This window comes from Pelosinus sp. sgz500959 (assembly GCF_042610375.1).
GTDB lineage: Bacteria > Bacillota > Negativicutes > DSM-13327 > DSM-13327 > CTSoil-075.
The window spans coordinates 115343-173013 of the sequence record NZ_JBGJZL010000009.1 but is presented as its reverse complement, the minus strand read 5'-3'; the positions used below and the strand labels follow the sequence as shown (position 1 = coordinate 173013).

Genomic DNA, 57671 nt, shown 5'->3' with positions numbered 1-57671 from the left:
GGCGAGGAAATTTGCGGACCTATTGCTATCAAAAAATGGCTTGACATTGTCAATGAAAAATATAAAGTAACCTTAGAAGCCATTCAATTTGTTAGAAAGGATAATGAAATGGTCCTCACTGTCCAGGTTTCAGGTAATTTTGAGGGGAGTCCAATTCCTCTGGATTATCATTTAACAATCAGTGACGACAAAATTTCTACCTTGAGCATCCGACTGGCTGGTGAGTAATTTTCATAGGGAGGAAATCAAATATGCCGCAGCCTTTGAAGGATGTCTATAATGAAGAGTTTCTACGTCAATTTAGCGTAAAGGTACATGATGTATATGATGCTTTTGATATAGAACAATTCATTGCCAAGGTAATGGATCATACATGGAATGAACTTGCCTTAAAAGAACGAATGCGACGGATTACTGAAATACTTAGAGGGCATTTACCCAATCGATATGAGGATTCTATGGATATTTTATTCGCTATTGATGAGGAGTGTGTGGGATTTCCATATTTATTCTTTCCTGATTTTGTAGCGGTATATGGTCAGGCGGAGGAACACTGGGAACTTTCCATGAAAGCATTAGAACGCTTTACCATAAGGTCTTCCGCGGAATTTGCTGTAAGACCCTTTCTGCAACGTGATCCTGAGAAGATGATGTCTCAGATGGTACAATGGTCGAAGCATTCAAATGAACATGTCAGGCGACTTGCCAGCGAGGGATGCCGACCTCGGTTACCCTGGGGTGAGGCACTTTCAATGTTCAAAGAGGATCCCTCTCTCGTACTTGATGTACTGGAGATATTGAAGAATGATTCATCTCTTTATGTGCGAAAAAGCGTTGCGAATAACTTAAACGACATTTCGAAAGATCATCCGATGGTTGTACTTGAAATCGTTCGTCGCTGGAAAGGTGTGCATTTAAATACGGATTGGATCCTACGGCATGGCTGCCGAACATTGATCCGTAAGGCAGATCCAGTGGTGATGTCTTTGTTTGGTTATGCAGAAACAATCGGGGCAACCCCTTTAATCACCCATGCGTCGTTGGTAGTAGAGCCAACTGTGCTGAAGATCGGTGAAAGTTGTGAGCTGCGGTATGAAGTTTGTATGCGGGAAGGAGAATCAGCACGCATACGCACGGAATATGGAATTGATTTTGTGAAGGCCAGAGGGCAGACATCTCGCAAAATTTTTCTGCTATCGGATAAAACAGTATCCGGTGGTGTACAGCTTAGTGGAACACGGACCCATCGTTGGTCAAATCTGACGACCCGTCGACATTACCCAGGTCAACATCGAATTGTACTATTGGTTAACGGATGTGAAGTTGCTCATTCTGTACTGGAGCTAGTAACAAATAACAATGGGAGGTTACGAGAATGATTACAAATAATCTACTTCTCAAATTAAAGGAAAGAAATAGTGAAAATATTATAAAAACCAGAGACGTACTGCTGAGTATGCGGGGGAAAATTGAATGTCTTCGGGATTTAAAAGTAGAAGTTGATATACGTCATGGAGAGGCATCCTATGATATAATATTGATTACTCAATTTGATTCCATGGAAGATTTTGATGCTTATTTAATACATCCAGTACATACGGAAGTATCCAAATACATCATCAGTGTCTTAGAAACGGGCGCAGCAGTATGTTATGAATCTTAAGTTAGCGTGTGGGATCGTTTATTGCTGATATCAGTCGATTGCTTGTGATGGCTGTAGCAGACTATTTCTGGGAAATAAAAAGTATAGAAAAACCTTCTAATAGCGCGGTTTAACCGTTCTCATTGGAAGGTTTTTTTTAAGGTAAGGCATTAATAACTGATCAATTAGAAAGGAGAGTAGAGTAAAGAGTAGAATTAAATGGAAATAAAGTGATGGATTCCAAGGACATTATGGAATGATAGCGAATGTAAGGAGTTAAGAATTTTTTTACGTAAAATCAATAAAAACGATCATTCTTCTATAGTATTTTGCACTCTAAATATTGGGTATTATAAACAGGATATGAAAAAATTAATAAAGAAATAACAGCATGTAACGATTTCCTTTGTAATGCCTTAATATAAATAATTGAAAGAAAAGCGAGGAGGATATTCAAATGGATAAGATTAGGTTGGGGCGTACGAATTTAATGGTGAGTAAAAGTGGGTTTGGCGCATTGCCGATACAACGCATTTCCTTTGAAGAAACTAAAAGGATATTGAGAGCGGCTTATGATCATGGGATAAATTTTTTTGATACGGCCCGCATGTATACGGATAGTGAGGAAAAGCTAGGTTATGCTCTTGCCGATGTAAGAAGTCATATTATCATTGCGACGAAGAGCCAAGCCAAGGATAAGAAAACCCTATTTAGTCACCTAGAAACCAGCTTAAAAAATTTAAAAACGGACTATGTAGATCTTTTGCAATTACATAACCCTAAAGAAATACCAAATCCTGAAGATGCTGAAAGCCTTTATTCAGGTTTAGTAGAGGCAAAACAAAAAGGTATGATCCGTTTCATTGGATTTACAAATCATAATATAAAAACAGCGATGCAGGTCGCAGAGTCAGAGTTGTATGATACCATTCAATTTCCTTTAAACTCTCTTTCATCGGATGAAGATTTAAAACTGATTGATCTCTGCAAGAAAAAAGATATTGGCGTGATTGCCATGAAAGGGCTATCAGGTGGATTAATTACCAATGCTTCCACTACCTTTGCTTTTTTAAGACAATTCGATAATGTGGTACCGATCTGGGGAATTCAAAAAATGAGTGAACTAGAAGAGTTTATAGCGTTAGAAAAAAATCCACCTGTGTTAGATGAGGCCATGTGGAAACTGATTCATAAGGATCAGACCGAATTGGCGGGGAATTTTTGTCGTGGATGTGGATATTGCATGCCCTGTCCTGTCGGAATTGAAATACCGACTCAGGCACGAATATCACTGCTTTTGGCAAGAGCACCCTATCAACCATTCATGGAAGATAGCTTTAAGGGAAAGATGGATTTAATCAATCAATGTATAGAGTGTGGCCACTGTAAAAATCATTGTCCCTATGAGCTTGATACGCCAAACCTCTTAAAAAGAGAACTGAAGAAGTATTATGAATTCTACGAAGGTTATATGAAAAAATAAAAAATCTAATCATGCGGTTTTCGGACTGCATGATTAGACTTTTTTTATGCTGAATTTCATTGTGAGTAAAAAGTGAAAGAAATCAACGAGATTTTTCTTTTAATGTTAACTTATATAGACGTTTGGCAGCATACATCTCTGTATCAGCTTTGTTAATGAGATCGTTTACTGAAATAGGGTCTGTAGGATCATATTCAGCAAATCCATGGCTCACGCTGAGAGGATAGTTATGGTGTTGTTCGCTATTATAGAAATCAATGCAGTCTTCAATTTTTCTCCACAGTTCCATGGCTTGCCCTCGGTCACAACCTGGTAATATGAGTAAAAATTCATCACCACCAAATCTGCATACGGCATCAGACTTACGCAACTTTTTAAGAAGCAATTGACTGGTAGCTTGGATTAAGTTGTCGCCTGCTTGGTGTCCATAAGTATCATTCACTATCTTTAGGTGATTTACATCTGTAAAAATAACTGTGAGTTTACTATTGTTTTTACTTGAATGGTCGATTTCCTGTTGCAGGAAAGCTAGGCCCGTTCCGCGGTTTAATATCCCCGTTAGATAATCAGGCGTTTTTAAAATTTTTAGTTGATCTCTTGCTTTCTTACGTTGAGTGATTGAGACTGTACAAAGAATGACTAACAATCCTGCCAAGAAAAAAGTAGAATATCTTTCAAAAATTGAAAGGGGCTTGTTGATGATAATGCTGTCAGCAGGTAGAAGTGCTGGGTTAAGGTCATATTTAGCTAGATATTTGTAATCGAACATATATTTATTAGGGCTTTGTTTTACAACGGGTATATCTTGCGGTTTTTCTCCATTTAGTATACGTAAGAGCATCGATGCTGCGGTCTCACCTTGATAATAACCACTAGAGAGCATTCCGCCGACGATACCCCGTTCCATGTAAAAATCCCAAACTGAATAAATTGGTACAACCGCTGTCTCGGCAATAATACGAATGCTTTCCTCATAAGAAAAAATATTATTAGATTTATCTTTATTGAAACTTAATAATAAGATGATTGTATCATTTGATAGCTTAGCAACACGATCTTGTATTTCAGACATATTCATATCTTCATAAAAGATAAAATTGATGTAAGAAAAGTTTGGAATGACATCATTTAATAATTTTTTATTTGCTTCCCCTGTAAGACTTTTATCATTAATAATGACAATATTTTTGATGTTCGGTTGCAATTTCAGTGCAATTTCAATGGTTTTTTGTACGTCAACCAATTCTAGGACACCGGTAATCAATTTATTATCAGCAAGATCACTATCTTGAAAATAATTTACACCACAAAAGACAATGGGTATGTTGGGGAAAATCTCCCAACCGTACTTGAGTAAGAAGTTATAAGCATCATCATCAGAAATAATAATTCCATCGAAATGTTTATTTTGGAATTTATATTTATATATTTCATAAAGTTTTTGAATATATTCTGGCCCTGTATTTTGTTTAGTATCCATGAATTCATAAGATGCGTCGATATCCGTATTTGCATTGAGGATAGACTTGATACCGCTAATAAGGCTATCTGTCCAGGCCATACCGCTGTGGTATGAATTAAGTACTAGAATTTGTTTTTTCCCAGAATAAGTATCATTAATAATAATACTTTCTTGTGGCAGATCAGACGGTTTGATATTAAATCGTTTCATTTGACTACGATCGAACATATAATGGTTTGGACTATTTTTCACAATGGGGATATTCGAAGGCTTTTCTCCGTGTAATATTCGTTGGGCAAGATTAGCTGCTAGTTCTCCTTGGTAATAGCCACTTGTAAGCATTCCGCCGACAAGCCCAGAACCTAAAGAAAAATCCCATACACCATAGATAGGAACGGTACTGCTTGCTGAAATCTGAGAGATACTTTCTGAATAGGAAAATTTATTACCTGATCGATCTTGAAAAAAAATCAAAAATAGGACTAAACTGTCAGGAGGTAGATGAGCTACGTTTTCTTTGATTTCATTCATATCATACTCTTCTAAAGAGATGAAGTTAACTTGATCTTTAAATTGCGGAATTGTTTCTTGTAACGTTTTTTCAATGGATTTTCCAGTCATGGTATTGTCATTAATGACGTATACATTTTTAGTGGCAGGGTGTAATTTTAAAGCAATATCGAGAGTTGACTTGATATCTTGTCCTTCAACAACACCAGTAAAAAGTGTTTGCCCAGTGAGCATTGAGTCATCAAAATAATTGACCCCACAAAAAACGATAGGTGTATTAGGAAAGAGTTGGTCATGGTACTTTAATAAGAAAGCAAAAGCTGGATCATCAGAGGCGATGATCACGTCAAATCTTTTTTCTTGAAATTTATATTTATATGTCTTAGAGAGTTGGTCAATATAGTCATTATCAGAGATTCTGTGTGTATCCATATATTCAATCTGTAGGTCAATGTTTTGGGCATTTGGACCAAAGACAGAAGTGATTCCCTCGACGATATTATCACTCCATTTATAATCCTTGTGATAGGAATTGAGCACTAAAACAGATTTTTTTGTAATACCTTGCGCCGTGACTGGTAAGATGATACTAATCATTAGGAGTACGATTAGGAAAAGTAGAGAAATACATTTTTTTGTATTAATATATGTCACTATAATTACTAAATCTCCTTTAATATCGAATGAGTATTAATGATGTTTCTAATTTTTAAAATTCGACATATTGAAAAAATTTCCTGCATAGTTCCCATTAATAACTAAGTGCTTAGGGATGTGCATTAAATTCTCATTGAAGAAGTCTTTCTTCAATGAGAATTTTTCGTGTGAACAAATTAGTGAGTGGTACTAAAAACAGATAAAATGCATAGAAGATGAAACCTGAGTCGGCAGCTAGGGCTGCTGCAGGGACCGCTCCTGCAATATTCCACGGGATAAGGGCTGATATTAATATGACAGTGTTTTCTATGTCTAGGGCAAGCTGGTAGGTGGCAAGACCTTTTTTCTCATAGATCTTGTATTGAATTTGATGAGTAAGCATAATTGCAAGAGTCTGGTTGCAGCTAAAGGCGGCTGTGACGATACTTGCAAGTATTGTGGCGGGATACAAATTGATTTTGTCGCTGAGTCTTTCAAAAAAAACTTCAATTTCACTTAATAAACCAGTGCCTTCAAAAATGCCAGAATAAGCAGAAGAAATGAGTACAATCAGAGAAACTTTAAGCATAGAGTAGAGACCTCCACCTTGTATGATCTCTGCGAAAAAACTGACTTTATCCATTTTGTAGCCAGTGGTTATATAGTCGAGCATTTGAAAAAATGTAATGTGTTGAACAAAGAATCCAATCAATATACCAGATAAAATACTGATACCCATTGAGAGTTTTACATCAATCTTAAAAGCGGCAAGAAGGAGGATAATCACAGCAGGAAATAATACAATAGGATTGATCGTAAAGGCATTTAAGATTTCAGATCCGATTTCTTGATTATAAACGGCAAGAGGATTTAAGTATGATAAATAAATATAGCCTATGATAGAGAGTAAGAACGGGATGATCGTGGTTTTAAGCATGTTATTAATATTGATATAAAGTTTCGTATCTGTTAAGGCTGCGACGAGATTGGCACTGGAGGACATAGGGGAGCAACGGTCACCAAAATAGGCACCTGCAATGATTGCACCTGCTGTTACATTGATATCTACATTACCGCTTTTGGCCATAACCATAAGAACAACACCGATCGTTCCCACAGTGCCAAATGAAGTTCCAAGCAAGAAAGATACGATGCAGCATAACAAAAATGCAAACAGTATGAAATACTTTGCACTCATGAAGGCTGTTCCATAATAGACGATAAAGGCAATTGTGCCACAAGCTCTCCAAACCGCAGTAATTGCGCCGATCAGTACAAAAATTTTAATGACAATCAGGGCTTTTTGTGAGCCTTTTAGTATCATCTTACATAAACTACTTAGCCTATAACCTTTGCGTAAGGATACAAAAGTAAAGCCAATAAGTCCTAACAGAAGAGGGACGAGTATTGATACTTCGTTGTAAATGCTAATAAGCAGAGAAACAAAGAAAAGAATAAAGACTAGGATTGTTTCCAAAAAAACACCTCTTTCGTAGTTAATTCATCATTTTTTTGCGATACGCTCTATGATTATTATAACAGAAGCAAAGGGCATGTTTTTTTACGTAATCAAAAGAAAGTATAACACTTTCTCGATTAGAAGTAAGGGTAACTAAGACTTTGGTCTGGGCTGGGGACTGAAGTCAAGTTTTCTTTATAAGACCATAAAATGTAATATCTTTAATTTATAGTAAATTAGTAAGTCGAAAAAAATTAAGAAAATTAAAGGTAAATAATCATTATTCACGAATTTAATTAATGATTTAATAATTACAAATGATTAATTAAATGTACTAATGCTGTATTTTCTAGAATTGTATATATTGGGATAGAAGGGTGACGATATGCAATATACAGGAAGAATCGCTGCTTGTCTCATTGTTTTAACGGCTATTACAGTTATGAGACTATATGCCTATGTTTATGTGGGTTATCCACTGACTGCTCCACCGATCATTGGAGTTATTTTTTTATTTATCGCTTTTAAAGCTGGTGGCCAATATGATAAAGTTAAATTTTTTTCGGAAAAAGATAGTCTAACAGGTTGTTATAATCGAAGGTTTATTAACACTATTTTCCCGACTCTTTTGGCGAAGGTGAAGAAAAACAATGAGAAATTAAGTGTGGCTCTTTTAGATTGCGACAACTTTAAGACCATCAATGATGCACATGGACATGTAAAAGGAGATTTCGTATTACAAGAGCTTTCAACATTGCTGTTAACTCATATCAGGAAAAGTGATATGGTTGCTCGCTGGGGGGGCGATGAGTTTTTAATTATTGCGCCATATGCCGATGAAAATGATATTAAGGTAATTGTTCATCGCTTTGAAGAAAAATTAAAAGAACTATCTGGAAGTTTAAAAATGAGTATTACTGTTTCAAGTGGATTTGCGACCTATCCTCAGGACGCACAAAGAATCGATGAGTTAATAAACATCGCCGATCGTAATATGTATGTACTTAAAAAGAGGAAAACAGATCATTGCTTACGATAATTTTCATAACAGAAAGCAGTGCGAAGGACAACTTATTACTTAACAATTTCAATGTGATCAATAGCTAATTGTTATTGATATCCTTTTAAAAAATTGACTTAATATTTACAATATTCTCAATGATAGTCATTATCAATAAAAGTGTTGACAAAGTAATAATAATGGGATAACCTTATAAACAAGCTGATTAGAAAAACTAAAGGCTGTGAAGTAATATCTGCTTCACAGCCTTTCTGCTTAAATTTTTTATTGGTAAAAAATGTAAATTTTAACTATGTTTATTGACTAAAAAAATATTTGGCAAACTTACTGAAAAGTAGGGACGCAAAGCTATGGATCTAAGGACTATCAGTCTATGATTGCCAGGTTACCCTTGAAAGAGGTATTGAAACCTAGGCATCCGTCTAGGTTTTATTGTTTTTTAAAATAAGATTTAAAGTTGTGACGGAAAACTGGGAAGAGTGGACGAGGAACATAAAGAGATGTTATGGTATTAAGGAATGCCTAAAAATGTTATTTTTTTGTAAATAATTGTCGAATTATCTTCCCTGCAGAGCAACTTTGAAGTTATTATAAAAGTGTAGATCAATTATAAACAAATTAATGTTTATTCTTGAAAATAAAGGAGAAAAAATATGTCGATTAAAACAAAAACAATTACATTGTTATTAATCTCTCTTCTCGTAACAGGTCTTGTCGTCGGTGCATCAGGTATGTATGTTCTTTATGGAAAAACATTAGATGGTACACAAATAGATATGAATGGTCAAGCTCTTGAGCTTGCTGGTGAGGTGAGTGAATTATTTTCTTCATTTAATAGAAGTGGGAAATTTTATGCTGAAGACCCTGACTTAAAATCAGGGGATGCTTCTCGTATACAAGGGAAGATCGATACATATTTTGCTGCGACTTGGGGAGCTGATCATCTCGTTTTTATTAATTCAGCGGGAACTCGTATTGCGACCACTCCGTATGAAGTGAAAGCAATAGGAGCTAGTTTAGCCGATCGCAAATTCTTTAAAGATACAATGAATGATCAAAAATCACACATTAGTGATGTCTTGATTAACAGGGCGACAGGAGTCCCTTCCGTCGTTGTTACCCAACCTGTTAAGGGGGGCGATGGGAAAATGGTGGGAATGATTGCTCAGTCCGTCGACCTAGCAACACTTCAAAACTTTTTGGCCCAAATCAAAGTAGGGCAAACTGGAGTAATTGCCATTGTTGCTCGAGATGGATCACTATTAGCCCATACAAATAGTGACTTACTAAAAGAACAGAAAAAGATTCCTGAAAACACCTTACAGACTGTAATAAATGATCCAGGGCATCTTACTTCATACCAAGATTTAGCAGGGAGAGAGTCTTTGGTTCTCGCCGTGCCTGTTAAAAATACAGATTGGCTCGTTCTTGTTAGCTTACCAAAGAGTGAGATTAAAAGCGATTTTTATGCAAGTTTAATTTCAATGACGATTTCTCTTTTGATTACTCTTCTTATTGTTGGATTTGTGGCATGGATATTCCTGATGAGACTCTTACGTCCGATTGAAGAGATTTCTAAGGAAGTTGCGAAGATTGGTGATGGTGATCTGTCTGTGAGTATTAGCCATTCATCTAATGACGAAATCGGCATATTGGCGCGAGCTGTGTCTAGTGCTATAGAGAATTTTAGAAAAATGATTGTAAAAGTCCAAGAGGCTAGCGAAATGGTGTCGGCTTCTTCTGAAGAATTAACAGCAAATACAGAGCAATTGGCCCAGGCTGCAGATCAAGTGTCAACGGCAATTGCAGATGTAGCTAACGGCACTGGGAATCAAATGCAGGCTGTAGACACCACAATGAACATTGTTGAGCAAATGTCGGCAGGTCTTCAACAAATTGCAGCAAATACGGGTAGTGTTTCTGCTACAGCCGAAAAAACATCAAGTGCTGCTCTCGAAGGTGGCAAAGCCGTTCAAAAGGTTACTAGCCAGATGGCCAACATTGAAACGTCAGTGAATAATTCGGCGATGGTAGTGGCTAAACTTGGTGAACGCTCAAAGGAAATTGGGCAAATCGTTGATACCATTTCTGGCATAGCAGGTCAAACAAATTTATTAGCTTTAAACGCTGCCATTGAAGCAGCTCGCGCTGGAGAACAAGGGCGAGGTTTTGCTGTGGTTGCAGAAGAGGTTAGGAAACTTGCGGAACAGTCTAGCGGAGCGGCAAAAGAAATTGCAACATTGATCGGAGAGATTCAGGGCGATACTGATAAGGCTGTCATGGTTATGAATGAAGGAACAAATGAAGTGAAAAAGGGTACCGAAGTTGCTCATCTAGCTGGACAATCTTTTGTTGAGATTGCTTCTCTTGTTGAAAATGTATCTGATGAAATCCGTGGTATTTCAGCGGCAATTGAAGAGATGGCAGGTGGGAGTCAGCAAATTGTATCTTCTGTAAAAGATATTGCACAAATCAGTAAAGCAACGACTGGTCAAACACAAACGGTATCTGCAGCGACTGAAGAACAGTCTGCATCTATCCAAGAGATTGCTTCTTCCAGTACGGATCTATCCACTATGGCAGGAGATTTACAAGCAATCGTATCAAAGTTTCGAATTTAGAGCAATGTTAGTAAATTAAAGATAAGAATGGAGAGATGAGTGATGTCAAATATAGGCTTTCGTATTTTTCCAAATGTTGATAAACCAGCTAAAACTTTAATTGATGGTTTTAAGGGAATCCCCGTGGCGAATATCGCAGACAATATGAACCGTATGTCATGCATGAACTCTAAAATTCGTCCGGTTAATGATACGCCATTACTTGGTCCAGCATTTACCGTTAAGTCACGTCCAGGGGATAATCTTTTACTGAGTAAAGCTCTTGATCTTGCAGAACCTGGTGATATTATCGTAGTTGATGTCCAAGGCGATTTGACCAATGCCGTTATGGGCGAGTTAATGACCCTCTGGGCAAAGCAAAGAGGCATCGGCGGATTTATTATTGATGGTGCCATTCGTGACCTGGGAGCACTCAAAAAGATGGATATACCTATTTATGCAGTCGGTGTCACTCCGATGGGACCATATAAAGATGGACCTGGTGAAATTAATGTTCCCATCTCTTGCGGAGGTATCGTTGTACATCCAGGGGATATCCTAGTCGGTGATGAAGATGGTATTGTTGTGATAAAAGCTCAGGATGCAGAAGAATTATTGGAAAAATCCAAGGCTACTTCTCGCAAGGAAGACAAAATAAAAGAAGCGATAGCAAACAAGGCGTGGGACCGCACTTGGGTTGATCAATTTCTTGATAAGTTGAACGCTGAAGTTGTGAAGAACAGATAAATGTAGTAGGGATGTGATCGTATGAATTGGGATAATGCTCCGATTCTAGTTGTTCTAGTATTATCAGTGATTGGCAATAATCATACAGTAGCGATTGCTGCATTGGTGTTGTTATTGATTCAAAAATTGAGTTTAATAAGTTTATTTCCTTATATAGAAAGCTATGGCATGAACCTTGGCATCATTATTTTGACGATTGCGGTGTTAAGTCCATTAGCACAAGGACGTATATCTGTAAATGAAATCGGAGGTTTATTCAAGGCACCCGTTGGTCTTGTTGCGATTGTCATTGGAATTTTAGTAGCCTGGATAGCGGGTCAAGGTGTTGTTTTTATGAAAGAATCACCGGAGACAACAACGGCTTTAATCGTTGGTACAATTATTGGTGTTTGTTTCTTTCGCGGCTTACCTGTCGGACCACTTATCGCTGGTGGCATGGTAGCTCTTATTGTAAATGTACTGGATTTCTCAAAGCACTAAAGATATCTTAAATTGATAGAAAAAATCCCTCACCAAACGAAATTGTTGGTGAGGGATTCTCATTTTATTTGATATTAGGATTAGAATTTCAAAGTTGCTCCTAGAGCAGTGCGGTTACTATTGCTACCTCCGTCTGGCATAAAAGAACGATAGTTAAAATTAACGTCCAGATTATGAGTGAGGTTATAGTTAGCTCCAACTTGTAGTTCTTTAAAATCATTAGCTCCAATCAGGGAGGCGTAACCATCTAGAGAAGGTGCTAATGGACTATTGATTGCAGCTCCTACGTATACTTTTGAATTAGAATTATAATCTCTGCTGCCGACAATCGCTCTAATATTGTCATTAAGGTTAACTTGCCCATAAATATCGTTCTTTTGCAATCCAAGTGTAAGATTGTCAGACATCTTGTGTTCGATATAGAAGCCATCATCGATCACGCCGAGAGCGGTCTCACCTTGTGTAAGGTTATTAATAGGGGCGGCAAAACCAGTGCTAAGACCTAAAGTGAGTAATGAAACAACAGTAAGTGCGATTTTTTTCATGAGAAGCCCTCCTAACATATTTATGTCTGTCTCGTAAGAGACAGTTTATTCACTCGTTTCATGGTATGGATTAATGTAATGACCTCCTAGATTTAATTATATCTTCTAAATGTGACAAAAATATGACAGAAGTATGATAAGTGTGTGACCTTATTTTATAAGAAAAAGTTAAAAGACCTGCGAAAAACTCTCAGAAGAATTTTACAGGTCTTTTAATTTAGAATAAAAAATATTTATTTAGCACATTCTTATTGTCCATGATCCTTTTCCTGGGCAAGCAATTTTTCAATATCAGCAATTAATTGATTTGGTGAAGTGATTGGGGCATAACGATTATAAACATTACCCTTCCCATCAATTAAGAATTTTGTAAAGTTCCACTTAATCGATTTGCCGAGTAGGCTAGGGGTCTTTTCTGTAAGATAAGTAAATAAGGGATCAGCCTTAGAGCCTTTGACATCAATCTTTGAAAAAACAGGAAAGGTAACGCCAAAGTTTATTTGACAAAAAGTAACAATCTCTTGATCGCTCCCAGGTTCTTGCTTCAAAAATTGATTACACGGAAAAGCCAATACCGTGAATTTATCTTTCCCATATGTTTCATAAAGTTGTTGTAATTGTTGGTATTGAGATGTAAATCCGCATTTACTAGCCGTGTTGACAATGAGCAGAACTTTACCTTTATAATCAGATAAAGATTGTTGCTTTCCATTTACAGTATTCACTGAAAATTCATAAATACTCATAAGAACCTCCCTATTTTATAATTTTGAACATTCGATTGATTTCAATTAGAATTTACACAATCGAATTAAAAGTGTCAATACCCAAATTACGTTATAACTCTTTAGAACGATCTTTATCCCGATTTTATAATGCTGAAACAGTTCGTTCTTCTCCCAGATGGTGGAGGCGTGTCTAATTTATTGTACATTATTGATTTATTTCCACTATGTTATACAGCAGGCAATCAAAAGAAGTGATATGATTGCCTGCTATTTTTTGAATTCTGCCCTCCTTATGTGATACTTAATGATTGGCATGTAACTTGCATAAATAGACTGTAGATATTCTAAAGTCTATTGTTTAATTGAAATAGAGGAGGCAACAGAAATATGCAAGAGGTAGTAATCGTTGGTGCGGCAAGAACTCCAATTGGTGACTTTCTGGGAGCGCTGAAAGATGTGAGTCCTATTGATCTTGGGGTGGCAGCTGTAAACGGAGCCTTGGCGAGAGCCAATTTAGGTGCCGATCAGGTCGAGGAAGTTGCTTGTGGTATGATTTATAAAGGTGGCGCAAAAGGAAATCCAGGTCGTCAGATTCAATTAAAATGCGGAATGCCTGTTGAGAGTTATGCATATACCGTTGATCAACAATGTGGTTCTGGTATGAAAGCTTTTGAGTCGATTGTACAGTCGATTATGTTAGGAAAAATAGATAGCGGTGTGGCTGTTGGTGTAGAAAGTATGTCCCAAGCTCCTTATTTACTAAAAGGTGCTCGCGAAGGTTATCGTATGGGGAATGGAGAGATTCTTGATTCAATGCTTTACGATGGTTTAGTTTGTGCAATGCAGGGATATCATATGGGGATTACGGCAGAGAATTTAGCTGAACGCTATCATATTTCTCGTTTAGAGCAAGATGAGTTAGCTTTTCTTAGCCATCAGCGAGCAAGTGCTGCGATTAAGAACGGAATCTTTACGGAGGAGATTGTACCAGTTACGATTGAAACACGACGTGGGTCAATCGTGGTAGATACGGATCAGCATCCGAGAGCTGATCTTACAGCGGAAAAACTTGCTAGTATGAGACCTGCTTTTCAAAGAGGAGGTACAGTAACAGCTGGTAATGCGTCGAGTGTAAATGATGGTGGGGCAGCTCTAGTACTGATGTCTGCCGACAAAGCTCGCGAACTGGGTATTCAGCCTCTCGCTCGCATTCTTGCTACAGCAAATGTAGGAGTACATCCAGAAGTTATGGGAATTGGCCCGGCCTTTGCTATTCCTAAAGCGTTAAAGTTTGCTAATTTGACCAAAGAACAAATCGATTATTATGAAATAAATGAGGCTTTTGCGGCTCAATTTATAGGAGTCAATCGAGAATTAGATCTCAATCTGGAACACGTTAATCGTAATGGGTCAGGAATTGGTCTTGGTCATCCTGTGGGGTGCACTGGGGCAAGAATCATTGTATCACTTCTATATGAATTGAAACGTTCTGGTGGACGTTATGGTGTCGCATCCTTATGTGTTGGTGGCGGACCTGCCATTGCCGTTGTTATTGAGGCAATTTAAAAAAAACACATAAAAATCAAAATTTATCCGTCTTATCTAAAACGACTTTGATGGAATAAGGCGGGCGGATTCTCATCTTACATTGCCTATATTTGAGTACGATTTTTTCTTATAAAGGAACAACTTGCTTTTTCATACACATACATTTTATAATTAGAAAATCAATAATCGAAGACTAGGCAGGAAAGAGGAGATAGATGTGATTATTAAACCTAAATTTAAAGGATTTATTTGTACGACAGCTCATCCAGAAGGCTGCGCTCGTTCTGTGAAGGAACAGATTGATTATGTGAAACAACAAAGCCCGGTTAAAGGACCGAAAAACGTTCTTGTGATTGGCGCGTCAACTGGCTATGGGTTGGCTTCTAGAATCGTTTCGACTTTTTCCTCAGGCGCAAATACGATTGGTGTTTTTTTTGAAAAACCCGCTGCTGGGAATAAAACGGCTACCGCTGGGTGGTATAATACAGTTGCTTTTGAACAAGTAGCGAAAGAAGAAAACTATTATGCAAAGAGCATTAATGGTGATGCTTTTTCTACAGAGACCAAAGAAGAAGTAATTGAGCTGATTAAAAAAGATCTTGGGCAGGTTGATTTGGTTATTTATAGTCTTGCTGCGCCGAGAAGAGTGCATCCTGTGACCGGAGAGACATTAGTTTCTTCCATTAAACCAGTAGGTAAATCTTTTACTAGTAAAAATCTTGATTTTCATAGCGAAAAGGTTGCTGAAATCACACTTGAACCTGCTAGTGATGAAGAAGTAAGGCAAGCCGTAGGGGTCATGGGTGGTGAAGATTGGGAAATGTGGATCGAAGCTCTGCGTAATGCAGGAGTTTTGGCTACTGGAGCGACGACAATCAGCTATTCCTATATTGGACCTGAACTTACCTATCCCATCTATCGAGAAGGAACGATTGGTAAGGCAAAAGGAAGTCTAGAAGCTGCGGCACAGAAAATACACAGTGAGCTCAGTTCTCAGGGAGGAAAGGCATTTGTTTCTGTGAATAAAGCTTTAGTCACACAAGCCAGTACGGCTATTCCAGCCATGTCTTTATATATGTCCTTATTATTTAAGGTTATGAAGGAAAAGGGTATTCATGAAAATTGTGTTGAACAAATCTATCGATTGTTTATCGAGCAATTGTATTCTACACACATGACGTTAGATGAAAAAGGTAGGATTCGCCTTGATGATTGGGAAATGAAGGAAGAAGTTCAACGGGAAGTATTAGCCTTATGGCAAGATGTTTCAACAGAAAATGTAGGTGCACTTTCTGATGTGGCGGGGTATCGTAATGATTTCTTCCGTTTGTTTGGTTTTGGATTTGATGATGTCGAATATGATCAAGATGTAGATATACAATTAGCTATTCCAAGTATTAATGACTAGGTATAGCTAACGATAAAATGATATCTAAAAAGTAAGTAGGACATGAAAAGAGACTCCCACTTATAAAAGTGGGAGTCTTAACGTTGTATAAAACAAGGACGAGAGTACTCGATGCAGTGCTCAGGAGGTACGATGGACTTATTTCTTATCATGGTAAGCTTGATTTTACTTATGTATTTTGCTTACCGAGGTTATTCGATTATTCTTGTTGCCCCTTTGTTTGCGATTGTTGCTGCTTTTACAGAGTTTAGTTCAATGCCTGTTTATAGTGAAATTTTTATGATTAAAGCAGCAGAATATTTTAAGACGTATTTTCCCATCTTTCTCTTAGGGGCTGTTTTTGCCAAAATTATGGAGGCAGGGGGAATGGCAAGTTCAATTGCCGCTATTATTTCTCGCTCATTAGGAAAGGAACGAGCCATTCTAGCAGTACTTCTAGGGTGTGGTGTTTTAACCTATGGTGGCTTAAGTGTCTTTGTGGTTGTCTTTGTCATGTATCCTTTTACAGCTTTGTTATTTCGTGAAGCTGGTATTCCAAAACGTCTAATCCCTGCAACTCTTTGGATGGGAATTTTCACCTATGCCATGGTTGCAATCCCTGGCACGCCTCAAATTCAAAATATTATCCCCACAACTTTCTTTGGAACCTCAACATGGGCATCACCTATTAGTGGTTTTTTAAGTGCTCTCGTTTATTTTGCCATTTCTTGGTGTTGGGTGACTTATCGATATCGGAAGTTAGCCAGTCAAGGTGAAGGTTATGGTAATCATGCCAAACATGAACCAGAACATCTTGGCAGCAAGATCTTGCCTCATTGGACTCTATCATTATTGCCCTTGGTGGCCGTTATTCTAGTTAATCTCTATATGAGCAATCCTTTTGATTGGAGCTTGGCATATCATTGGGATCCACAGATGTTAGAGCCTTTTAAAGCGTTGCAACTTTCATTGCTTAGTTCAAGTGTGCAAAAAATATATGCAATCTGGTCTTTGGATATTGCTTTGTTTGTTGGTATTGTACTAGCTGCCATTGTCGGTTGGAAACCCATTGGACGAAAAGGTGGAATGGTGCATGTTTTTAATGCAGGCGCCCAATCTTCTTTGTCGGCAATTTTAAATACGGCATCAGGATATGCTTTTGGTAGTGTAATTTCAAAATTAGCTGGATTTTCAGTTGTTAAGCAAGCATTATTGAATCTAAATATCGGGTCAGGTCCCTTACTATCCGTGGCAATTACTACAAATATCATGGCTGCTTTAACTGGCTCAGCATCTGGTGGTATGACGATTGCCTTGGGGATGTTAGGCAGTGATTGGCTTTCATGGGCACAATCAATTGGTATGTCTCCTGATATTCTTCATCGAATCATTTGCCTTGCATCTGCAGGGATTGACGCTGTTCCTCATAATGGCGCTTTAGTGACAGTGATTAGCGTTTGTGGCTTATCTCACAAAGAATCCTATTATGATTTATTTATGTTAATGATTCTCAAGACTTTTGTAGTGTTCTTATTTATTGCACTCTATAGTTTTTTTGGTATTGGATAAGGATAAATAGAAAAGAATAGACCTAGTTAATCGAAAAGCGTATGCTGAATTTTTGATCTGAATGGATTGAGATTTTGGTATACGTTTTTTTGTGAATATTTTTATCGATATGATTGAAGCTGTTGTATAGATAGTTAGACAATTATGTCGCTGTATGTAGACGGATTTTTGTGAATAAACTGTCTAAGATCATGATGGAATTTCAAAATAACGAGGAAATTGCCCTTAAGAAGTGGATCATAGTAGATCTTTTAGGCTAATTCATGAATGTTTGCCCTATTGGCACACTATTTGCATTACTAATGAGCATATAGAACTCATCAAGGAGAGTGTCATTATGGCTAAATTTATTAGTGAGTTAGAAGCGGCGGAGCTTATAAAGGACGGAGACACGGTTGGTATTAGTGGATTTGTTGGTATCGGTCATCCTGAGGCTTTAAGCATTGCGATTGAAAAAAGATTTTTAGAGCAAAGTAAACCCAGAGACCTAACATTGATGTATTGTGCTGGACAAGGAGACGGTAAGGAACGCGGCCTTAATCATTTTGGAAATGAAGGTATGGTCAAACGAGTTATTGGCGGTCACTGGAATTTGGCACCACGGTTGGGTAAACTTGCAGTGGAAAATAAAATTGAAGCTTATAACTTCCCACAAGGCACTTTGGCTCAATGGCTTCGCAGTATTGCAGGACGCAAACCAGGTATCATTACTAAGGTTGGCTTAGATACATTTGTTGATCCTCGAGTTGAAGGCGGCAAGATTAGTGCAATCACGACTGAGGATTTGGTAGAGGTGATTGAACTTGGCGGCGAAGAGTGGCTATGGTATAAACCCTTCCCTCTGAATGTAGCCTTAATCCGGGGAACGAGTGCTGATGAACGCGGTAACATTACCATTGAACGTGAAGCTGCTTCGGTAGAAATACTATCAATGGCCCAGGCTGCTAAGGCCTCTGGCGGTATCGTTATTGCCCAGGTTGAACGCGCTGTGGCGAATGGAAGTTTAAATCCTTTCGATGTAAAAGTCCCTGGCATTGTAGTGGATTATATTGTAGTGGCTGAAGAGGCCGAAAATCACATGCAAACCTTTGGGGAACAATACAATCCTGCATATTCAGGTGAAATTCGTGTTTCACTGTCGGCAATTAAGCCAGCGCCTCTTGACGAACGCAAGGTTGTTGCTCGTCGTGCAGCAATGGAACTGATAAATGATGCGAAAGTAAACCTTGGTATTGGCATGCCAGAAGTGATTTCGATGGTAGCCAATGAAGAGGGGATTGGCGACAAGATGACTCTCACTGTAGAGGTTGGTCCAGTTGGTGGTGTACCTGCAGGTGGACTAAGTTTTGGTGCAGCAACCAATGCAGAAGCAATTATTGATCAAGCCTATCAGTTTGATTTTTATGATGGTGGCGGTGTCGACTTAGCTTACCTGGGTCTTGCTGAAACCGATCAAGAAGGTAATATCAATGTAAGCAAGTTTAAAGGTCGAGTCGCTGGTTGTGGTGGTTTTATTAATATTACACAAAATTCCAAACGTGTAGTATTTTGCGGTACATTTACGGCAAGTGGGCTAAAAGTTAAGGTTGCTGACGGTAAATTAACAATCATGACTGAGGGCAAAGCTAAAAAATTCTTAAAAAATGTTGAACAAATTACATTTAGTGGTAAGTATGCGCAAAAAGTAAACCAACCAGTACTCTATATTACAGAACGGGCCGTGTTTGAATTGACTGGTGAAGGTATGGTATTGATTGAAATTGCACCAGGAGTTGATTTGGAAAAAGATGTTTTGGCATTGATGGATTTTGCGCCAATTATCTCACCAACTCTGAAATTAATGGATGAACGTATTTTCCGTGATGAATTAATGGGTCTAAAAAAATAAATAAATAATATTTTTAAATATAAAGGAATGGTGTCATTATGAGAGAAGTTGTAATTGTAAGTGCAGTTCGTACTGCCGTTGGTAGTTTTAATGGTTCATTAACGCCTTTTTCAGCAGTGGATCTTGGTAGTATGGTTATTAAAGAGGCCATTACGCGCGCTGGTGTAGAAAAAGAAAGTATTGATGAAGTTATTTTTGGTAATGTTCTTCAAGCTGGTCTTGGGCAAAATCCAGCACGTCAGGCTGCGATTAAAGCAGGTATTCCGATTGAAGTTCCTTCTTTTACTGTCAATAAAGTTTGTGGTTCAGGTTTAAAAACTGTCAACTTAGCAGCTCAAGCTATTATGGCTGGCGATGCTGATATTGTTATAGCAGGCGGTATGGAAAGTATGACAAATGCGCCTTATTTACTTGATAGTAAAGCGCGCCAAGGATATCGGATGGGACATTCCCAGGTTACTGATGTCATGATTCAAGATGGTCTATGGTGTGCATTTAATGATTATCACATGGGCATAACGGCTGAAAACGTAGCTGAAAAATATGGAATTAGCCGCGAGGCCCAAGATCAGTTGGCTGTGAATTCACAAAATAAAGCAGTTAAAGCCATTGAAAGTGGTGCTTTTAGCAAAGAAATATTGCCAATCACGATTAAAAGTAAAAAAGGCGATACTGTTTTCGCAACAGATGAATATCCTAAGAGTGGCACAGTTCTTGAGAAGGTCGCTGCTTTGCGGACAGCCTTCAAAAAAGATGGTACTGTGACAGCTGCGAATGCTTCTGGCATTAATGATGGGGCTGTAGCATTGGTACTGATGTCTGCTGATAAAGCGAAAGAACTTGGCATTAAACCGATGGCTCGGATTCGTTCTTTTGCTTCAGGCGGCGTTGATCCAAGCATTATGGGAATGGGACCAGTACCAGCTACACGTAAGGCACTAACCAAAGCAGGCTTAACTGTTGCTGATCTTGATTTGATTGAAGCCAATGAAGCTTTTGCAGCTCAATTTTTAGCAGTGGGTCAAGAACTTGGTTTTGATCAAGAAAAAGTAAATGTAAATGGTGGCGCTATTGCGATTGGTCATCCAATTGGTGCAAGCGGAGCACGAATTTTAGTGACTCTTCTGTATGCTATGGAAGCAAGAGATGCAAAAATTGGACTTGCGACCTTGTGCATTGGCGGTGGGCAGGGCGTAGCCACCATTATTGAACGGATTTAGAGAAAGGATTATACTTTCTGATTCTGTAAAACTGATAGTGCCAATAGCTTGTCTATTGGCACTATCCTTGAAAAGTTATGTGAGTCTTTTCACAAACATTGTTTTCCAATGATTTATGATATTCATAAATCTTATTTAAAATATGAGGAGGCTATTATTATGGAATTTCAATTGACTGAAGATCAAAAAATGGTGCAAAAGTTAGCGCGAGATTTTGCTGAAAAAAAACTGACACCAACTGTTAGCAAACGGGATCATGAAGAAGAATTTTCCCGTGAATTAGCCGATGAAATGGGGGCAATGGGCTTAACGGGTATTTGTTTTCCAGAAGAATATGGCGGTTCTGGCGGCGATGTCATGAGCTATATTTTGGCAGTGGAAGAATTATCAAAAGCTGATGATGGCATTGGTATTACATTGTCGGCAACAGTATCACTTTGTGCATGGCCGATCTATGCTTATGGTACAGAAGAACAAAAACAAAAATATTTGGTCCCTCTAGCAGAAGGTGAAAAAATAGGTGCTTTTGGTTTGACCGAGCCTAATGCAGGTACAGATGCAGCAGCCCAGCAAACTGTTGCAGTGGTTGATGGTGATGATTATATTCTCAACGGGAGTAAAATATTTATTACCAATGCAGGTGAAGCGGAAACTTATGTGATTTTTGCGATGACAGATAAATCAAAAGGTGTAAAGGGTATTACTGCGTTTATCGTGGAAAAAGATATGCCTGGGTTTAGTTTTGGTAAAAAAGAACATAAAATGGGGATTCATACTTCATTAACCAATGAGCTAGTATTCCAAGATGTACGGATACCAAAAGAAAATGTGTTGGGTAAAGTCGGCGAAGGTTTTAAAATTGCCATGAGTACCTTAGACGGTGGTCGTATCGGTGTAGCTGCTCAAGCATTAGGTATTGCTCAGGCTGCTCTTGATCATGCCATTAAATATTCAAAAGAACGGGTACAATTCGGTCAGGCTATTTCTAAAAACCAAGCAATTGCTTTTATGTTAGCTGATATGGCGACTAAAGTTGAAGCGGCTCGTTTATTGGTTTATCGTGCAGCTTATCTAAAAGACCAAGGCGTGTCTTATTCGAAAGAAGCGGCCATGGCAAAATTATATGCTTCTGATGCGGCCATGGCGGTCACGACGGATGCCGTACAAATTTTTGGCGGCTATGGTTATAGCCGGGAATATCCAGTAGAACGCCTAATGCGTAATGCTAAGATTACACAAATTTATGAAGGAACCAACCAAGTTCAACGCATGGTTATTTCGGGCGCTATTTTACGCTAAGCACGGATAACTAAGTTTGCTTACAAAACAGGAGGATTAAAATAATGGAAATAGTCGTATGCGTTAAGCAGGTTCCTGATACAACAGAAGTGAAAATAGATCCAGAAACCAATACCTTGATTCGACAAGGGGTACCGAGTATTGTGAATCCCTTTGATAAAAATGCTTTGGAAGCTGCATTACAACTCAAAAGTCAGTATGGTGGCAAAGTGACTGTTCTTTCGATGGGCCCCTTGCAAACAAAAGAGGCTCTTAAAGAGTGTTTAGCGATGGGGGCTGATGAAGCGGTACTGATGAGTGATCGCGCCTTCGGTGGGGCTGATACGCTAGCGACAAGTCATACCTTGGCAGCTGGCATTAAAAAAATGGGAAAAGTTGATATTATTCTTTGTGGTAAACAAGCAATTGATGGAGATACAGCTCAGGTCGGACCTGAAATTGCTGAACATTTAGATATTGCTCAAGTAACCTATGTAGCAAAAATTACTCAGGTGGATGGGGACGTCATTCGTGTTGAACGGGAACATGAAGAAGGCTATGAAGTGATTGATGCTCAAATGCCTGTATTGTTGACTGTCGTTAAATCGATTAATGAACCTCGTAGTGCAACAGTGAAAGGTATGATGAAAGCCAACCGCAAAGAGATTCCAGTGTGGTCAGCAGCTGATGTTGATATTCAGGCGAGTGTCATTGGTCTGAAAGGGTCACCCACTCAAGTACGTCGTATCTTCACTCCAGAGCAACGTGTACAGGGAGAATTGATTGAGGCTGATACGCCGCGTGAGGCGGCTGGGATTCTCGCTAAACGATTAGTTGATGCAAAAATAATATAGATAGGGAGGTGGAAAAATGGCTGTAGAAGTAAATAAAGAAGAATGCATTGGTTGTAGTGTGTGTGTGAGTACTTGTCCTTTTGGTGCGATTGTCATGGAAGATGGGAAAGCTGTTATCACGGATGCCTGTACAGTTTGTGGTGCTTGCGTTGATGTTTGTCCAGTAAGCGCAATTACTCTTAAAGTGGAAAAAAAGGAAATTTCCATAAACAAGGCTGATTATAAAGGTGTCTGGGTTTATATCGAACAAGGGGATGGGCAAGCACGTCATGTTGGCTATGAATTGTTAAATGAAGGGCGTAAACTGGCTGATGAGATGGACGAAGAACTCTCAGGTATTATTATTGGTGATCAGGTAGAACATCTTGCCCAGGAAGCCATTGCCAGAGGTGCTGATAAGGTTTATTTAGTTCAAGGTGCAGAATTTAGTCATTATAGTACAGATGCCTATACCATCACTCTGACAGATCTAATTCATACTTATAAACCTGCTGTTATACTCATGGGAGCAACCAATGACGGACGGGATTTAGGACCTCGCGTTGCCTGCCGCGTTGGTACGGGACTCACTGCTGATTGTACAAAACTGAGTATTGATGAAACGACTGGTCTTGTTGCTTGGACGCGCCCTGCTTTTGGTGGTAATATTATGGCAACGATTTTGTGCCCAGATCATCGGCCGCAGATGGGGACCATACGTCCTAATGTATTTAAACGTCCAGTTCCAGACTATTCTCGCATTGGTGAAGTGGTGCAGGTTGCTAGCAAAGTTAAAACAGAAGATATTCGTACAAAACTCATTGATGTACTGAGAGTATGTACAGCATCATGTAATTTAGAAGAAGCCGATATTATTGTATCTGGCGGACGCGGCATGAACAAACCAGAAAGCTTTGCTCTAATCGAAGAGTTGGCTAATGTACTAGGAGGGGCCGTTGGAGCTTCACGAGCCGTTGTAGACGCTGGCTGGAAGCCTGCATTGCATCAAGTAGGGCAAACAGGTAAGACAGTAGGTCCTAAAGTGTATTTCGCCTGTGGCATTTCTGGCGCCATTCAGCATGTGGCTGGTATGTCGTCTTCTGATATTGTTATTGCCATTAACAAAGATCCAGATGCGCCGATTTTCAAAATCGCCAATTATGGAATTGTCGGTGATGTCATGGAAGTCATTCCAGCATTAATCGAAGAGTTTAAAAAAATTAAAGCTGTATAGGTTGTACGTTCTTAAGTACGAAAAATCCAGGCAATTGTATTGTCTGGATTTTAACTCGTACATTGAGGATTCATTAAATGAAGGAGAGTGCTCATAATGGAAATTAAACGTGTATTAGTCATTGGTGCAGGTCAAATGGGGAGCGGTATTGCTCAGGTTATGGCGCAAGGCGGACTTGAGGTCATCTTGCAAGATATTAAAGAAGAGTTTGTTCAAAAAGGTATTAAGGGTATTGAGAAAAACTTAAATAGAGCCATTGAAAAAGGCAAAATGTCCGTTGAAGCAAAAGATGAAGTCATGAAAAATATTTGTGGCGTTGTTGAGTTAGATTCTGCTTCATGTCAGGTTGATTTAGTGGTAGAAGCAGCCATTGAGAATATGGAGATCAAAAAGAAAATTTTTAAAACTCTCGATGAATTATGTCCAGGCCATACGATTTTGGGAACCAATACTTCTTCTATGCCAATCACTGCCGTTGCTGCTGCTACAAAACGTCCAGATCGGGTCATTGGTATGCATTTCTTCAATCCAGCCCCAGTCATGAAATTAGTAGAAGTGATTAATGGTTTAGGGACGAGTGAAGAAACTTTTACTAAAGTGCAAGCTCTAGCGCAAAAACTAGGAAAAACACCCGTTAAAATTGCTGATTTCCCTGGTTTTATTGGCAATCGAATTGTGATTCCTATGATTAATGAAGCGATCTTTGCTTTAATGGAAGGCGTAGCTAGTGCTGAAGACATTGATAATGTAGCAAAACTGGGATTCAATCATCCGATGGGACCTCTTGCTCTATCAGATCTCATTGGTAATGATACGGTTCTTTATATTATGGAAGTGTTACATGAAGGTTATGGTGACCCTAAATATCGTCCATGCCCACTACTCAAGAAAATGGTGCAAGCAGGATACCTTGGACGTAAATCAGGTAAGGGATTCTATGATTACAGCGTAAAGTAAGATAAAAAAGAACTCCTAGTTTCGCACAAAGGCGTGAACTAGGAGTTCTTTTGTTCGTGGAATTATTTTTTCATTACAGTAGCTTTACCATCAATTACGATTGTACCTTCTTGATTCGTGACGACTGTTTTAAGGATTAAGCGATGTTTAGCTTCGATTTTTTCAATGACCTCGACAGTAGCAGTGACTGTATCGCCAATTTTTACAGGGGCTTTAAACGCTAATTCTTGCCCTAGGTAAATGGTATTAGCGCCAGGTAGGGTTGTGCCAAGGACAGCTGAAATAAAACCAGCTGAGAGCATGCCGTGAGCAATGCGTTCTTTAAAGAGGCTCGTTTTTGCAAATTCCGAATTAATGTGTACGGGATTAAAATCACCAGTGATACCTGCATAAGTATAGACGTCATATTCACTTACTGTCTTAGACATACTAGCTGTGTCGCCAACTTGGATCTCTGCAAATTGTCGATCTTGTACCATTTTAAAATCCCCCTTTTTATTTTTAGACCCAGAAATTGTATCAATTTCTGGGTCCAAGTAACAAGGTATGATTATGTGTGATTACAGTAGCCCTGTCGTTGTGTGAAGAGCAATAATGACAAATACCATGGCTGTTTTTAAGCAAGTCAGTACAAAAATATCTTTGTATGAATCTTTGTGGGTCATACCGCAGACGGCAAGTAACGTGATAACTGCTCCGTTGTGAGGAAGAGTATCCATACCACCAGATGCCATTGAAGCTACGCGATGGAGGATTTCAGGTGACATACCGATCGTGTTTGCCCAAGCTAACCAGTCTTTAGCCATCAAATCTAAGGCAATTGACATACCGCCAGAGGCTGAGCCTGTAACACCAGCTAATACGTTAACGGTTACGGCTTCGGATACGAGTGGTGATCCTCCAACTTTGATAGACATTAAAGCGCTAGAAATATCTTTGAAACCTGTAAGTGAGGCAATAACATTACCATAACCAACTTCAGAGGCTGTATTCATGATGGCGAGCAAAGAACCGATTGCGCCAGCGTTTAAAGATTTGGCTAAAGCACCTTTACCTAAATTCTTATAACCGAGGGCAATTGACAGTAAGATACCAGATACGAGGGCAATGATCAAGGACCAAATACTAATAACATTTTTAATTGCTGGTGCAACTAGAGGAAGTTTCATTGCTTGGAAAGACGCAAGCATTGTAGGGTCCCAAGTAAAGACGCGAGTCATTACATAGTTTACAACTAAGACAGTGAGTAAGGGGAGGATGGAGAGTTGTAATGAAGGGAGTGACATGGTTTCTTTAACTTCAGGTTCATTGAGGGTGTGAATGCCATAACCTTCACCAGCATCAGCAGCCTGTTTGCGGCGACGCTCTAACCACATGATTCCAAGGCTGAAAATACCAATACCACCAATGAGACCTAAGAAAGGGGCAGCATAAATGTTTGTACCAAAGAAATTAGTAGGAATGAGATTTTGAATTTGTGGTGTGCCTGGCAGGCAGTCCATGGTAGCCGTAAAAGCTCCTAAGGCAATTGTCGCTGGTAAGAGTCTTTTTGGAATGGCAGCTTCTTTAAATAAAGCAGAAGCAAAAGGATATACAGCAAAAACAACAACGAAGAGGCTTACACCGCCATATGTGAGTGCGCCACCGGCTAAAACAACAGCCAAGATGGCACGTTCTTTCCCAAGTGATTTCATAATCGCATGAGCAATCCCTTTAGCTAGTCCAGTATCTTCCATTAATTTGCCGAAGACGGCACCAAGTAAGAATACGGGGAAAAAGGATTTAATGTAAGTAACGGCTTTGGCCATAAATAATTCTGTATAAGCTGGCATGAGTGGTAAGCCTGACATCGAAGCGGCAAGTAAAGCAAATACAGGAGCAAATAAAATAACCGAAAACCCTCGATAAGCAAAGAACATTAACAAAAATAAACTAAGGATAATACCGACAACTTCCACAATAATGACCTCCTCTGTTTTATTCATTAGCCTTAAGACAAGTTGACCGGCTTTCTAACTTCTTGGTAAGCCGCCTTCTCCTCTGTCTTTCACTATAACCTTTAATATATGCAAATACTATGCCAATTCGAAATAGGCTGAATTCTATAGACGGTACGAAAAATATGTATAGGTAGATAGACAACATGTATAAAAAAATCGACATAAAATAAGAGGTATCTGAGGATGAGTGTCTAATAAAACTAAAGAGTAAGGATATGGAGGTAGAGAATGCGGGTAAAAAATTTAATGAATACAAACATAGTGATGGTTTTACCAACGATAACGATGAAAGAAGTTGCCATTCGTTTGCAGGAAGCAAGTGCTGATGAGGCTTTTGTGGTCAATCGTGAAGGGCAATTAATCGGTTGTATGGGTAAAAATGAATTTATTAAAGCTTTATCCATGGAAAGTGGACATGAAGTGCAAGTTCAAGATGTGATGGAGAATAAGTGGATTGCTCTAACTCCTTCAATGACAATTAAGGAATTAGAGGAACAAATTAAGATAGATGACTATGATTTTTTTCCAGTCTTTAATGAAGAAAATAGTCTTGTTGGGATATTAAAAACGGTTGAGGTGAGAAAGGCCCTATCAAAAGAATCATTATCGTTGATTACAGAAATGCAATCTGTGCTTAATGGCGTTTATAATGGGGTTATTGCAATCAATCTTGAAGGAATTGTTGTCTTATTTAATGCGGCAGCAGAACTTCTGACTGGTTTGACTGCTGATGCTGTGATTGGGCACTATATTAATGATGTTGTACCCAATACAGGATTGATTCGTGTCATGGAAACGGGTGTGGCAGAGCTGAATCAACAGCAAAACATTGGACGTTGTCATATTATTACCAATCGTTCCCCCATTCGTAATGCAAATGGAATTATGGGGGCTGTTGCTGTATTTCAAGATATTACTGAATTGCAAGCAGTGGCTGCCGAACTAGAAAATGTAAAAAACTTAAAAAGTACCCTGGAATCAGCAATTGAAAGTATTTTTGAAGGAATTGTTATTGTTGATGAAAAGGGCATTATCACTATGATCAATCAATCTTATTGTGATTTTCTTGGCGTTGAAGCTGGGAAAGTTGTAGGGAGCTATGTAGCAGATGTTATCCCCAATACTCGAATGCATGTTGTAGCACAAGGCGGCAAAGCAGAAGTAACAGATATTCAAAGAATAAATGAGCATAATTGTGTAGTGACTCGAATTCCGATTATTAAAGAGGGAAAACTCGTTGGAGCTGTAGGCAAGGTTATTTTTAAAGACGTTAAAGATTTAAAAATACTTTCAATTAAATTAAATAAGTTGCAGTTTGAATTAGAGTATTATAAAGAAGAACTACGAAAAGTGTATGGTGGTAAGCATACCTTTGATACGATTATTGGTGAGAGTGAAAAGATGCAGTGGACGAAAGCCATTGGGGCTAAGGCAGCGAAAGGTAATTCTACTGTTCTAATTTTAGGGGAAAGTGGGACTGGCAAAGAATTATTTGCTCATGCCATTCATAATGATAGTTTAAGACATAATGGCCCATTTATTAAAGTCAATTGTGCGGCAGTACCTGATAATCTTTTGGAATCGGAATTGTTTGGCTATGACGAAGGGGCTTTTTCTGGTGCTAAAAAAGGCGGCAAACCAGGTCGGTTTGAACTGGCAAATGGTGGGACGATCTTCTTAGATGAGATTGGTGATATGCCTCTTTCCATGCAAGCTAAGATGCTGCGTGTATTGCAAGAAAGAGAGTTTGAGCGTGTCGGCGGAACTAAAACATTAAAGCTAGATTTACGGATTATCGCAGCGACTAACCGAGATTTAGAAAAAATGATTGAGGAAGGAAAATTTCGTCAAGACTTATATTATCGCTTAAATATTGTATCTCTTAATATTCCTCCACTACGGGAACGGACAGAGGATATTCCTATGTTATGCAATGTATTGTTAAAGAAAATCAATCGACAGGTACAACATTGTGTCGAAGGGGTATCGGTAGCGACTCTGCAACTCCTGATGAACTATAATTGGCCAGGAAATGTAAGAGAACTAGAAAATATACTGGAAAGAGCAGTCAATTTAATCGATGAGGATGAAGTCTTTATTGTACCTGAACATTTAGCACCTGCGCTCAGAAAAATTAACAAAGCAAAGAGCCAAGTAGACAGCGCAGACAACTTAGCTGGAATGATGGGCGATGCAGAGCGGCAAGCCATTTTAAAAGCATTGGAAACTGCAGGGGGCAATAAGAGTGAAGCTGCCAAAATCTTAGGTATTCATCGATCTGGTTTTTATCAAAAAATGAAGAAATATAACATTCAGTAACTAAAAAATCAATCTGCACTCGTTGATAACTCGACGAGTGCTTTATCATTTAAACTCTAAATCATTTGTAGGGATCTTTTTAAAGTGTCTAATATACTACACAAGTATTGTCTATTCTTAAGTACGTTATCAAGTTGCATAAAAAAGAGTAGACAGTCGATTGATGATAATGATTGAGTTTGTCAGTCTTTATTGCTAAAAAAAATATTGGCATAAAATTTGCATAAGTTTAAGGTACAGGATTACAGATTATAGAATGGAAGGGGTTTTTATGATGAGAGGTTTAAAAGATAAAGTTGTTTTAATTACTGGTTCGGCTAATGGGATTGGCAAATGTACTGCTCTTAGATTTGCAGAAGAAGGTGCCAAGATTGTTGTCGCTGATTTTGCTGATGGTTCAGGGACTGTAAAAGAAGTAGAAGAAAAAGGATCATCTGCAGTTTATGTTCAAGTTGACGTGTCTTGCCCAGAGAGTGTCAAGAACATGATTGATAAAGCCATTGAAACTTTTGGCAAAATTGATGTTTTAATTAATAATGCAGGAATCACAAAAGATGCCATGATGAAGAAAATGACAAAAGATGCTTGGGATGCAGTTATTTCCGTAAATCTTACTGGTGTATTTAATTGTACTTCTGCAGTATTACCATTTATGTTGGAACAAAAATCAGGTGTTGTGTTAACTTCATCTTCTGTAGTTGGTATTTATGGCAACATGGGACAAACTAATTATGCAGCGACTAAGTGGGGCGTAATTGGAATGACCAAATCATGGGCAAAAGAAATGGCCAAATCTGGTTTGCGTTTCAATTGTGTTGCACCTGGTTTTATTGGTACAGATATGGTGAAAAAGATTCCTGAGCAAGTATTACAAGATCGGATTTTAGTTAAAGTTCCTGCAGGACGTTTGGGTGAGCCTGAAGAAATTGCAGCAGCTTTTGCCTTCTTGGCGTCAGATGATGCTAAGTACATCAATGGAACAGTATTAAGTGTAGATGGTGCTTGCACTTTATAATTGAATTAAAAGTGAATGTTCACCAGGACCTTCCAGATGATCTGGAAGGTCCTTTGTATACGGTCAAATAAAAAAAATAAATAACTTTCATAATTACCATTGAATAATTCAATACATTGTTTTATAATAGAAACTGCTTTAAAAGTACTTTCTAAAACTACATATGTTTATCTGGATGAAGTTTACGGGAGAGAGGCTGTAATGGCCCGCCGAAGGAATAACACTCTCAGGCACTCGAATTACCGAGTAGAAACCGTACATGGACAGAACTCTGGAGAGACCCTCACATAGGGCGCCGAAGGTGAAATACAACAAAATTATTTTGTTGGCAAAGCTCTCAGGCAAAAGGACAGAGACAAAAATCATGATAGAAGAATAGCTATTTTTCTATTGTGATGCAGAAAACACCTGCTGGTGTTTCCTATTTGTTTATCCAGAGTCAAATCATGATGTGATTTGGCTCTTTTATTTTGTACGGGAGCGGGAGAGTACGTCGAAGGATGAAAATCAATGCAATTCGTGTAATGCAAAAAAAAGGAGAGATTTTTCGAATGAGTAAAGGAAATTTGAAATTAGTTGTCTTAGCAATGGTAGCCTTATTAATGACTGGTGTGTTAGCTGGGTGCGGAAATTCCGCTTCCAAAGATATTAAAATTGGTGTTTTGAATGAAATGACTGGTGGTAATGCAACGTTTGGCACATCTTCCGCTAATGGAGCAAAGATGGCAATCAAAGAAGCAAATGCGAAAGGCGGCGTACTTGGTAAACAACTTCAGGCCGTCATTGCAGATAATAAAAGTGAGCCTTCTGAATCAGCTAATGCGATGACTAAACTTGCGACGCAAGATAGAGTCGTTGCTGTAACTGGTATTTTTTCCAGCTCTAATGCCATTGCTACTTCTAGCGTAGCTGAAGCAAGCAAACTTCCTTATATGGCAATCGGTGCTACCAATCCAAAGGTTACTGTGGATGAAAAAACTGGTAAAGTAAAGAATTATACTTTCCGTGTATGTTTTATTGATCCTTTCCAAGGAACTGTTGGAGCAAATTTTGTACTCAATACATTGAAACTTAATAAAGCTGTTATGCTCGTTGATAGCAGTAGTGATTATAGTAAAGGCTTAGCTTCGTTCTTTAAAGATGCATTTGCTAAAGGCGGTGGCAGTGTTTTAGCGGAAGAAGCTTACTTACAAAAAGATCAAGATTTTAAAACCATTTTGACAAAAGTGAAAGCCTTAAATCCTGAAGTCATTTATCTTCCAGGTTATTATGAAGAAGTTGGTAAAATTGTAAAACAGGCACGTGAACTTGGTATTACAGCACCAATCGTTGGTGGAGATGGTTGGGATTCACCTAAACTAGTTGAAATTGCAGGTCCAGCATCCCTCAACAATACTTATTTTACGAACCATTACGCAGTGGATGATACGAGTGCAACTTCACAAGCTTTTGTAGCAGCCTACAAGCAAGAGTATGGACAAGCGCCAGATGCCATGGCTGTACTTAGTTATGATGGAACGAACATACTCATTGATGCCATCAAACGTGCTAATAGTGTTGAACCAGAAAAAATTCGTGAAGCGTTAGCAGCAACTAAAGATTATCCTGCAATTACAGGAGCCACGACTCTCAATGAAAGTCATGACGCTGTAAAAAATGCAGTGATTATTGAAATGAAAGATGGTAAACAAATGTTTAAGGCGACTGTTAAGCCATAAAGGAATATGGGGTCAGGTTTGATTTGTGAAGCAAGTCAAACCTGACCCCATTTATTTTTTATTGGAGTTCTTTCATTTTCTTTAATGTTCCTTCAGGAAAAATACGATGGCGAGTCTGGTAAGGGACTTTTTCTAAAACAGTTTGCTTTGCTAGGCGTTGCTTCGTATCGATAATAATAGGCGCTAAAAGATTAACGGTCATATCATCTTCTTTTTCTGCCGTCGTTACAATGTTATAGACTAGGGGAGGATTATCAGGTGATAAATGTAACTCTTCAAGAACTGCATCATCCAGTAAAAATTCATATTCATTTGAGATATTTAAAGTTTCCAACATGATAAATGTGAGATTAGGTTCTGAGACTGATTGTAAGAAAACAAATGGGCTATCAGAGTGGTGGGGGATCAGAACAAAGGCATTTTCCTCTGGAAAACCAAGTAAACCTTGAGGGAATTTGATAATGTCCGTGTCCATGACATCTAACTCGCCAAAACGTGTAGATTGAATGATCATTTTCACATCGCCCCTTTTTAATTTAATTACATTAGAATCAATAGAATCGACTCAAATTATCTTAATTAATGACAGCCTTCGACATAAACATCAAAAAACCTTTTGCATTTTCGAAATAAATGCAATATTCTTAAAATATAAAAAAGAGAATATTGTATTTTATGGAGGTTTTTTTGATTTTGGGCAGAATTAATAATAAATAATGATAAATGATGAGTGTGGGGAAAGTTTAAAGAACTTAGGAGAATAATATGGCTAATTTTCACAAAGGAAGAAATAACTTAGGTGGTAAAGCGAATCGAAATTTAATTGCTGGTTTAATTTTTTTTGTGTTGGTCATCACTTCATTTTATATTATCTTTGTCCAACAAATTCAAGTGAATAAGTGGTACTATTTTTTGCCGATTATGATGTTTATGGTACTTGCAAGTTATTTTGTTAAGCGAGGTGTTATTTTTCGCTTTGGTGCTAAAGGTGAAAATTTGGGGCTAGCTCAGGCTTTAAAACTTCCTGAAGGTTATCATGTATTCACGAATGTCACCATTTCATATCAAAATTATAGTCAAGAAACAGACTTAATTATTGTAGGAATGAAAGGCATTTATATTGTTGAAGTTAAAAATCATAATGGCAAGATCGTTGGTGATGCGGAAGCCTCAGAATGGACGCAACTTAAAGTCGGTCGAGGTGGCGGCCGTTATTCAAAAAAAATGAATAATCCAGTGAAGCAAGTGAAAGGGCAAGTTTATAAATTATCAAAATTTTTAAAAGAGAATGGAATTAATGTATGGGTTGAAGGTATAATATTATTTACCAATGAAGATGTGAATGTAAATGTTCAAAACAGTAGTATTCCAATCATTTTCCCAGCAAAAAGACTAAACCATTATATTTTGACATGTAAAAATCGACAATATTTGAATAAGACATTAATTGCTAAAGTGGTTGAAATGATATCATCGGTGCAAAAGAAGTAGAGAGTTAGATGGAGTGTGGATATGATAAACCCGCAGATTACATTAGAAGATATATTAGCCGGGAAAGAGGCTCGCTATAATAGGCAAAAAGATTTTAGAAAAAAGTATGCAACGGCTCTCGTTAGTATTACAATCAATATGCCAGGTCCTGTGAAGGATCTGCCTATCCTGAGAAGGCTTAGAGATTATGCTGTACAAACCGTTAGAAGGCGGCTTAACGTCATTGGTGAAGAACAAGTCAATGCAGTGACTGGTCCTGAGGCCTTGTTGGCAGCAACGGATATAGGATCGTTTATTAAAAAGATTACGGTGGAGATTGAAGAAGAATATCCTTTTGCTCGTTTGTTAGATATTGATGTATTTGATGGATTTGGCCAACTTTTATCTCGTCAAGATCAAGGGCAAAGCCGTGGATGTTTTGTCTGTGGTTGTGAGACTGTAATGTGTATGCGTGAACAAAAACATACACAGGAAGATATACAATTGGCAGTCGCGAAAATGCTCAATCATTTTCGAGCTTATGAGACCCGATTGGTCAGTTCAGTCGCTGAAAAATTAGGAACATTAGCTGTTGAAGCCATGCTCTATGAAGTAACATGCACACCTGCGCCTGGTCTAGTTGATCGGGTCAATTCAGGTGCTCATCAGGATATGGATTTTTATAGCTTCATGGCAAGTTCAGCCGCTCTTGTCATGCCCATGGCTCGATGCGCTCAGGCGGGTATGATTCATGAGGGCAGTATCGAATCCTTATTACCGGTTTTGCGAATTGTTGGCTTAGAAGGCGAGAAAGCGATGTTAGCCGCTACAAATGGCATCAATACTCAAAAAGGATTAATTTTTCTGCTAGGAATTATGGCAGGGGTAGCAGGCTGGCTTAGTGGTCAGAAATGTCTAGTGACAGCAGAAAGCGTACTGCGGAGTACCAGGCAGATGGTGGCAGGAATTGTAGAGAAAGAACTGATGTGTGCAGCGAATAAAGAGGCAACCATGCTGACTGCAGGAGAGAAGCTATATATTCAATATGGTATTACGGGGATTCGTGGTGAGCTAGAAGATGGTCTGCCTGCTGTAAGGAATAAGGCATTACCTGCTCTGCGTCAAGGGCTGAATAAAGGGCTATCAATCAATGATGCCCTCGTACAGACTTTATTAATTTTGATGACTTGTGTTGATGATACAACGGTGATGCATCGACATGATCCGAATAAAATGCGCATTTGGGTACGTCAGCAGGTTCAAAATGTGTTGGCAGCTGGGGGCATGGAAACTGTTGAGGGAAAGAAAAAGTGCGAGGAGCTAGACTTTGAATTTATAGCTCATAATGTTAGCCCGGGTGGTGTCGCGGATTTACTGGCAGTGACGTGGTTTTTACATCGATTATAAAGGATAATAGAAAGAAAAATATTGAATATTTAGTAAAAAAAGTTTATTTTCCCTTTTATAGTCATGAGTTTTATGATATACTAATTCTTGAAGCAACGGAGTTAATAATCGGTCAGAGTTAGGGTGGACGCTGATTGATGTTGGGGGAGCTCCGTTGCCCCGAATTAATAGTAATAAGTCTCGCATAAGCGAGATTTTTTTTGTATAATCAAAAGATAGTTCATTTTATGAATTGTAAGTACGAATGACTAAGGCTTGGCGTAAGACAAGCTTTTTTTATACTTATCGCTAAAAAGGAGGTTCTGCGGTTGGTTGAAATGATTGGAATGATCGCTGGTATCTTGACGACATGTGCTTTTTTCCCACAGGTCATTAAAACAGTAAAAAGCAAATCAACAGATGACTTGTCTTGGACATGGCTCGTGATGATGATTGGTGGTGTATTCCTGTGGTTAGTATATGGATACTATATTAATAGTATCTCCTTGCTCGTTGCCAATATCGTAACCTTCGTGTCAGTGAATATCTTGTTTGGGGTAAAATATAATAATCATTGCAAAAAAAAGCACTCGTAATATTACAAGTGCTTTTTGGCTATCTATTTAGAATGTAAATATTGACTTGGTATGGTTTTTTCTATAAACTCAGTCCAACCTAAACGATCAATCGTTTGACCTAAGCGTTCTTTTGATTTTCCTTGGGCACGGTAGTATGCCAAGATCGAACGGATAATTGAAGGGATTTCTGCCGCAGGAATTTTTTCCCCAACTACCTTAGCGATTTGAGCTTTGAATCCAGAACTGCCGCCAACAGCTAAGGTATAGCCTTTCGCTGTGCCATACATGCCAATATCTTTGACGAGGGGTTCTACGCAACAGTTAGGGCAACCGCTGACCGCGATACGTAGCTTACCTGGCAATTCTTGACCGAAGAACTCTTCATCAAGCTCTAGTCCTAAGGCGGTGCTATCTTGTAAAGCGCGGGGGCAGGATGGCTTGCCAGGACAAAAAGAAACAGAACGTACAGCTTTGGCGATAAAGGATTCACTTTTACAACCAAGTTCTGCAATGACTTTTTCTCCATCAGCTAAGGTGAGACCCATGATGGTAATGGTATTGCCGACAATCTTTAGTGAACCGTCATACTGATCAGCAAGATCGGCAATTTCGCGAAGTTGTTTTGAAGTCGTTAATCCACCAACAATATGGGGGGTAACGGGAAATTTAATTCTCTTGTTTAAGAAAGGAATACCGGATAATGGTAATGTCATAAGAGATCCTCCTTAAAGAAATTGATACACTTCAGCTATCTTACCAAGAAGAGATTATGTGTGTCTGTGAGGAAGATCACATAATGAAATGGTATAATATAAAAATTTTGCAAATGGATAAATCAGTTATAGTGTATTTAAAAAATATAAAAAATGAATCTAATGAATGAGATAAATGTAAGATATATTATTTAAGAATAATACTTGATGATTAGAAGGATTTTATGATTAGGGTGTTGAAGAATGTTGAAGAATGATGATTTGTAAGATAAAGTACAATTTCCTATGATAAAGTATAATTCTGGTAATTAAATCATGATATTATTTATATAATTGAAAATGGGGTGAGGGTTATTAAAGGAACAGTTGTAGCTACATGGGTAGGAACCACCCGTAATATATGGGGGCCAGAGCTACTGGCAAAAGCCATGGAACATGCTGGTTGGGATAAAAATCGGATTATTATGCCAACCGAAGATATTGATGATGCTGAGGTAAAAACATTTATCGCTTTTTTGGCGAAGTCATTGGGAAAAACGGAAGATGAAATATGGTTAATTATTGGTAAAGATAATGTTAAAACTTTCTTTTCTGTATATCCAGCATTCTTTCAACAAGAGAATTTATATTCTTTTTTTCGGTCGATGTATGATGTACATGTTGTTGTTGTCAAACGGATACCGGGTGCCAATCCACCAGAACTGTTAATTGAGCCAATTTCCGAATATGAGGCCGTTCTTAGCTATCGCTCGAAACGGGGGATGTTCGGTTATTTTAAGGGTTTGCTTGCTGGGGCGGCTGAGCATTTCAAAGAGAATATTCAAACCGAGACGATCGAGACTTCGGCTGAACATATGAAAATTAAAATAAAGTTTCCACAACCCATTACATATACTAAAATATATCGGATCAATAAACTGCTATCTTTTGGTGTGATTAAGAACGTATCGACTAAAATTGGTATAGCGGTCACTCTACTAACATTGATCATAAATGGTGGCTTATCCTTAGTGGGTGCAAGCATTCCTTTGTGGTCAGCGCTAATTAGTGGAGGTCTTGCTGCCTTTTGCTCAAAGATTTTACTAAGACCTGTTGCGGCCATTCGAGATGAAATAAAGGATATTCAAGAAAGAAAATATTTTATGGAAACTAAGCTAGAAACGAATGACCATTATGAAGATGTTATGGAGCATTTATTTCAATATAAAAAACGTTTGAAACGTGAATTTGTAGGTTTCAAAGGCACCGCAGATGAAATGAATAAGTACGCGGATAATTTTAATTTATTAGCTGACCGTATGACTGAAACCTCTCGTGGGATTTCTGGGGTCGTTTATGATGTGGCAATGGCGGCTAGCAATCAAGCTGAAGAAACGACAGAAGCAGTGAGTATTTTAAATGGTAATTTGAGAACATTAAAGACTGTCGTTGTAGAACAAAATCGCAATAAAGCCCAGCTAGAAGCAGCGGTTGCGGAAATTAATCGTGGCTTTGGTGAAGTACAAGCTTCTGGCACTAAATTAGAACACAGTCTAGAAAGCTTTGCTAATGTCAAAAATTCTGCAGTAAACTTACAAGCGCAAGCTACCAAAATCACTGAGATTACAGGTATGGTAGCAGCCATTGCTGGACAAACCAATCTTTTAGCTCTAAATGCTGCCATCGAGGCAGCGCGTGCTGGAGAACAAGGCAGAGGTTTTGCTGTGGTTGCTGAAGAGGTACGTAAGCTGGCCGAACAATCTCATCATCATTCTGATAGCATTACCAGTGATTTAAAAATACTAATGGATATTATTAGCGGTGTCGTAGCAATGATTGAGGAAGAATATGACGTTCTTGCCATTGAAAGCCGCCAACTTAATGAGGTCGTGGCAAGTAATACTAAACATGTGGATAATGTGCATCATGTAGCCGATAATATTGTGGACATGATTGAAAAATTAGAGCATGAAATGACAGGCCTCACTCATGTCTATGGTAAGATTGAATCTTTAGCTGCTATTTCACAAGAAAATTCAGCAGCAAGCGAAGAAGTCAGTGCTTCCGTACAGGTCTATAATGATAGATTGCAAGATATGATGGAAAAAATACGTGACTTTAAGGTGGTCATTGGACATTTCGGTGAAGATGTCAATCAGTATCGTACTTGATGATTTTGGATGATTACAGTGATTGAGTAGGTAGGCAACAAGCTTACCTACTCAATTTTTTGCGAAAGCAAAAGAGGAGATCCATTTTTAGGTTCGAAATAAGAAAGATTAAGATTTGGTATAGACAATTATTTTTTATAAAAAAATAAAATGGTCATAATATTATTAAATAATTGTGGATTTTTGTTGGATTTATGATATCATTTTCCTATTCAGACAGTGAATATAGAGTGATCACAATAGATAAGATAGATGGAGGACGTATATGATTCGCGAACCACGCAATAAAGATAAACTTGAAAACTATTATCAAAAATTTACAAGTCAAGGTGTACTTGATCCTAATGTTCATCCTTGGGTAGCCCAATCATGGCAAAAAAGCCGAGATTTGGGGGTTTTATCTGAGAAAATGCCATCACTTGTTACACTTGATAAACCTGAATTGATGCGGCGTCAATATTTGCATGAAAAGGCTATTGAGTATTTAAATGGATCTTACAATCAAACACGAGAATTTTTTAATGTATATAATCTAAGCTTATTATTATTAGATAATGAGTGTTATGTACTTAAAAATTATGCTTTGCCTTTTTTTCAAAAGAATTCCGGTGAGTTAGAGGGAGCGCGATTGGCCGAGGAGGATATTGGAACATCAAGCATTAGTATTGCTTATGAACATAAAATTCCTTTCTTGCTATTTGGGGCAGAGATGTGGATTCGAGAGTGTCAAGATGGGGATGCTTGTTCTGTACCGATTATTGTTGATGGACAACTTGTGTACATTGTGACAATTGTTTCAGTCCAGCAGGATAAATTACCATACAGTGCAATTGTATCCTTACTATTAAGCATTAAATATGCTATGGAGCAGCATTTAACAATGGTGGCTCAGTTAGAAGCGCGGCATGCTATCTTAGATTCAGTTCCTTTTGCCGTGTATCACATCATGCCAGGTGGAGAAGTGGTTTATAGTAATCGATTGGGACAAAGTCGTCTCGCAGGGATTGATGCAGTCGCTACCAATGGAGGGCACGCTAATTTAAATGATGTGGTGCTCAATTATCGACATACGCCTATCTATAAAGGCTTTAAAGGTGTTCCATCTTATAACAAAGAGGTAACGTGGATTACTTCTCGTAAAACATACGAAGATATCACGACTGTTGTACCTTTAGAAAATGAAAAAGTAGTCACAAGTGTCGTGACTGTGTCTTTGCCGATTGAAGATTTACGGACGCTTGTTGCTCATGCTGTAGGATATAAAGCGCGATATAGCTTGTCGAGTATGGTAGGAAATACACCTGTATTTACTGCGATGCAAGAAAAAGCAGGTCGTGTTGCTCGCAATGGTAATCACTTGCTTCTTCAAGGTGAACCAGGTACAGGTAAGCAGCGGTTAGCTCATGCGATTCATCAAGCGAGCATACGAGCGGCAGGGCCCCTTATCTCTTTGAAGTGTGGTGATATACCGCCAGAAGTACTTGAAGATGAGCTATTTGGAACCAGTGAAAATCGAGATGAAAGTCGCCCAGGAAAAATCGAATTAGCAAATGGGGGAACTTTATTTTTAGATGAGATCGAGAAGGTGCCTCTTCATGTGGCCGCAAAATTAGCTGAAGCATTAAAAACACGAGAGTTATGCCGCGAAGGTGAAAGTGTAAAGCGTGATTTTGATATTCGGATTATTGCCGCCTGTGACAGTGATTTGAAACGTTTGACGGAAAAAGGAGTATTTTCCTCTCAACTCTATAACATTGTTTCGAAGAGTACCATTCGAATTCCACTTTTACGAGCTCGCCGTGAAGATGTGCCCTTACTGGCTGAGCATATCATTGGTGAATTAGCTGAGCAGCACAATATGGAAATCAAAGAATTACTTCCAGAAGCCGTCGAATTATTAATGTCTTACGAATGGCCGGGAAATATCAAGCAATTGCAAGGTGTTGTCGAGCAAGCCTTTTTTAATACAGCTGGTACCAAAATTAGCGCCCAAGATATTAGTTTGCTTGGTGAAACTGGTATTGGTATCGCTTGGAAAGAAGACAAGGAAGTATTTGTTGAGGCCTGGAAAGTTGCAGGAGGGAATATTAGCCGCCTAGCAAATATGCTGGATGTCAGCCGTGTAACTTTATATAGATATTTGAAAAAGTTTGGTTTAGATAAAGAATAATAAAGATATAGGATGGATTATCATATGCGTTTGAGGAAAAAACCATGGGTCAGTGCAGAACTGGAAGACTACCGTGATATTGTATTAATAAAAGATTTACTATGCGCCAAGACTTTAGGGGCAGAGGCAAATCTAAATGATGAATTACAAAAAGTTGGGCAACGGATGAAGGGACATTGGCACGAAATTTTTGGACGCCAGGCACCCTTACATGTAGAACTCGGAACTGGTAAAGGTAAATTTATCAGCGAAATGGCTGAAAGGCATCCTGAAATTAATTTTGTTGGTATTGAAGCCCAGCAGGATGTTTTATACTACGTTGCACAAAAAGTACGAGAGAAAAAATTAACAAATGTAAAATTGTTAGTATTTGATGTTAATCATTTAATGGAAATTTTTGCAGCAGGGGAAATCAATCGGTTATATATTAACTTTTGTGATCCATGGCCGAAAGTACGGCATGCAAAAAGACGTTTAACGCACACTGATTTCTTAGAAAAATATCGAATTGTCTTAGCCGAAGGCGGCGAGATCTTCTTTAAAACTGATAATCGAATCCTTTTTGATTTTTCTTTGGAACAATTTGCTGAGAGTCATTTAACTTTAGATAAAGTGACTTTTGATTTGCATAGTAATAATGACATCAATAATATCATGACTGAATACGAAACTAAATTTAGCGGTATGGGGACAAAAATAAATCGCTGTGAAATAAAATTTTCTTAAAAAGAAGTATTTTTTATAACACTATTTGAAAATGCGGCATATACTGTACTAAACTCTGTGGGATCAAAGAGGGAGAGTGTTGCTATGCCGCGTCGACAAATGTCTTACATGGTTCCTGAACCTTTGGAACCACTAAATTTAGAGGAAGTAAAATTTTGGCTCCGAATTATGGAAGAACATGCTTTATTTATTAAATCTGGACTGCCCTGTGATCAAACTGAATTTATTGATGAAGCGCAAGCTTTCGAACAAGAATTTGAGTCTTTGCGCCTGCGTGCTGAACGAGTGCAAAATGACAAAAAATTTACGGAATTGGTTAATGATACTCAGACCCTTGTAAGAGAATTCTATAGTTTTAAGCGAAAACTGCTGCATATGATGCTTGAGTGTAAACTGGGAGGGTATAATTTCCCCTTACTTCTCGACCATATGGCCCGCGAAGCTGAATACGTTATTCGTCTTTTAGACAAGAATAAAAATGGTAAAGCTCTTGTCACTGGAGGAACCAAAGCGCAAGAAACAGGATTTTGGCTACGAATCATGGCTGATCATGCCAAATTTATGAGTCATCTTTTAGATCCGTCAGAATGTAATTTAATCACAACAGCCAATGCTTTCTCTGAAGAATTTGATAATCTCTTTTTGCAAGGGCGAGATTTTTCCAGCATGCTACAAGGATATTCTGAAGTTGCATCTTTTAAAAGATTTATTCAGGATGCGCGGGCGGCAACCCTCCGTCTTAGAGATTTTAAACGAGCTGCGGAGGAAATGATTGAAGAGTGTAGGTTAGTTGGCCTTATTCCAGCGCTGCTCGCTGATCATGTGCGTCGCGAGGCGGATCATTTTCTTATGATTATGGTCATGCTTGAAAAAGGCATTACGAAAAATATGGCAATGGCAGCAATGGAAGAGGATGAGGACATCATACCCATACAAGATCTACATGAGCCATGCAAAATCTTTAAGGTGATGAAACCAGAACGAGAAAAATATGATGACGAAGAAACAGAGGAACTGCTATCTGACGATGAATTAGATATCGAGTCAATGATTCAAGATAAAATCGATCATAAGAATAAAGTTCATAACGAGTCAAAACAGAGTATTTCTGAAGTAAAGAGCAGCATAATTTCAGAAGTGGATCATACGCCAGAGCCGCCAAGTAGTGAGACTAAATACAAGTGGAGTGGTAAATGGCCACGGCAACTGGGAAAAAAAGGTGAATAAATCATTCTACAAACAAGAACTTGGTACAGCGCCAAGTTCTTGTTTTTGTAGATGAAATTAGGGTCGGAGGATCGCTAAGTAGCCCAGAAGTTCTCGTTGAGTGTTCGTGCTTGATAATAGGCGACCATTGCGTAGGTCAATTAAGCTTAAATCTGAAAAAATATGGCTGGTCGCAATGGCAAAGTCACCACCAGGTAAAATGTGTAAGCATGATATGGAACGGCTTAGTTCCATATGGCGGATAATTGCGGCACTATCGCTATCAATGACAGTGATCGAAGAATTTTCTTCGTTGACAACGTAAGCAATGGTTTCGTCAGGAGAAGTCGCAACATGAGAAGGGTAAGCAGGGGATGGACTCGTGCTATAGGGATAGATGCAACGCTCAGCAGTGATCACAATAGGGGTGTTATCATCTTGTATGTCTCGATTAAAGCATATCACTCCTTCGATGGTGAAATGAGTTGTTGTGAAAGGGATAAAAATATGCCCATGGCAATCCAGTGTGATGTTAGTTGGGATGCCTGTTAGATTATGTTCGCTCATAAATTGGCCCTGATGATCAAATACTGCGAGTGAACCTTGATCATTATGTTCCCAGACGCTATATACAGCTTTGTCATCCGCTGCAAGGCCTACACAGGCAGCTTTCGCAGGATTGCCCCAGTTCTTAAGAGACATAGTCGCGATATCAAGAGCGTAGATCATACCATCTGGAACAGAAAAATAGGCATAGCTTCCATCTGGGGAGAGGGTGAATTGTGTCGGTGCAGGTATTTTAACAGGCAGACGGTATATTGATCGTTGGCTAAGATTCGCAATGAAGAGAGCACCACTGCCATTCTTTCCAACTGCAGGTATATATGCTTTGGCTTGATCAGGTGCCAGTAATAATTCCGTGGGAGTATATTCTGGCGGATAAGGAATTTCGGCAAGAATCTCTCCATTTGGGCCGTCAACAAGGAGTAAAGCATGGGTCGTATCATCGATAACTAGTAATTGATAAGGCTGAATATCCATATCATCACCTCGGTTTTATCGGAGCTTATCGTGCTCATTGCTTTATATTATATTCTTAGATTAATGAATTGGTTATTAGAAGAGTTTATTTATTTTTGGTATAATAGAGCAAGGGATAAGTAAAGGAGAAATAATATGAGATTTTGGATGAGCAACATGGAAGCCATTCTATATACCACCCTGCTATTATTTATGATTGGTACAGTCAATATTTTTAGTGCTAGTTTTGTAGAAAGCGGCCAGACCATGCATGATAGCTATTATTATTTGAAAAGGCATATGATGATGTTTGGTATTGGTATGATCGCCCTGTTTATTATGAGCCGCATTGATTATCGCAAATTGAAAAAGTTAATTTCCCTGCTGATGATCCTAACAATCGGTTTATTGGTGGCGGTACATACACATGGTATTATGATTAATGGTGCGAAACGCTGGGTTAATCTTGGTTTTCAATTTCAACCATCTGAACTTGCCAAATTGACAGGGCTTATGATTACGGCTGGTTATTTAGGGCCAATCATTGACTATGGTCGTAGGGTCACCTTATTGTCAACGCCTTTTTATGTTACAGTGATATTGGCGGGCATTGTGTATAAGCAACCTGATATGGGAACCGCAGTCATTATTATTGGTGTATGCCTCATGTTATATCTGATTGCTGGATTGCCTAAACAACAATTATTTGTCTTGTTAGGAGGAGGCAGCCTTTTATTTATCTATGCTGCCTTAACGGCGACATATCGAGCTGAACGAATTTATGCATGGCTTAATCCTTGGGCGTATCGCGAAGGAATTGGGTATCAATCTGTGCAAGGGCTTTTAGCAATTGGTTCAGGTGGTTTCTTTGGCACTGGTCTTGGTATGGGAGCCAGTAAGTTTTATTATTTGCCTGAAGGTCATACCGATTTTGCCTTTGCAGTACTCTGCCAAGAAATGGGCTTTTTTGGTGTGATCATCATTTTATTTTTACTCTCTACGTTTGCTTATTATGGTATTAGGATCGCTTTGAAGGCACCTGATGGATTTGGTAAGATGTTAGCGATCGGCACAGTCATTTTAATTGTGGGACAGGCTATTATTAATATGGCAATGGTATCAGGTCTAATTCCTGTAGTTGGTGTACCTCTTCCCTTTATCAGTTTTGGCGGTACAGCACTCATTGTAAATTTGACGGCCATTGGCATCTTGATCAATGTTGGAAGGCAAGCGGCGATCTTTGTGCCAGGAGAATCTCAATCTGCACCTGATAATAGTCGTAACACTCGCTTGAAGTTAGCGAGACAAGCAAGAACACTAAGTCGAGTCAAATAAAATTTGTGAACATAGATATGTTTTATCTGATTAGCCAAGAGTTGGCTAATCAGATTTTCTCTTGTAAAGTAAGATATATTCGATGGGATGCTGAAAAATGATAGGAACCTACAAAAAAAAGAAGGCGCGCTGCGCCTTCTTTTACTTTACATATATTAATTTTTATTTCAAGAGGAGCGTTAGATTTCAAATTTTACGACAGCTTCTCGTAGTTCAGCTGCAAGCATTGCAAGATTGTGACTTGAAGAAACTATTTCCTGCATTGACGCTGACTGTTGCTCTGTGGCTGCAGATACAGTCTGAGATTCTGCGGCATTCTTTTGGCTTACAACACCGATTTCTTGAATCGAATTTGCTAAAGATTGATTAGAGGTCGCCATTTGGTCGATGGATTTAGCAATCTCTTGAATCTGCTCTGAGAGATGAAGAATAGCACCGGCAATTTTACTAAAGAGTTCTCCTGCCGAATTGACCATTTCAACGCCCGACTTAATTCCTTCTGTTCCAGAACGAGTTGCAGCGACGGCCTGATCCATATTGAGTTGGTTTTGTTGTATCAAGCTGCTGATTTGTTGCGCAGCTTGATTGGATCCCTCAGCAAGCTTGCGCACTTCGTCTGCAACAACGGCGAAACCGCGACCTTGTTCACCAGCCCGTGCCGCTTCAATCGCGGCATTAAGAGCCAACAAATTGGTTTGGCCTGCAATGGAAGAAATCAAATTTACGATTTCATTGATTTTACCTGATTCTTGAGCAAGCCCAGCAATTGCATTTTCGATCTTTGCTGACCCTTGTCCGATTTGCTGCATCTGGTCAATGGCCTTTTCAACCATTTGTCGTCCTTGCTCAGCTTGCTGAGAAGTATGCTGAGCAATTTCTCCTACCTTATGCGCCACCTGGAAAACCTGCCTCGTCTGTCCCGATATTTCATCTGCCATCTTTGTAATTCGATTTGCAGATATCGCTTGTTCTTCTGTGCCGTGGGCAATCTCTGTAATTGAGTTGGCTACTTGGTTGATGGCTTGGGCCGATTGTTCGGCATGAGCCGTTAATTCTTCACTCGATGCTGCTACTTGTTCTGCCTGAGATAAGACTTTGGTAATCAATGCGCGTAGACCCGTTTTCATCTCACTAAATCCTTTTACCAATTGACCGATTTCATCTTTAGATTTAATCTTGGCTCCACGGGCACGTAAATCTCCTTGTGTTACGAGCAGACATTCATCGCGAATCAATTTGATAGGACTGGCAAATCGTTTGCTCAAAAAGATAATAAAGACGACAGAAATAAAAATACAGAGTAAAGAGATCGAAATCATGGTCCAGAATAATGTTGTTGTTGCTCGAGTTGTCTCTTCTTTGGGAGCTGTGACCATCATAACCCAGCGTTTACCTCCAGGAAGATCAATCGGAGTAAAAACTGAGACGCGAGTTACACCATCAACAAAATTATATTGTCCTCGTGTCTGTATTCCTGAACTTACATTTTCCTTAAATAATTGGACTAAATTATCATCTAATTCGCTAGCTTGAAGCTTTAGCTCTGGATTGATCTTTTTTTCTGTGAGATTGAGTTTGCCAATCAGGTCAGGTAAGCGAGGATGAGCTAATATAACTCCTGAATCATCGACAATAAATCCATATCCTGTATCCAAAAACTTTATCGTTTTGACGATTTCCGTTAAACGATCCAGAGAACATGGTCCAGTGAGGACTCCAGTCACCTGACCATTTTGCAGTACAGGTACAGCAATATTGAAGGAAGCTTTACCAGTGCCTCTGGAAATGATTATATCTGATGTCACTACTTTTTTAGTTTGTACAGCTTTGATAAAGTATTCTCGATCTGCTAGTTGAACCGTTGAGCCATCATAACGGACTGCTGAACCATTAAGGGAAATATAGGTAAGGGTATCAAGTTTATCAATACCTTTTTTCCCTTCTGCTAATCCTGCGATAATCGCATTTCGATCTTTACCTTCTTGAATCGCTGGAATATGGGCTAGACCTTCTAATTGAAGTACTATTTCACTAATATCATATTTTATCCGATTGGCATAGTCCTTACCCACTGCCATGGCAACATCATCAACACTTTGAGAGAGCGCTTTCTGGGAAAAATAATAACTGGTGCCTGATAAAAATAGGAAAGAAATTAGAAACAGTGGTAGAAAGCTAAGCAGTAATTTAGTCTGTATAGTATTTACTTTCATTTTAATCCCCCCCAAAAGCAATCGTTTTATTATTGGTATTTTCTCCTATGAATTGATAAAATCCTGCAAAAAACGATATCAATACTCAGATTATTGAGTAATTTACTAATTGGATTTTTTTTGTAGAAAGTAACATAGATAATAATCATTACATAAAATAGATTAAGTCAAGTGAGAGGAGGATGAAACCGTGAAAAACAAGCTAGGTAAAACCCAAAAACAAATGTGGATGCCACAAGGAGATATTGATGGTAGCCCTATGCAATTAGCTCATGCTTATGTTCCGTGGCAGTATTATGATGCGGCATTTAGTCCACAAGAAGCACTGATGAAGGGAACCTTATTCCCTGAATTATATGGAGTTTATATGCCACCAAGATGAATATAGGAGGTGAAAAGAATGAAATGTGACCAACAAATGGATATGCTCATAAAAGTGCAGGAGATGCAATTTGTTGCATTAGAGCTTAATTTATATTTAGATACACATGTTTGTGATGAAGATGCCCTCAATGATTTTAATTGTGCAGTTGAAATGTTGCAAAAATATAAGCAAGCTTATGTAAGCGAATTCGGACCCCTTTTGAATTTTGGTATGGGTGGATATGCAAAAGAGACGTGGCAATGGGTAGAAGAACCATGGCCATGGCAATTATAGATGGAGGCATGTGAAAATGTGGATATATGAAAAAGCATTGCAACATCCTGTTATGGTCAGCTATCCTGATCTAAAGTTTGCGAAGTTAGTGATTACCCAATACGGTGGCCCAGATGGGGAACTCGGAGCATCTCTTCGCTATTTGAATCAACGGTACTCCATGCCTACGGGGCAAGCTAAAGCGCTATTAACAGATATCGGCACAGAAGAACTCGCTCACATGGAAATGATAGCAGCCATGGTCTATAAATTAGTGGATGGAGCTACGCCTAAAGACTATGAAGAAGCTGGCTGGGGCGGACAATATGCTCAGCATAATCATGGTCTATTTTGGACAGATGCCAATGGCGTACCTTGGTGCGCGTCCTATATTGCCTGTCTTGGAGACCCGATTGCGGATTTAACAGAAGATATGGCAGCAGAGCAAAAAGCACGGGTAACGTATGAGCATCTGATTCAGTTGACTGATGATCCATGTGTAAAAGATACATTACGCTTTTTGTGGCAACGTGAAGTCGTACATTTTCAGCGCTTTGGCGAAATGCTCAATACGGTGCAAGAACATATGAGTAAGAGCAATATGTGGTGTGGATGTGAAATGAAGGAGTAGAGAATGAAAAAGGCATCTGAGAGCCAGTTGAACACTGGATTTTCAGATGTCTTTTTCTATGAGTTAGGCAATTTCTTAACAATTTTATAATGTGTGATACGATATTGTGAATAGCAACATAGGATTGACCAGTTAAAATCGTGTAGAAAATAAATTCTAACACTATTCTAACAAAGTTAGTGGTTAGAAAGTGTTAGAATGTGATAGAATAATACTAGCAATAAAATGAGGAGGGTTCAAATGGCAGTTTTAGAAGGACCCATGGTTGAATTCAAAGAAATTGTAGTTGAGGATATTAAAAAAGAAATTGTAGCTTTTGCTAATAGCGAGGGTGGTATTTTATATATAGGTATAGCCGATGATGGTAAAATCGTTGGTATAAGTAATAGCGATGAAACGTCTCTGCAAGTTTCTAATATGATTAGAGACTCCATTAAACCCGATGTTACAATGTTTGTTAGGTATTCTAATGAAATAATGGATGGAAAAGATGTTGTAAAGATCACAGTACAAAAAGGTATGCATTGTCCGTATTATATCGCTAAAAAAGGACTACGCCCTGAAGGAGTATATGTAAGGCAAGGTTCCTCCTCTGTTCCGGCATCTGAGAGTGCTATCCGGCTCATGATAAAGGAAACGGATGGTGATACTTTTGAAGATATGCGTTCGCTAAATCAGGACTTGACATTTGGATCGACAATTGATGAATTTAAGAATAGAACGATTGCATTTGGTGAAAATCAGATGATGACGCTAGGATTGGTTAACACGGAACATATCTATACAAATTTAGGGTTGTTATTGTCAGATCAGTGTGTACATACAATTAAGGCGGCTTCTTTTGAAGGTACAACAAAATCAGTATTTAAAGATAGACGGGAATTTAGCGGTTCTATTTTAAGACAAATGAATGAAGCTTACAATTATATTGATTTGTATAATAAAACAAGAGCTGAATTCTCAAAGTTACATCGCATCGATTACCGGGATTATCCGGAAGAGGCTTTGCGGGAAGCTCTTTTGAATGCTCTTGTTCATAGGGAATACTCCTTTAGTGGCAGTACGCTTATCAGTATATTTGATGATAGAATTGAATTTATATCCCTTGGCGGTTTAGTGAAAGGGATTACGATGAATGATATTTTATTTGGTGTATCCCAGTGTCGTAATGAAAAATTAGCAGCAGTATTTTATCGGTTGAAACTAATTGAAGCGTATGGAACTGGCATACAAAAAATGATAGATAGCTATAAGGATAGCAAGGACAAACCACAGATAGAATCATCGGATAATGCATTTAAAATCGTTCTGCCAAATAGAAATATGCGCTCACAAAAAATGGTATTTAGCGATAATGAAAAAGTCATATTGGAGATTTTAGAACATAAAGATGCCATAATAAGAAAAGATGTTGAAAATGTATTATCCATTTCACAAACGATGGCTGGTAGGTTATTAAAACAATTAGTCGACAAGAAAGCATTAAAAGCAGTTGGTAGCGGTAAAAAAACAAAATATGTGCAGGTTGCACAGGATGAAAAATAGAGATATTGCAAAAGGCATTTGAGAACCAGTTGCATTGACTGGAATTTCAGATGCCTTTTACATATGTATAAAGAAATTTCTGAGGATATATAGCTCAAAGCAAAACTGAAAAAATACAGTTTTGGGTGACGCCAGCTGAAAAGAATCAACTGCAACGGCTAGCAGAACTTAACCATAAAACCTTATCACAATATATTTTAGATGCAGCTCTGACTATGACTTTGGATACGGCAAAGATGGAATTTTACGCAAGTATTAATGCGGATTTAAACTATCTGAAACGCACAGCGTACGTAATTTCAAAACTAGAATTATTGATTGCTGCCGAGCAATATGATAACCAAGATTTTGTTGTGGATTTTTATAAGGCTACGATGGGGGAGGCGGAGAAACTTTTTGGAGGGGATTAGTGAATAAAAGGATATTTAAGGAAACCTACACTGGTTCTATTTTTCAAAAGCTAATTTTGGTTTAAGATTATCCAGAGCTAAGCATAGTAGTTATAATAAAAAAGAATTCCTGTAAAATTTTTGTAGAAAATTGGCAGGGATTCTTTAATTTATGGTAAATATAGGTGATATAGAAGTAAGTTAAAAGTATTGAAAGTCAATAATTAGACGAATGAAGGATCATTTTTACTTTTGAAACGTTAGCTCTAAAATTAACAAAAAGAATTTTATTAAAAATAGAAGAAGAGGGTAGGTTTTATGACACATAGTAAACTATCTGATCACAAGTTCAAGAAAGGAAAATTCATAACGCCTTGGAATGAGTTCATGAGCGAGGTAGGAAAGGAGAATTCTTGGTATCATGGAAGACAGCCAGAATATTTATGGTTGGCTTTAATTATAGATCATTATGGGAAGAAAATTGGGCTTGAGAAATGTTGCATTATAATAAACAAACTCCGCGAGTTAGCGCCAGACTTTTTTACTCCTAAGTTTTCTAGGATATTGGAACTTGATCAAGAAACTCAAAAAGAATTATATAAGTATATTTTAAATATAATTGATGTTTGTGTTTTAGCCCCTTTAACAGTGATTTTTACGTACTCTCGTTTTCCTGATTTTGCATTAAAATTTTATTCGCCACAATTATCTGTAGATAAAAGGATTCTTAAAATTAACACAATAATGGCAGAAGCAAGTAATCATCAATCTCATCTTTCGACAGATGTAAGGTTTATAGTAATTTATTGTGATTTACTTTCTGGCAAATTACAGATGCAAAAAGAAATTATAGGTTTAGTATTAGAATATCCAAAGTTATCGCATGATGATGAAAAAATGAGAATGATACGTCCAACAATACGTTCTATGGAAATGGCACTCATAGAAAGTGATACGTATGACGAGAATTATTTAAATGTTTTTTGGGAGGGAGTTAGCAGGATGAGTGATTGTGAATTGTTTTATGTTAATCTTGAAGAAGATGCACCTGATACGGAAAAGTATATGCATCACGTAAAAACCATACTTCAATATTATTCTGATTTATTAGTCTCAGCCAGACCTATTGATAATAAAATGTTGGTTCTTTTAGGAATTGCAACATATTCATACAAAAGGATTTTGGAAGTAGTTGAACACGAACTATATAATACTATTTCTGGAAGAAGTATTGTTAGAGTTCTAATTGAAGACTATATCATGATGAAATATTTACTTCAAAATGAATCATCACATGATGATATTTGGTCGGAATACCAATATTATGGAATTGGGCAGTACAAATTAATTGTTGAAAGATTCAGGGAATCCGGAAAGGTTTTATCTGATAGTCATGTGCTTTATGATTATTTAGATATTTTAGTAGGCGAATATAAGAACAAAGATTTTATTGACATGGACACCTCATATTTTGATAGACAAAATGTTAGGGCAAAGGCTATAAGTGTTGGTGAAAAAGAACTTTTTGCGTTTTATTATGACTATGATTCCGCTTTTGAACATGGCTTGTGGGGCGCAATTAGGGAAAGTTCATTGATAAAATGCAATTGTCCAGCACATCAATATCATTGTATCCCAGATCTGGATGATAAGCAGAAATTAAAAAGTGTTTGGAATGATTGTGTTGCAGTGATGAATAAAACATTATCAATAATACAAGATGTTTACGGACTTTCCGCACACTTGGCGATAGGAGATGAAAGAGATGGGGAACGATCTCCTAAAAGATGAGCTAAAAGAATTGCAATTAGCGTATAAAGAAATTCTTATAAGTGCATCTGAAAATATTTTTAAAGACGGCTCAGCTGCTGTTATTGATGAGATAAATGTGTTTTGGCATCGAAACAAAAAGCTAGTACATTGCATTCTGAAAAATTTATGTGATTCTTACCAAGCATATGTTTTCACTGGTGCAACTATTTTAGATATGGCGGATTTTGAGCATTACCCATTTGTAACCTTAGGTAAATATCATTTTTGGGATGATCCAATTTATAAATATGCAGCACTCATAGGAAAAACAAAAAATGCTTCTTTCGATAAAAAAATCCGGGAGCAAATTATTGCGACTATTAATGATAACATTAAAATTCTTAATGAAGCAGCAGATATTATTTACATTTTACCAATTAGGCTTTTGTCAGAGGTTGATGCCCAGATGGTCCATGATGCAGGAATCAAAGCTTTTCTTAGTCTTTTTAAAGAAAAAATTGATTTTGAACATTACCAGAAATATTTTAATACCATTGAAGATATTAAGAATGGATTATGTCCAGGCGTAGATAAAAGTTTGATTTTCTCTTCAGATGATGACAATACTCTTGATCTGGAGACAAGGTTTAATAATTACAAAAAGACGAATGCCCTACCTCTGCCACCGACCGCATCTGATGCAGAAGTCTTTTGGTTCAGTATATACGCTAATATGAGACAGGCATTCGATACAATTCTCATGTGTGCTGAATATCAGTTAATACCTTACATAAGATTTGATGTAGCTTATACATACATACTTAGTTTGTCGGTTAATTTTGGAGATAATAAAGAAATAAAAGATATGATTTTCAAATGTGCTATAGCTCATGTTATATATAGAACTTTTGACAAGGAAAAAGTTAAAAATTTAGATTTCAGAGAATATTATCACTCTATACAAAAATATGATTTGGAACATAATCTTTTTTTAGATTTGGAAGATGAAAATATAACATTTTCGAATCCTTCTATAGTTAAAATAGTTAATATAATAGAAAAAAACTTTGAGAGTTTTTTCTATTATATTAAGAAATGAAGGTATAATTAGTTTAAGAGATAGACGTGTTATAGGAAATTTACAAAAAAAGTAAAGTTGGTAGTGGTATTTTAAAAGAAATGGAGCGCTTATTATGTTTTTATTTGCGATAATAGAAAAAATGTAAAAGTATAAGGCAATAAATAAATATATTGATTGTTTGTATGTAACTATTGGAGGTGTAAAAGTTTTGTCAGTAGACTATGGTTTGTATTATTCGGCAGAAATTACAGTTATATGGAGTCATAATAAAGTGGATGATCAACATGTTAATATATTTTCAGTTGTTGAGCTTATTCCAGCGGAGCAAGAACTATCCAGTAAAATAGAGGATGTCGGACGTGATGGTAATAAGCTACCAATGCGGCGTATTCAGGTCAATTCAGTTTTTTCAATATATGCAGCTAGGTTTGTTGTAAATATAGAGGATGCTATAGCCTTTTTTGGAAAAGAATCTATAAGTGGTCGAAATATAAAAATCAACAATAAGACAATTGCTCTACAGTCAGTAAATTCAATGACTGTTGAACCGAGTGAAAACCATTTTATATTGGTACCCCCTAATTTATGCCCAGAAACTCCTTTTGGGCATGTTTTACCTCGTAGAAGTGTGTCAAGTAGAGTGCGTGCAAGAATTGATGCTAATGCAGAAACTTTAAAGATGTTTTCTGAAAATGATCAAATAAAAATTAGTGAGTTCATTAAAGAAACATTAGGGATAGATTTATTGAATTTTTCAGAATTTTTTGGAGCTGTTATTTTAAGTTGCCCAAATCCATACATAAGAAAGTTTGAGGAACGGTTGAGTCGAGATCGACAAAAAATTGTGTATGAAATCTATGAACGCCAAGGACAAAGTCTCATTGATGGGGAAATAGAAATTTCAGAAGAACGTCCATCTGGAAAAGGTTTTGTTATTCGGGAACTTATTAAAAAAAATAAAGGAATCATTAATATTCCTTACGAGCCTTGTGAGTTTAGAACACGCATGTTTTCTAAACAAAAAGAATTGATCGAAGATATGTCAGGTCATTTTATCAAAAGTATAAATTTGAGCATGGGGATAATTGGTGGTAAGCGTGAAATTCATGAGATAAATCAAAAAGACGGCATGGAAATGATACATAAAGTTGACGTTATTACGGATGAAGTTCATAGCATAGTTGGAGATAGCTTGGATATAAAAACGCCGACTATACTTTTGACAGAAAAAGAAAAACACCGTGTTATGGATGCATTAAAAATGCAAAGGGAATTTATTTACTTTCCAGGCAAGACCAATGATTCAGTAGAAAATGCACGACAGATATTGAGGGAAATAATTAGCAAGGCTTCAGAACGATGTATGATAGTAGATCCTTATTTATCTGGACCTGATGTTATTAAATTTAGCCTTTTTGTCAGCAATTCGAAATTTGAAATAAGATTAATAAGTTCGGCGGCCTTTTTATCAAAAAAGTATAACGAAGATGGTGATGAAGAAATAGATAATGATCCTTCAAATGAACAACTTGAAGTGCAAGTAGAACCAGTTACTTATGGCGGAATGCTGAATAGTACAATTGAGCAATTGATGAAACAGGATAAAACATTACGTTTAAAGTGTAGAGTACTAAAAGGTAGAAAGAAAAGTCCGGTACATGATCGTTTTCTTATTGTGGATAACGAGGTTTACATTTTAGGAAGCTCTCTTAACGAATTTGGTTCTAGAGCTACAACATTATTCAGAGTTCCTGATCCAAGGGTTATTATCGGTGAAGCTGAGAAATGGTGGCAAGATGATGAAATATCTATTGATTTGGGTCAGTGGCTAAGTAGGAGGTAATGATGTCCGGATCTACAGTTTTTACTCCAGGGGTTATAACGCCCCAAGCAGGACAGCCATTAAGACAGTTTCGATGCATATTGGCACCAGGTATCTGGTATTATGATCGATGGGAAGAGACAACGAATCCACCTGAAGCATATAAATTTTTAATTTCTAATGCCCAAAGAGAAATATTGATATGGGATCCTTATATAAATCCTCAAGACATTGATTTTTTTATCAATATTCCCCAAGATGTATCTGTAAAAGGACTTACATGCTTTGGTTCAAGAAGTCGAAAAGAGCAAGAACTAATATCAAGGTCCCGTATAGCATCGAGGGACTGGAATTTTCATATTAATGTAAAATATTATGACAAGAGTATAGATGGCGGTGATAATAGTGATCCATTCCATGATAGATATTTATTTGTAGATGAGCGTGTTTTTATGGTGGGAGCATCTATCGGTCATCATCATCAAAGATTATCTACAAATGCAATTGTAGAGATTATTGACAGTAATGCAAGGGCATTAGTTAGACATAGATTTGACAAATGTTGGAATCATAGTTATACTAAGAATTTATTTTCATTTGAAGGGGGGGTTTTTATTCCATGATAGACTGGCGTATTGAAATAGAGCGAAATAATTTTAGAAATGAAGTAGATGATAGTCATTTGGAACGAGGTAAATGGGAAACTGTCATTGATGAAATTTCAAAAAAAATATTAATAAATATTGAAACTTTAGATGAATTTTCACTGCATGATATACAATTAAACTGTAATAGCCAAGATAAAGAAAAGGTAGAGATTATTGTTGATTGTATAAACGAAAAGAAGTGGCCTAGTTTAGAAGGCGAAATGCGGAAATTAGCAAAATTATTAGGAGAAAAAATAGCCATAAACTCTAGTGAACAGTTCGAAAAATGGGAAATAATTGGGCAGAAAATTAAAAACTGTTGGCCACTTTTTGAATCGTGGATTGAATTTTTACCAATTGAAGATATTAGTAAGAACCAGGATATAATAGAGCAGTACCCTAATCATAATAATCCATTGGAACTCATTGACACTTGGGGTGTATATAGAGAAAAAAAATATTGGCCAAATGTTTTTAGCCATATTGAAGAATGCAATCAATTTATATATGATCCATGGTTATATGTTGAGAAAGTTTCACCTAGATATGAAGAATTCCGGTTAAAAAGTTCAATGATGCTTCGAAATGACCTTGTACAAAAGCTTGGATGGGAAACATGGTTATTGTGGGTAGCTGATTTTCCTATAATTTATATGAAACAAGCTGTAATATATAATATAAATGATTTAGATATAATAAAAAAACTAATTGCGCAAGTATCAATTATAGAAAAGATCGAACCTACCAATAAGATGATTTTAATAGTACTCTTAATTAGGCGATTTTTAGAATTATGTGAGCATATTCAAAGAAACTTAGATTATGCTGTAAAACGGATAGAACCAGATGAGAAAGGCATAGATTTTAAACAAGAACTAAAAAACTGGGAAGAAACTGAATCTTTTGAACGTATAAGTAGTCTCATTGATGAGGTAGTTGCAATTGCTATGCGAGATGAGATTGGGTTTCAAATTATGTCAAGTATGTTTAAGCATTTAGAAGTGGTAAGTGAAAAGAAAAATATTATAAGAAGTCAGTTAAGAACATTGCTTATTAGTAATTTGGCAAAAATGTGTGAAGCGTCTGATTGTTATAAAAGATTATTAGAAGAATTAAATTCTCAAACTAAATTATTAAATGCTGCAATGTTGTTTTTTTGCCTGGAAGACAGTCAAGATGATTTAAAGCAACAAATTATTAAAATGATCTTAAACCAATATGCAAATTTATTAATTTCAGAGAAGTATTTATGGCATGGTAATCTTTCGTTTGAAGGTGATGAAGGAAAATTACTTTGGTATTTGTCAGGGGTAATTTCGTATAGTAATGATCCTTACTCAGAGTTAACTAGTCTAGTTGAAAGGGTATTAATAAAGAGTGGAGGATGGAAATATAATTATGTGGAATATTTAGAATCTATAACGAAGGTAACACACTGTTTGACCGTAGGAACAATGATGGCTGAATGGATGCAGAGAAATGGTAAAATTCCCGAGGCAAGTATTGTATATAGATATATTTGGAGTTTTGCCCATGATTGGATTCGGTGGATATTTGATGATAGAAATGAGAGCGTGACTGCTTTGCTGATTTCACTTTGGGCAAGACTTATACTGGTATGTCCTGATAATTATGTTGACATGACTCTGGAAGCGTCCAATAAGTTGGATTCATTGAAACAACAAATTACGTGTCTTAAAGTGTTGAGACAAAATTTACGGAATAAAGAACCTGGTACCGAATTGCCATTAACTTTACAAAAACATATATATACACTTTTCGAAAAATCTTTCGTGGTTGAAAAGCAATTAACAAGTGAGCAAAACGAAGTAGCCTGGTTTACTAATTCGATTGTAGAACTAACTCCTAATATTTAGAAGATTGTCAAATAGATGGCATGGAGACGGAAGATTGTACGAAA

48 protein-coding genes and 3 riboswitches (1 of these 51 cut by a window edge) are annotated in these 57671 nt (G+C 37.7%); of the genes, 38 read left to right on the top strand and 10 right to left on the bottom strand.

All coding sequences use genetic code 11. From position 1 onward, the window contains the following. From ACAN52_RS15340 to ACAN52_RS15325, 4 genes are all read left to right on the top strand, one after another. Positions 1 to 228: the 3' portion of a nuclear transport factor 2 family protein gene (locus ACAN52_RS15340; protein WP_378955797.1), read on the top strand. 111 nt of this gene lie to the left of the window's left edge; the window shows 228 of its 339 coding nt (coding positions 112-339); the start codon falls outside the window, past its left edge; its stop codon occupies positions 226 to 228. A 23-nt stretch (positions 229 to 251) separates the two neighbouring features. Further along, on the top strand, positions 252 to 1379 hold the full coding sequence (locus tag ACAN52_RS15335; RefSeq protein ID WP_378955796.1) for a DNA alkylation repair protein: 1128 nt from the start codon (positions 252 to 254) through the stop codon (positions 1377 to 1379). Beyond that, complete coding sequence (locus ACAN52_RS15330; protein ID WP_378955795.1) at positions 1376 to 1663, top strand: Dabb family protein; 288 nt, start codon at positions 1376 to 1378, stop codon at positions 1661 to 1663. The genes ACAN52_RS15335 and ACAN52_RS15330 overlap by 4 nt, the downstream gene beginning before the upstream one ends. A 436-nt stretch (positions 1664 to 2099) precedes the next feature. Continuing rightward, positions 2100 to 3125: an aldo/keto reductase gene (locus tag ACAN52_RS15325; RefSeq protein ID WP_378955794.1), complete on the top strand. Its 1026-nt coding sequence runs from the start codon at positions 2100 to 2102 to the stop codon at positions 3123 to 3125. An 82-nt stretch (positions 3126 to 3207) separates the two neighbouring features. On the opposite strand, the gene ACAN52_RS15320 is transcribed toward ACAN52_RS15325, so the two are convergent. Both ACAN52_RS15320 and ACAN52_RS15315 read right to left on the bottom strand, forming a co-directional pair. Beyond that, positions 3208 to 5751, bottom strand: coding sequence for an ABC transporter substrate binding protein (locus ACAN52_RS15320; RefSeq protein ID WP_378955792.1), 2544 nt, complete (start codon positions 5749 to 5751; stop codon positions 3208 to 3210). A gap of 133 nt (positions 5752 to 5884) precedes the next feature. Then, positions 5885 to 7210: a Na+/H+ antiporter NhaC family protein gene (locus ACAN52_RS15315; protein ID WP_378955791.1), complete on the bottom strand. Its 1326-nt coding sequence runs from the start codon at positions 7208 to 7210 to the stop codon at positions 5885 to 5887. 367 nt (positions 7211 to 7577) lie between these two features. Here ACAN52_RS15315 and ACAN52_RS15310 point away from each other — a divergent pair, with 367 nt between their 5' ends. The 4 genes from ACAN52_RS15310 to ACAN52_RS15295 all read left to right on the top strand — a co-directional run bounded on the left by ACAN52_RS15310 (position 7578) and on the right by ACAN52_RS15295 (position 12040). Continuing rightward, positions 7578 to 8231 (top strand): GGDEF domain-containing protein, encoded by a 654-nt coding sequence (locus ACAN52_RS15310; RefSeq protein ID WP_378955790.1) that lies wholly within the window; start codon positions 7578 to 7580, stop codon positions 8229 to 8231. A 289-nt stretch (positions 8232 to 8520) separates the two neighbouring features. Beyond that, a riboswitch (cyclic di-GMP riboswitch) is annotated at positions 8521 to 8606 on the top strand. A gap of 260 nt (positions 8607 to 8866) precedes the next feature. After that, complete coding sequence (locus ACAN52_RS15305; RefSeq protein ID WP_378955789.1) at positions 8867 to 10834, top strand: methyl-accepting chemotaxis protein; 1968 nt, start codon at positions 8867 to 8869, stop codon at positions 10832 to 10834. Between the two features lie 42 nt (positions 10835 to 10876). Continuing rightward, positions 10877 to 11560: an RraA family protein gene (locus ACAN52_RS15300; RefSeq protein ID WP_378955788.1), complete on the top strand. Its 684-nt coding sequence runs from the start codon at positions 10877 to 10879 to the stop codon at positions 11558 to 11560. A gap of 21 nt (positions 11561 to 11581) precedes the next feature. After that, positions 11582 to 12040 carry a DUF441 domain-containing protein gene (locus ACAN52_RS15295; RefSeq protein WP_378955787.1) on the top strand — a complete coding sequence of 153 codons (459 nt, stop codon included), beginning with the start codon at positions 11582 to 11584 and terminating at the stop codon, positions 12038 to 12040. Between the two features lie 80 nt (positions 12041 to 12120). Here the strand turns inward: ACAN52_RS15295 and ACAN52_RS15290 are convergent, their stop codons facing one another. Both ACAN52_RS15290 and ACAN52_RS15285 read right to left on the bottom strand, forming a co-directional pair. Further along, positions 12121 to 12585, bottom strand: a complete 465-nt coding sequence (locus tag ACAN52_RS15290; RefSeq protein WP_378955786.1) for a hypothetical protein — start codon at positions 12583 to 12585, stop codon at positions 12121 to 12123. A gap of 248 nt (positions 12586 to 12833) precedes the next feature. Further along, the gene (locus ACAN52_RS15285; RefSeq protein ID WP_378955785.1) at positions 12834 to 13331 is read right to left on the bottom strand and encodes a glutathione peroxidase; all 498 of its coding nucleotides are present in this window, start codon (positions 13329 to 13331) and stop codon (positions 12834 to 12836) included. A 369-nt stretch (positions 13332 to 13700) separates the two neighbouring features. On the opposite strand from ACAN52_RS15285, the gene ACAN52_RS15280 reads away from it, so the two are divergent. The 9 genes from ACAN52_RS15280 (at position 13701) to ACAN52_RS15240 (ending at position 25227) form a co-directional block, all read left to right on the top strand. Further along, a complete protein-coding gene (locus ACAN52_RS15280; RefSeq protein WP_378955784.1) occupies positions 13701 to 14879 on the top strand; it encodes a thiolase family protein in 1179 nt (392 codons plus the stop codon). 199 nt (positions 14880 to 15078) lie between these two features. Beyond that, entirely contained in the window at positions 15079 to 16269 is a 1191-nt protein-coding gene (fabV, locus tag ACAN52_RS15275; protein WP_378955782.1) for an enoyl-ACP reductase FabV, read from the top strand. 132 nt (positions 16270 to 16401) lie between these two features. Next, positions 16402 to 17817 carry a GntP family permease gene (locus ACAN52_RS15270; RefSeq protein ID WP_378955781.1) on the top strand — a complete coding sequence of 472 codons (1416 nt, stop codon included), beginning with the start codon at positions 16402 to 16404 and terminating at the stop codon, positions 17815 to 17817. A gap of 337 nt (positions 17818 to 18154) precedes the next feature. Continuing rightward, the gene (locus ACAN52_RS15265) at positions 18155 to 19705 is read left to right on the top strand and encodes an acyl CoA:acetate/3-ketoacid CoA transferase (protein ID WP_378955780.1); all 1551 of its coding nucleotides are present in this window, start codon (positions 18155 to 18157) and stop codon (positions 19703 to 19705) included. 38 nt (positions 19706 to 19743) lie between these two features. Next, entirely contained in the window at positions 19744 to 20925 is a 1182-nt protein-coding gene (locus ACAN52_RS15260; RefSeq protein ID WP_378955778.1) for an acetyl-CoA C-acetyltransferase, read from the top strand. A 159-nt stretch (positions 20926 to 21084) separates the two neighbouring features. Continuing rightward, complete coding sequence (locus tag ACAN52_RS15255; RefSeq protein ID WP_378955777.1) at positions 21085 to 22224, top strand: acyl-CoA dehydrogenase; 1140 nt, start codon at positions 21085 to 21087, stop codon at positions 22222 to 22224. A 44-nt stretch (positions 22225 to 22268) separates the two neighbouring features. Next, positions 22269 to 23057, top strand: a complete 789-nt coding sequence (locus tag ACAN52_RS15250; RefSeq protein WP_378955776.1) for an electron transfer flavoprotein subunit beta/FixA family protein — start codon at positions 22269 to 22271, stop codon at positions 23055 to 23057. Positions 23058 to 23073: 16 nt separating this feature from the next. Then, positions 23074 to 24270, top strand: coding sequence for an FAD-binding protein (locus ACAN52_RS15245; protein WP_378955775.1), 1197 nt, complete (start codon positions 23074 to 23076; stop codon positions 24268 to 24270). Between the two features lie 96 nt (positions 24271 to 24366). Then, positions 24367 to 25227 (top strand): 3-hydroxybutyryl-CoA dehydrogenase, encoded by an 861-nt coding sequence (locus ACAN52_RS15240; protein ID WP_378955774.1) that lies wholly within the window; start codon positions 24367 to 24369, stop codon positions 25225 to 25227. 62 nt (positions 25228 to 25289) lie between these two features. On the opposite strand, the gene ACAN52_RS15235 is transcribed toward ACAN52_RS15240, so the two are convergent. Together ACAN52_RS15235 and ACAN52_RS15230 are read right to left on the bottom strand one after the other, a co-directional pair. Then, complete coding sequence (locus ACAN52_RS15235) at positions 25290 to 25706, bottom strand: MaoC family dehydratase (RefSeq protein WP_378955773.1); 417 nt, start codon at positions 25704 to 25706, stop codon at positions 25290 to 25292. 81 nt (positions 25707 to 25787) lie between these two features. Continuing rightward, entirely contained in the window at positions 25788 to 27185 is a 1398-nt protein-coding gene (locus ACAN52_RS15230; protein ID WP_378955772.1) for a GntP family permease, read from the bottom strand. A gap of 270 nt (positions 27186 to 27455) precedes the next feature. On the opposite strand from ACAN52_RS15230, the gene ACAN52_RS15225 reads away from it, so the two are divergent. The 3 genes from ACAN52_RS15225 (at position 27456) to ACAN52_RS15215 (ending at position 32279) form a co-directional block, all read left to right on the top strand. Continuing rightward, on the top strand, positions 27456 to 29546 hold the full coding sequence (locus tag ACAN52_RS15225) for a sigma 54-interacting transcriptional regulator (protein ID WP_378955771.1): 2091 nt from the start codon (positions 27456 to 27458) through the stop codon (positions 29544 to 29546). 271 nt (positions 29547 to 29817) lie between these two features. Next, complete coding sequence (locus ACAN52_RS15220; RefSeq protein WP_378955770.1) at positions 29818 to 30561, top strand: beta-ketoacyl-ACP reductase; 744 nt, start codon at positions 29818 to 29820, stop codon at positions 30559 to 30561. A gap of 175 nt (positions 30562 to 30736) precedes the next feature. Then, a riboswitch (glycine riboswitch) is annotated at positions 30737 to 30816 on the top strand. Between the two features lie 6 nt (positions 30817 to 30822). Continuing rightward, positions 30823 to 30924, top strand: a riboswitch (glycine riboswitch). 188 nt (positions 30925 to 31112) lie between these two features. Continuing rightward, on the top strand, positions 31113 to 32279 hold the full coding sequence (locus ACAN52_RS15215; RefSeq protein WP_378955769.1) for an ABC transporter substrate-binding protein: 1167 nt from the start codon (positions 31113 to 31115) through the stop codon (positions 32277 to 32279). A gap of 58 nt (positions 32280 to 32337) precedes the next feature. Here the strand turns inward: ACAN52_RS15215 and fliW are convergent, their stop codons facing one another. Next, the gene (gene fliW / locus ACAN52_RS15210; RefSeq protein ID WP_378955768.1) at positions 32338 to 32793 is read right to left on the bottom strand and encodes a flagellar assembly protein FliW; all 456 of its coding nucleotides are present in this window, start codon (positions 32791 to 32793) and stop codon (positions 32338 to 32340) included. 251 nt (positions 32794 to 33044) lie between these two features. Between fliW and ACAN52_RS15205 the strand changes: the two genes are divergently transcribed. From ACAN52_RS15205 to ACAN52_RS15195, 3 genes are all read left to right on the top strand, one after another. After that, positions 33045 to 33770 (top strand): nuclease-related domain-containing protein, encoded by a 726-nt coding sequence (locus ACAN52_RS15205; protein ID WP_378955767.1) that lies wholly within the window; start codon positions 33045 to 33047, stop codon positions 33768 to 33770. A gap of 21 nt (positions 33771 to 33791) precedes the next feature. Continuing rightward, positions 33792 to 35156, top strand: a complete 1365-nt coding sequence (gene citG / locus ACAN52_RS15200; RefSeq protein WP_378955766.1) for a triphosphoribosyl-dephospho-CoA synthase CitG — start codon at positions 33792 to 33794, stop codon at positions 35154 to 35156. Positions 35157 to 35473: 317 nt separating this feature from the next. After that, complete coding sequence (locus tag ACAN52_RS15195) at positions 35474 to 35731, top strand: SemiSWEET family sugar transporter (RefSeq protein WP_378955848.1); 258 nt, start codon at positions 35474 to 35476, stop codon at positions 35729 to 35731. A 23-nt stretch (positions 35732 to 35754) separates the two neighbouring features. Here the strand turns inward: ACAN52_RS15195 and ACAN52_RS15190 are convergent, their stop codons facing one another. Then, positions 35755 to 36426 (bottom strand): nitrite reductase, encoded by a 672-nt coding sequence (locus ACAN52_RS15190; protein WP_378955765.1) that lies wholly within the window; start codon positions 36424 to 36426, stop codon positions 35755 to 35757. A gap of 344 nt (positions 36427 to 36770) precedes the next feature. Between ACAN52_RS15190 and ACAN52_RS15185 the strand changes: the two genes are divergently transcribed. The 4 genes from ACAN52_RS15185 to ACAN52_RS15170 all read left to right on the top strand — a co-directional run bounded on the left by ACAN52_RS15185 (position 36771) and on the right by ACAN52_RS15170 (position 42699). Further along, positions 36771 to 38576, top strand: a complete 1806-nt coding sequence (locus ACAN52_RS15185; protein WP_378955764.1) for a heme NO-binding domain-containing protein — start codon at positions 36771 to 36773, stop codon at positions 38574 to 38576. 265 nt (positions 38577 to 38841) lie between these two features. Further along, positions 38842 to 40746 carry a sigma 54-interacting transcriptional regulator gene (locus ACAN52_RS15180; protein WP_378955763.1) on the top strand — a complete coding sequence of 635 codons (1905 nt, stop codon included), beginning with the start codon at positions 38842 to 38844 and terminating at the stop codon, positions 40744 to 40746. A 24-nt stretch (positions 40747 to 40770) separates the two neighbouring features. Next, positions 40771 to 41472 carry a tRNA (guanosine(46)-N7)-methyltransferase TrmB gene (trmB, locus tag ACAN52_RS15175; protein WP_378955762.1) on the top strand — a complete coding sequence of 234 codons (702 nt, stop codon included), beginning with the start codon at positions 40771 to 40773 and terminating at the stop codon, positions 41470 to 41472. Positions 41473 to 41556: 84 nt separating this feature from the next. Then, positions 41557 to 42699 (top strand): DUF2935 domain-containing protein, encoded by a 1143-nt coding sequence (locus tag ACAN52_RS15170; protein WP_378955760.1) that lies wholly within the window; start codon positions 41557 to 41559, stop codon positions 42697 to 42699. A 57-nt stretch (positions 42700 to 42756) separates the two neighbouring features. Here ACAN52_RS15170 and ACAN52_RS15165 read toward each other — a convergent pair whose 3' ends face one another. Next, positions 42757 to 43719, bottom strand: coding sequence for a YncE family protein (locus tag ACAN52_RS15165; protein ID WP_378955759.1), 963 nt, complete (start codon positions 43717 to 43719; stop codon positions 42757 to 42759). Between the two features lie 135 nt (positions 43720 to 43854). Between ACAN52_RS15165 and ACAN52_RS15160 the strand changes: the two genes are divergently transcribed. Continuing rightward, positions 43855 to 45033, top strand: a complete 1179-nt coding sequence (locus tag ACAN52_RS15160) for an FtsW/RodA/SpoVE family cell cycle protein (protein ID WP_378955758.1) — start codon at positions 43855 to 43857, stop codon at positions 45031 to 45033. A gap of 179 nt (positions 45034 to 45212) precedes the next feature. On the opposite strand, the gene ACAN52_RS15155 is transcribed toward ACAN52_RS15160, so the two are convergent. After that, positions 45213 to 47246: a methyl-accepting chemotaxis protein gene (locus ACAN52_RS15155; protein WP_378955757.1), complete on the bottom strand. Its 2034-nt coding sequence runs from the start codon at positions 47244 to 47246 to the stop codon at positions 45213 to 45215. 190 nt (positions 47247 to 47436) lie between these two features. Between ACAN52_RS15155 and ACAN52_RS15150 the strand changes: the two genes are divergently transcribed. From ACAN52_RS15150 to ACAN52_RS15105, 10 genes are all read left to right on the top strand, one after another. After that, a complete protein-coding gene (locus ACAN52_RS15150; protein ID WP_378955756.1) occupies positions 47437 to 47628 on the top strand; it encodes a spore coat associated protein CotJA in 192 nt (63 codons plus the stop codon). 18 nt (positions 47629 to 47646) lie between these two features. Beyond that, positions 47647 to 47904: a spore coat protein CotJB gene (locus tag ACAN52_RS15145; RefSeq protein WP_378955755.1), complete on the top strand. Its 258-nt coding sequence runs from the start codon at positions 47647 to 47649 to the stop codon at positions 47902 to 47904. 16 nt (positions 47905 to 47920) lie between these two features. After that, positions 47921 to 48514, top strand: a complete 594-nt coding sequence (locus tag ACAN52_RS15140) for a manganese catalase family protein (RefSeq protein ID WP_378955754.1) — start codon at positions 47921 to 47923, stop codon at positions 48512 to 48514. Positions 48515 to 48754: 240 nt separating this feature from the next. After that, a complete protein-coding gene (locus ACAN52_RS15135) occupies positions 48755 to 50059 on the top strand; it encodes an RNA-binding domain-containing protein (RefSeq protein ID WP_378955753.1) in 1305 nt (434 codons plus the stop codon). An 89-nt stretch (positions 50060 to 50148) separates the two neighbouring features. Continuing rightward, a complete protein-coding gene (locus ACAN52_RS15130) occupies positions 50149 to 50469 on the top strand; it encodes a DUF1778 domain-containing protein (protein WP_378955847.1) in 321 nt (106 codons plus the stop codon). A 297-nt stretch (positions 50470 to 50766) separates the two neighbouring features. Continuing rightward, a complete protein-coding gene (locus tag ACAN52_RS15125; protein ID WP_378955752.1) occupies positions 50767 to 52239 on the top strand; it encodes a DUF5677 domain-containing protein in 1473 nt (490 codons plus the stop codon). Next, on the top strand, positions 52214 to 53299 hold the full coding sequence (locus ACAN52_RS15120) for a hypothetical protein (RefSeq protein WP_378955751.1): 1086 nt from the start codon (positions 52214 to 52216) through the stop codon (positions 53297 to 53299). The genes ACAN52_RS15125 and ACAN52_RS15120 overlap by 26 nt, the downstream gene beginning before the upstream one ends. A 190-nt stretch (positions 53300 to 53489) precedes the next feature. After that, complete coding sequence (locus ACAN52_RS15115; RefSeq protein ID WP_378955750.1) at positions 53490 to 55124, top strand: VPA1262 family N-terminal domain-containing protein; 1635 nt, start codon at positions 53490 to 53492, stop codon at positions 55122 to 55124. 2 nt (positions 55125 to 55126) lie between these two features. Continuing rightward, positions 55127 to 55726 carry a hypothetical protein gene (locus ACAN52_RS15110; protein WP_378955749.1) on the top strand — a complete coding sequence of 200 codons (600 nt, stop codon included), beginning with the start codon at positions 55127 to 55129 and terminating at the stop codon, positions 55724 to 55726. After that, the gene (locus tag ACAN52_RS15105) at positions 55723 to 57627 is read left to right on the top strand and encodes a hypothetical protein (RefSeq protein ID WP_378955748.1); all 1905 of its coding nucleotides are present in this window, start codon (positions 55723 to 55725) and stop codon (positions 57625 to 57627) included. The genes ACAN52_RS15110 and ACAN52_RS15105 overlap by 4 nt, the downstream gene beginning before the upstream one ends. Positions 57628 to 57671 lie beyond the last annotated feature (44 nt).

What these genes read in the sequence shown, in the direction of transcription:
- ACAN52_RS15335 (WP_378955796.1), top strand. Translation starts at nt 252, where the DNA reads ATGCCGCAGCCTTTGAAGGATGTCTATAATGAAGAGTTTCTACGTCAA.
- ACAN52_RS15330 (WP_378955795.1), top strand. Translation starts at nt 1,376, where the DNA reads ATGATTACAAATAATCTACTTCTCAAATTAAAGGAAAGAAATAGTGAA.
- ACAN52_RS15325 (WP_378955794.1), top strand. Translation starts at nt 2,100, where the DNA reads ATGGATAAGATTAGGTTGGGGCGTACGAATTTAATGGTGAGTAAAAGT.
- ACAN52_RS15310 (WP_378955790.1), top strand. Translation starts at nt 7,578, where the DNA reads ATGCAATATACAGGAAGAATCGCTGCTTGTCTCATTGTTTTAACGGCT.
- ACAN52_RS15305 (WP_378955789.1), top strand. Translation starts at nt 8,867, where the DNA reads ATGTCGATTAAAACAAAAACAATTACATTGTTATTAATCTCTCTTCTC.
- ACAN52_RS15300 (WP_378955788.1), top strand. Translation starts at nt 10,877, where the DNA reads ATGTCAAATATAGGCTTTCGTATTTTTCCAAATGTTGATAAACCAGCT.
- ACAN52_RS15295 (WP_378955787.1), top strand. Translation starts at nt 11,582, where the DNA reads ATGAATTGGGATAATGCTCCGATTCTAGTTGTTCTAGTATTATCAGTG.
- ACAN52_RS15290 (WP_378955786.1), bottom strand. Translation starts at nt 12,585, where the DNA reads ATGAAAAAAATCGCACTTACTGTTGTTTCATTACTCACTTTAGGTCTT.
- ACAN52_RS15285 (WP_378955785.1), bottom strand. Translation starts at nt 13,331, where the DNA reads ATGAGTATTTATGAATTTTCAGTGAATACTGTAAATGGAAAGCAACAA.
- ACAN52_RS15280 (WP_378955784.1), top strand. Translation starts at nt 13,701, where the DNA reads ATGCAAGAGGTAGTAATCGTTGGTGCGGCAAGAACTCCAATTGGTGAC.
- ACAN52_RS15270 (WP_378955781.1), top strand. Translation starts at nt 16,402, where the DNA reads ATGGACTTATTTCTTATCATGGTAAGCTTGATTTTACTTATGTATTTT.
- ACAN52_RS15265 (WP_378955780.1), top strand. Translation starts at nt 18,155, where the DNA reads ATGGCTAAATTTATTAGTGAGTTAGAAGCGGCGGAGCTTATAAAGGAC.
- ACAN52_RS15260 (WP_378955778.1), top strand. Translation starts at nt 19,744, where the DNA reads ATGAGAGAAGTTGTAATTGTAAGTGCAGTTCGTACTGCCGTTGGTAGT.
- ACAN52_RS15255 (WP_378955777.1), top strand. Translation starts at nt 21,085, where the DNA reads ATGGAATTTCAATTGACTGAAGATCAAAAAATGGTGCAAAAGTTAGCG.
- ACAN52_RS15250 (WP_378955776.1), top strand. Translation starts at nt 22,269, where the DNA reads ATGGAAATAGTCGTATGCGTTAAGCAGGTTCCTGATACAACAGAAGTG.
- ACAN52_RS15245 (WP_378955775.1), top strand. Translation starts at nt 23,074, where the DNA reads ATGGCTGTAGAAGTAAATAAAGAAGAATGCATTGGTTGTAGTGTGTGT.
- ACAN52_RS15240 (WP_378955774.1), top strand. Translation starts at nt 24,367, where the DNA reads ATGGAAATTAAACGTGTATTAGTCATTGGTGCAGGTCAAATGGGGAGC.
- ACAN52_RS15235 (WP_378955773.1), bottom strand. Translation starts at nt 25,706, where the DNA reads ATGGTACAAGATCGACAATTTGCAGAGATCCAAGTTGGCGACACAGCT.
- ACAN52_RS15225 (WP_378955771.1), top strand. Translation starts at nt 27,456, where the DNA reads ATGCGGGTAAAAAATTTAATGAATACAAACATAGTGATGGTTTTACCA.
- ACAN52_RS15220 (WP_378955770.1), top strand. Translation starts at nt 29,818, where the DNA reads ATGATGAGAGGTTTAAAAGATAAAGTTGTTTTAATTACTGGTTCGGCT.
- ACAN52_RS15215 (WP_378955769.1), top strand. Translation starts at nt 31,113, where the DNA reads ATGAGTAAAGGAAATTTGAAATTAGTTGTCTTAGCAATGGTAGCCTTA.
- fliW (WP_378955768.1), bottom strand. Translation starts at nt 32,793, where the DNA reads ATGATCATTCAATCTACACGTTTTGGCGAGTTAGATGTCATGGACACG.
- ACAN52_RS15205 (WP_378955767.1), top strand. Translation starts at nt 33,045, where the DNA reads ATGGCTAATTTTCACAAAGGAAGAAATAACTTAGGTGGTAAAGCGAAT.
- citG (WP_378955766.1), top strand. Translation starts at nt 33,792, where the DNA reads ATGATAAACCCGCAGATTACATTAGAAGATATATTAGCCGGGAAAGAG.
- ACAN52_RS15195 (WP_378955848.1), top strand. Translation starts at nt 35,474, where the DNA reads ATGATTGGAATGATCGCTGGTATCTTGACGACATGTGCTTTTTTCCCA.
- ACAN52_RS15190 (WP_378955765.1), bottom strand. Translation starts at nt 36,426, where the DNA reads ATGACATTACCATTATCCGGTATTCCTTTCTTAAACAAGAGAATTAAA.
- ACAN52_RS15180 (WP_378955763.1), top strand. Translation starts at nt 38,842, where the DNA reads ATGATTCGCGAACCACGCAATAAAGATAAACTTGAAAACTATTATCAA.
- trmB (WP_378955762.1), top strand. Translation starts at nt 40,771, where the DNA reads ATGCGTTTGAGGAAAAAACCATGGGTCAGTGCAGAACTGGAAGACTAC.
- ACAN52_RS15170 (WP_378955760.1), top strand. Translation starts at nt 41,557, where the DNA reads ATGCCGCGTCGACAAATGTCTTACATGGTTCCTGAACCTTTGGAACCA.
- ACAN52_RS15165 (WP_378955759.1), bottom strand. Translation starts at nt 43,719, where the DNA reads ATGGATATTCAGCCTTATCAATTACTAGTTATCGATGATACGACCCAT.
- ACAN52_RS15160 (WP_378955758.1), top strand. Translation starts at nt 43,855, where the DNA reads ATGAGATTTTGGATGAGCAACATGGAAGCCATTCTATATACCACCCTG.
- ACAN52_RS15155 (WP_378955757.1), bottom strand. Translation starts at nt 47,246, where the DNA reads ATGAAAGTAAATACTATACAGACTAAATTACTGCTTAGCTTTCTACCA.
- ACAN52_RS15145 (WP_378955755.1), top strand. Translation starts at nt 47,647, where the DNA reads ATGAAATGTGACCAACAAATGGATATGCTCATAAAAGTGCAGGAGATG.
- ACAN52_RS15140 (WP_378955754.1), top strand. Translation starts at nt 47,921, where the DNA reads ATGTGGATATATGAAAAAGCATTGCAACATCCTGTTATGGTCAGCTAT.
- ACAN52_RS15135 (WP_378955753.1), top strand. Translation starts at nt 48,755, where the DNA reads ATGGCAGTTTTAGAAGGACCCATGGTTGAATTCAAAGAAATTGTAGTT.
- ACAN52_RS15125 (WP_378955752.1), top strand. Translation starts at nt 50,767, where the DNA reads ATGACACATAGTAAACTATCTGATCACAAGTTCAAGAAAGGAAAATTC.
- ACAN52_RS15120 (WP_378955751.1), top strand. Translation starts at nt 52,214, where the DNA reads ATGGGGAACGATCTCCTAAAAGATGAGCTAAAAGAATTGCAATTAGCG.
- ACAN52_RS15110 (WP_378955749.1), top strand. Translation starts at nt 55,127, where the DNA reads ATGTCCGGATCTACAGTTTTTACTCCAGGGGTTATAACGCCCCAAGCA.
- ACAN52_RS15105 (WP_378955748.1), top strand. Translation starts at nt 55,723, where the DNA reads ATGATAGACTGGCGTATTGAAATAGAGCGAAATAATTTTAGAAATGAA.